Genomic DNA, 57671 nt, shown 5'->3' on the forward strand with positions numbered 1-57671 from the left:
CTGGCGGCTTTAGCGCGGTGGTCCCACCTGACCCCATGCCGAACTCAGAAGTGAAACGCCGTAGCGCCGATGGTAGTGTGGGGTCTCCCCATGTGAGAGTAGGGAACTGCCAGACATCAAATAAGTGAGAAGGCCATCCGAAAGGATGGCCTTTTTGCGTTTCTACGCTACACAAACTGTAGGCCGGGTAAGGCGAAGCCGCCACCCGGCATAACAAACGATTAATGAATCACCTGCGATAAAAATGCTCGAGTGCGTTCTGACTTCGGATGCGCAAAGAACTCATCCGGTGGTGCCTGTTCAACAATCTCCCCGCGATCCATAAAGATCACCCTGTCAGCTACGGTTCTGGCAAACCCCATCTCATGCGTCACGCACAGCATCGTCATGCCGGACTGCGCCAGCCCAATCATGGTATCCAGCACCTCTTTCACCATTTCTGGATCCAGGGCAGATGTCGGTTCATCAAACAGCATAATTTTTGGTTTCATACACAGCGAACGGGCGATAGCCACACGCTGCTGTTGGCCACCCGATATCTGGCCAGGAAACTTATTGGCATGCTCTGCGATACGTACGCGCTCCAGGTAGTGCATTGCCAGCTCCTCCGCTTCCTTTTTCGGCATCTTGCGTACCCAAATTGGCGCAAGCGTACAGTTCTGCAAAACGGTCAGGTGCGGGAACAGATTAAAGTGCTGGAACACCATCCCCACTTCCTGGCGCACGCGTTCGATATTGCGAATATCTTCATTCAACTCAATACCATCAACCACAATACGCCCCTGTTGATGCTCTTCAAGATGGTTAATACAGCGAATAGTCGTTGATTTCCCTGAACCGGAAGGACCACAAAGTACGATACGTTCTCCCTGCTTTACCTTGAGATTGATATCCTTCAGGACATGAAACTCTCCGTACCATTTGTTTACGTTTTCCAGCGTAATCATCGCGTCGGCAGGTGTCATAGTAATCTGGCTCATAATTTCCTCAGTGCGGTGTACGCCCGGTGTTAAAGCGCTTTTCCAGATGCTGGCTATAGCGCGACATGCTAAAACAGAAGATCCAGTAGATCAGGGCAGCGAAGACATATCCCTCGGTGGACATACCCAGCCAGACAGGGTCAACGGTAGCCTGCTGCACGCTGCTAAAGAGATCGAATAATCCGATGATGATCACCAGACTAGTATCTTTGAAGAGGGCAATGATCGTGTTGACCAAACCCGGAATGACCAGCTTGAGTGCCTGCGGGAGAATGACCAGGCCCTGCGTTTTCCAGTAACCGAGTGCCAAAGATTCAGCGGCTTCATACTGGCCTTTAGGCAATGCCTGCAGGCCACCGCGCACAACCTCAGCAACATAGGCAGACTGGAAAAGAATCACCCCGACCAGGGCACGGATCAGTTTGTCTATCGTTGTGCCTTCTGCCATAAACAGCGGCAGCATGACCGACGACATAAACAGAACGGTGATAAGCGGAACGCCACGCCAGAACTCTATGAAAATAACAGAGAGCACACGTACGACCGGCATTTTTGAACGCCGTCCCAGAGCCAGTAAAATCCCCCACGGCAGAGCGCCAGCGATCCCCACAGAAGCAATAATGAGCGTAAGCGTCAGTCCGCCCCACTGGCGGGTTTCGACACGCTCGAGCCCCAGAAAACCGCCATACAACAACACCCAAACAATAATCGGATAAGCAACAGCCCAGCCCGAAATGTATCGGCCACGGTGCGGAAGCTTTTTCCAGAACATTACGGCAATGGAGAGCAAGCCGATAACCAGCGCCAGATTAATCCGCCAGCGCTGTTCGTGTGGGTACAATCCATACATGAACTGACCAAAACGCTCGTGGATAAACACCCAGCATGCGCCCGCTTTCGTACAATCAGCGCGCGTGGAGCCCACCCAGTTCGCCTGCAGGAAAGCCCAGTTAAGCAGAGGCGGGATCAGTTCCCAGATTAACCACAGGCACACAATTGTCAGCAGGCTGTTACTCCAGCTGGAGAACAGGTTCTTACGTGCCCAGATAATGAAGCGCCCACCTGTTGTGCTGGCAGGACGCGAGGAGTGCGACAATATCGCTTTTGTCATCATGGATCCTTAGCGCTCAACCAGTGCGATACGGCGGTTATAAAGGTTCATCAACAATGAAATCATCAGACTGATGACCAGATAAACAGACATGGTAATAGCAATAGTTTCAATCGCTTGTCCGGTCTGGTTAAGCACGGTTCCAGCGAACAGTGACACCATATCGGGGTAGCCGATGGCAGCGGCCAGCGATGAGTTTTTGACAATATTCAGATACTGGCTGGTCAGTGGCGGGATGATGACCCGTAAAGCCTGCGGAATAATGACCTGGCGAAGCGTCACGGTATTTGGCAAGCCCAGCGAGCGTGCCGCCTCGTGCTGTCCGTAAGGTACCGCCTGGATCCCGGAGCGGATAATTTCCGCAATAAATGCGGAGGTATAAATCGAGAGCGCCAGCGTCAGTGCGGCCAGCTCCGGAATTAACACCATCCCACCCTGGAAGTTAAACCCACGCAGATGTGGAATATCCCAGTGCAAGGCCGCACCAAATAGCCAGTGGGCGACTAACGGTAGGCCAACAATCAGTGCAGCGCCAACCGGCCATGTTTTACGCAACTGCCCGGTTTTGATCTGATGCTTACGGTTATAGCGGAACAAGCCGACAGAAATCGCGAGTGCAATAATTATGGCGATGATGAAGGCATAGAGCCCTTCAGCGACCTGCGGAGAGGGAATGTATAACCCGCGGTTGCTCAGAAAAAGGAGATCGAAGGCATCCACTGCCTGGCGCGGACCGGGAAGGTTACGCAGGACAGCGAAATACCAAAAGAAAATCTGCAGCAGCGGCGGGATATTACGAAAGATTTCGATATAAATAGTCGACAGTTTCCGCAGTAGCCAGTTTTCAGAAAGTCGGGCCAGACCAAGGAAAAAACCGAGTACGGAAGCGAACACAATACAGAGCGCTGACACCAGCAGCGTATTCAGCAGACCCACGACGAATACGCGTCCATACGTATCGCCTTCCTGATAATCAATAAGATGCTGAACAATACCAAAACCCGCGCTGCGATCCAGAAAGGCAAAACCGGAGGTGATGCCTCGGTTATTCAGGTTGGTAACGGTGTTGTGGATTAAATAGATGGCGATAACCACAACCACGACAACAGCAATAATCTGGAAAAGCCAGGCGCGGACCGCGGGATGAGAAAAGGACAGCGATCCTTTTACGGCTAAGCGGCGATGGGACATAAAAAACCTCGGTAACCATGACTCTGGACTGGGCACTGCGCTTGCAGTGCCCGTTACAGCAAAGACTTAACGTACTGGCGGTGCGTACTGAATACCGCCGTTGTTCCAGAGATTGTTCTGGCCGCGTTTGATCTTCAGCGGACTTTCCGAGCCCACGTTGCGCTCAAAGATCTCGGCATAGTTACCGACCTGCTTAATGATGTTATAAGCCCACTTGTTATCCAGTTTCAGATCCTTGCCGAAATCACCCTCTTTGCCCAGAAGGTGTGCCATATCCGGCGTGGATGGATTAGCGGCTTTCTCATCGACGTTTTTCGAGCTGATGCCCATCTCTTCGGCGTTCAGCATGGCAAACAATGTCCAGCGAACAATGGAGAACCAGTCCTCATCACCGCGGCGAACGACGGGACCAAGAGGCTCTTTGGAGATCACTTCCGGCAGGACTATCCATTCGGCAGGGTTGCTCAACTTAATGCGTAATGCGTAGAGCTGTGACTGGTCAGACGCCAGGGTATCGCAACGGCCAGACTCCAGCGCCTTAGCCGACTCATCGGAGCGATCAAACGTGACGGGGGTGTACTTCATGTTATTGGCTTTGAAGTAGTCCGCGACGTTAAGCTCTGTATCAGTACCGGCCTGAATGCAAACGGTCGCACCATCCAGCTCTTTAGCGCTTTTCAGACCGGCTTTATTGTGAGTAAGGAAGCCGATACCGTCGTAATAGGTGACGCCGGTAAATGACATTCCCATTCCCGCGTCGCGCGAGGAGGTCCAGGTCGTATTGCGTGAGAGCATGTCAACTTCGCCAGACTGTAGCGCGGTGAAACGTTCCTTTGCCGTCAGTGGGGTATATTTTACTTTGCTGTCATCACCGAAAACCGCTGCGGCAACGCCACGGCAGACATCAACGTCAATACCGGTAAACTTGCCGTTCGCGTCGGCATAGGAAAAGCCTGGCAAACCGTCACTGATACCACATTGTACAAAACCTTTCTTTTTAACGGCATCGAGCGTCGTGCCCGCCTGCGCCTGTCCGGCTACAGCAAACAACACGCTCGCGGCGGCCAGGCTGGCTATCATCGTCTTTTTCATAATGGATCCTGTGTGGCGAAATTTATCGTTATAGAGGCGTTTTAAAACGCTTTTACCTGTCTGTGGCTTTGGCCAACGTTTATAAAGCAAACGTAATGCCAGGTTTTGCGCTCGATTAATTAAAGACAAGTGAACGCATAATGCTGAGTGTAGACAGGCTTAAATAAATCGAATGCCCCGAAACGGTGCGAAATTCCAACCTGCGCCACAAATTAGAGCAAAAGTTGGTTGAAGGATAAGGTTAAAACCAGAGGTAGTTTCGGGTGTGAATATTGGCAGGTTATTTAATGGATTTAATATGTGAATATCATCACGATGGAATTGGCAGCTCTTCTGGATAAACAATAAAGATGTGACGTAAATCTTATCTAAATTAATAGAGGAGAATAAAAGAGGGCTCTTTTTTTACTTATATGAAATTACTGCACTATTTAAAAGCAAAAGCGCGGACAGAGCCGCGCTTTCTGGAATGAGTCATGCCCAGTGGTTATTTGGTCAGAGCCACGATACCCAGCGTCAGACCTGCTATTGCAGCAGCACCGCCAGCGATAGCACCGGCTGTTTCCCAGTTATCCTGGGTGGTGCCTTTCATACAGGTGTTAGTATGAACCAGTCGGCCTTGATCGTCGTATACCGGTACACATGGAGAATCGTGCGCGCAACCAGCAAGCAGCGCAGCGAGAAGTGCAACGGAAATGAATCTTTTCATGATGTTACCTCAGTGTTTTCTCACATTCGCCATAAAGCCAAAACGGCAATTAACGAATTAGTGGCTATTTTACCACCGGCAGAAGTTCGCGGTGCAGGGGGAATAATCTCAAATTATGTGAATTGTAAAAATCATGGAGAAAACTCAGCGAAAAAAAGAATTAATGGAGAAAATATGGAGCTGAAGAAATTTAAAGCTGTTGTTTATCTTAAATAAAAAGGCACCAGAGGTGCCTTTTAGTGATGGGTTATTCTTTATGGTTTGTGAATCGCCGACGGACAACCACGAAGAATACGGGCACGAAGAAGATAGCTAAAAGCGTTGCAGATAGCATTCCTCCCATGACACCCGTCCCGACAGCGTTTTGCGCACCGCTCCCGGCACCGCTGCTCATTACCAACGGCATGACGCCGAGAATAAAGGCCAGCGAAGTCATCAGGATAGGTCGAAGGCGCATTCGGGAAGCTTCCAGCGTCGCTTCAATTATCCCTTTGCCCTCCTTCTCCATCAGGTCTTTGGCAAATTCTACAATCAGGATGGCATTTTTGGCCGATAGTCCAATTGTTGTCAGGAGGCCGACCTGGAAATAGACGTCATTGTTCAGTCCTCGCAATGATGCTGCGAGAAGCGCGCCAATCACCCCCAATGGCACAACCAGCATGACAGAAAATGGAATAGACCAACTCTCATACAGCGCAGCCAGGCATAAGAACACCACTATCAGTGAGATAGCATACAACGCTGGCGCCTGGTTACCTGAAAGTCGCTCCTGATATGACATACCTGTCCAGTCGTAGCCGATGCCAGAAGGCAGTTTTGAGGCGAGACTTTCCATCATGACCATCGCTTCACCGGTACTTTTACCCGGTGCGGATTCACCGAGGATCTCCATTGATGGCATACCGTTGTAGCGTTCAAGGCGGGGAGAACCATACACCCAGTGGGCGCTGCTAAAGGCGGAGAAAGGTACCATTTCGCCATTTGCGCTGCGCACGTAAAGGCTGTTGATGTCTCCCGGCAACATGCGGAAGCGGGCATCGGCCTGAACATACACTTTTTTCACGCGGCCATGATCGATAAAGTCATTGACGTAAGTTCCCCCTAGCGCCGTCGAGATCGTCTGGTTGACATCAGAGAGGCTGATGCCCAGGGCCTGCGCTTTCTCCTGATCGACATCCAGCTTGAACTGAGGGGTATCTTCAAGACCGTTAGGACGCACTCGAACCAGCAGGTCGGGGTGCTCTTTTACCATGCCGAGCAGTTTGTTACGTGCCTGAGTTAACTGAGTATGTCCCAGGTTGGCCTGATCGATCAGCTCGAAATCGAATCCCGTTGCAGTACCTAACTCGATAATTGCGGGCAGGTTAAAGGGAAATACGAGGCCATCTTTGATCTGGCTGAACGCTTTCGTCGCGCGACCCACAATGGCTTCAACGCTGTTCTTCTCACCCGGGCGTTCTTCCCAGGGCTTCAGGCTGACGAAGGCGATACCAGAGTTTTGCCCCTGGCCGCTAAAGCTAAAGCCATTAACGGTAAAGACGGACTCAACATTCGCTTTCTCTTTGGTCAGGTAGTAGTTCTGAACCTGATCAAGAACTTGCTGCGTACGTGTCTGGGTTGCACCGGCAGGAAGCTGAACCATCGTCATAAACACCCCCTGATCCTCTTCAGGCAGGAAGGAGGTCGGCAAGCGCAGGAACAGCACCGCCATGCCGCCGACGATGAGCACGTACACCACCAGATAGCGCCCGGTCTTGCGAAGAATACCGCTCACGCTGTTGCTGTAGTGTTCCACGCTCTTGTCAAAGAGAGTATTGAACCAGCCAAAGAAGCCACCTTTCTTCTCGTGATGTTCACTGGCCACGGGTTTGAGCAATGTGGCGCAAAGGGCAGGAGTGAGGATCAGTGCAACCAGTACGGAAAGCGCCATCGCGGAGACAATGGTGAGCGAGAACTGGCGATAGATAGCCCCCGTCGAGCCGCCAAAAAAGGCCATCGGGATGAATACTGCCGATAGCACCATGGCGATACCGACCAGCGCGCCCTGGATCTGCTCCATCGACTTCTGCGTTGCCTCTTTTGGCGGCAGCTTGTCCTCAACCATGACTCGTTCGACGTTCTCAACAACCACAATTGCATCATCGACCAACAGGCCTATCGCCAGCACCATCCCGAACATCGTCAGGGTATTGATGGAGAAGCCGAATGCTGCCAGAACTGCGAAGGTCCCCAGCAGAACGACCGGAACCGCAATCGTAGGAATGAGCGTTGCCCGCAGGTTTTGCAGGAACAAATACATGACGAGGAAGACAAGAACAATCGCCTCGAACAGGGTTTTCACCACTTCGTGAATGGAGATTTTCACGAACGGCGTGGTGTCATAGGGATCGACAACCTTCAGTCCCTGCGGGAAGAATTGCTGCAGCTGCGCCAGCTTGCTCTTGATCGCTGCCGCCGTATCCAGCGCGTTTGCTCCGGTTGCCAGCTTGATCCCGAGACCCGTAGCCGCCTGCCCGTTGATCTTGGTGACCATGTTGTAGTTTTCGCCGCCCAGCTCAATGCGAGCCACATCCTTCAGGTGCACCATGGAGCCGTCCTGGTTCACCTTCAGCGTCACGCGGCCAAACTCTTCCGGCGATTTTAAACGGGTTTGCGCGATGATAGAGGCGTTCAATTGCTGACCAGGAATAGATGGCGTTCCACCTAGCTGACCGGCCGCAATCTGGTCATTCTGTGTTTTCAGTTGATTGATAATATCCAGGGGCGTCAGCTGATATTTATTCATCGCATTGCTGTCGAGCCAGATACGCATTGCATACTGCGCACCGAACAGTTGCACATCACCAACACCCGTTGTGCGACTAATCGCATCTTTCACATTCGACGCGACGTAGTCAGAGATATCATCCTGAGTCAGGTTTTTATTGTCCGACACGAAGCCCGCAACCAGCAGGAAGCTGCTGCTGGATTTCTCAACCCCAATCCCTTGCTGCTGTACTTCTTGTGGCAGCAGCGGCATGGCGAGCTGAAGTTTGTTTTGAACCTGAACCTGGGCGATGTCCGGGTCTGTACCCGACTCGAAGGTCAGAGTAATGGTGACGTTACCCGCAGAATCGCTGGTGGACGACATATACATCAGATTATCGATGCCGTTCATGTTCTGCTCGATAACCTGCGTCACGGTATCCTGCACCGTCTGAGCGTCAGCGCCAGGGTAGGTTGCTGTGATGGCTACAGCGGGAGGCGCGATGGTCGGATACTGCGCAACGGGCAGTTTGAGAATAGCCAGCCCGCCCGCAATCATCAAAATAATCGCGAGTACCCAGGCGAAAACGGGCCTTTGAATAAAGAAGTTAGCCATGTCGTTGTCCTTAACTGGCTGGCGCTGCAGCGGTGTCAGGTGTCGCTACGACGGTGACGCCAGGACGGACTTTCTGCAGGCCGCTGACGATCACGCGGTCACCATTTTTCAGCCCTTCCGTCACCAGCCAACGGTCGCCAATCGCCTGAGGTGCAACGACGGTACGCGTTTCTACCTGGTTTTTATCATTAACCACCATCACCGTTGCGTCACCGCGCGGTGTGCGGGTCACGCCCTGCTGCGGAACCAGAATGGCATTCGGCTGTGTGCCTTCATCAATGCGCGCGCGGACAAACATACCGGGTAAGAGTTGATGCTGAGGATTTGGGAAAATCGCGCGCAGGGTAATTGAGCCGGTGCTTTCATCGACCGTCACATCCGAGAACTGCAGCGTACCTTTCTGCGGGTATGGCTGACCGTTTTCCATCAACAGCTCAACGGTGCTGGTGGCATCCCCTTTTTCCAGGCTGGTCTGTTTCAGGCGCATAAAATCATTGCTGGACTGAGTCACATCGACATAGATGGGATCAAGCTGCTGTACCGTTGCCAGGGCGGTTGCCTGCCCGTTAGTGACGAGAGCCCCTTCGGTGACGCTGGATTTGCCAATACGTCCGTTGATGGGTGATGTCACTTTGGTATAGGCAAGATTGATACGCGCGCTTTCAACACCGGCCTTTGCGGCAACGACGCTGGCATCGGCCTGTTGCGCCGTCGCAACTGCCTGATCGTATTCCTGCTTGCTGACGTACTGGGTGCCGACCAGTGGGACATAGCGTTTCACCGTCAGATGCGCAATATTCGCTGCCGCCTGCGCTTTCGCCAGTTCGCCTTTCGCACTGTCATAGGCCGCCTGATACGTAGCAGGATCGATTTGATAAAGGGAGTCGCCTGCCTTCACATCACTGCCTTCTGTGAAGTTACGGCGCAGAATGATGCCGCTAACCTGAGGACGAACCTCCGCAACGCGATACGCATCTGTCCTGCCTGGAAGTTCCGTTGTGACTGCCAGTGGGGCACTTTTCACAATATGTACACTTACCTGAGGGGCTTGTGGATGTTGTTGCTGGTTTTCCTGCCCATCGCATCCGGTAAGCAGTGCGGCGCAGACAATAAAACCGGCTAAGGGTAAGAGTCTGAAATGATTCGTCATTACTGTTCCTTTAAATACCCATTAAACCGATATTTGCCGTAAATCGGTGACAGGGGCAGGGTACAAATACAAAAATGTAGCTGCATATAATAATGAGGGTATTTAATGTTTTTTAATTTATAAGTGCGAATGAAGAGGGGGGAAGACAAAAATCAGAATCAAACCGGGTGTATTTGACGATATACTTACTTATGAATAATCAAGTAAATGGTATTTAATGGCCTCATTTATATCTCGCATGAATTTAATTGCTTTCAATTATTCATCTTAATTATAAATTAAGAGAATTGACTTTTTTTGTGCAAAAATAAAACGGGTTTTAGGGAATACTTTGTTACCTGACTCCAACATTAAGTCTTCAACGTGTGAGTAACGAGTAGCTGTCTATGGCGCGTAAAAAGAAAGAAGATGCCCAGAAAACCCGGCAACTGCTGATTGAGGCGGCTATCGGTGAGTTTGCTACACGTGGCGTAGCCAACACCACGCTTACGGACATCGCTGATGCGGCAAAGGTTACACGCGGCGCAGTCTACTGGCATTTTTCCAGCAAAGCCGAAATATTTAATGCCATTTGGGAGCAGCAGATCCCCCTGCGTGACATTATTCGTGACAGGTTATCGCTCACCGAAAATGATGATCCGTTGTTAATGCTCCGTGAGCAATTTATCACAGCGTTGCAATATATTGCGCGTGAACCACGGCAGTGTGCGCTTTTGCAAATTCTGTATCATAAATGTGAATTTAAGAACGATATGATTTCAGAGTGTGAAATTCGTCAACGTATTGGTTTTAACAATGATTATCTGCGCGCGACGCTGGAAAATTGCATTTCACGGAAAGTGATTTCACCGCAGGTCAATGTTGATTTGACGCTGATCGTCCTCCGAGGTTTTTTTAGCGGGATAATTAAAAACTGGTTAATGAACAGCGACAGTTTTAATCTTTATCAGCAGGCACCTGCTCTGGTTGACAATATCCTGGGGACACTTCCTGTGATACGCGTGTCGCCGCAGGATGACGTTTATACCTCCGCGCCAGGCAACATTTCCCCATGTTCACAAAGTGCCTCAATGGTCTGAGCACTGACTGGCTTACCTAGCAGATATCCCTGGAGCGTGTGACAACCCAGCTCTGTCAAAAACGTTTGCTGTGCTTCGGTTTCCACACCCTCCGCCACCACTTTTAGATTTAGCGTTTTTGCCAGCGCCACGATGGCTGAGACAATGGTGGCATCTTCACTTTCCCCACTCAATTCCTGCACAAAAGCACGATCAATTTTCAGTTCACTGGCGGGTAGGCGCTTAAGGTATAGCAGGCTTGAATACCCGGTTCCGAAGTCATCGATGGAGGCTTTCACTCCGGCATTGGTCAGTTCTGTCAGTACCCGCACGCTTTCGTCAGGGTTGCTCATCGCTGTGGTTTCGGTCACTTCAAGGATCAGCATTTCCGGGGGAACGTTGTGACGGGTCAGGCAGTCGAGCACCGTTTTTACCAGTGAAGGTTGTTCAAACTGCAGCGTCGACAGGTTCACCGCCATCGACCAGTTACGGTGCCCCTGAAGGTGCCACTCACGCAACTGACGACAGGCTTCATTGATAACCCAGTTACCGATGGGAATAATCAGCCCCGTTTTTTCTGCCAGCGGCAGGAAGAGTTCGGGCGTCAATAATCCCTGCTTCGGATGTTGCCAGCGTAGCAATGCCTCAAATCCGAGGAGGGGGCCTGCCGGAGCATGGAATTTAGGCTGATAGAGCAAACGAAGTTCATCGCGATCGATGGCCAGCCATAGATCGTTCATCAGCTGCAGATGGGTCTGAGCCAGCGTATTCATGGAGGGCTGGAAAAAATGGTATCCGTTCCGGCCCATATGTTTTGTGTGGTACATCGCCGCATCGGCATTGAACATCAGCTCGCGGTCGGTTTTGCCGTCATGCGGATAAAGCGCGATCCCAATGCTGAGGGTCACCACCAGTTCATAAGGCTCCAGGTTGAACGGGCTATCTATAGCGCGAACCAGCGAACTGGCCAGCGAGGCCGCATCATCCGGGCCTTCACCCTCCGCCAGCAGAACAAATTCATCGCCACCGATGCGGGCGAGAGTGAACTGGCCCTTCAGCGGCAGCAACAAACGCTCCGTCACGGCGACCAGGAGTTTATCGCCGACATCATGCCCGTAGGCGTCATTGATGGTTTTAAACCCGTCGAGATCCATGAACATAAGCGCAAAGTGCGTACCTTCGCGGTCTGCTTTACTGATAGCCTGATCGAGCCTGTCTTCCAGCAGGATACGGTTGGGCAGGCGCGTCAGGGTATCGTGCAGCGCCAGCTGCGCGAGTTCCCGGTTCGCTTCTGCAAGCGACGAGGCCAGAAGGGCAGTACGTGCCTGAAGGCGGGCGTCCAGCATCGACACCAGCAGGGTGATCCCAAGAATAGAGAGCGCGACGACGCTGACCAGCACCGCCAGCCAGCTCCCGTTAATCCCCTCATGATGAACCATTGTGGACATGGGAAACTGCGCCGCCTTCATGCCTGCATAGTGCATTCCGGCGATGGCGATCCCCATCGTGATGGCGGCGCCCATGCGCATCAGCACGACCTGCGCGGCTTCGTGACGCAGGCGGAAGGTCAGCCATAATGCCGCGAGTGAAGCGGCAAGCGCAATCACGACCGAAATGGCCACCCAGACCTTGTCCCAGATAATCCCGGGCATCACTTCCAGCGCCGCCATGCCGGTGTAATGCATGGCAACAATACCGCTTCCCATCACCAGCGCGCCGGGCAGGAGTCGGCGCAAGCGTAATTGCTCGCAGCTCACGAGCCATAGTGCAAACAGAGACGAACCCACGGCGATGACCATGGATAGCACCGTCAGGGTAGCGTTGTAGCTCATGCTCATGGAGAGGTCCATCGCCAGCATGCCGATAAAATGCATGGCCCACACGCCGATGCCCATTGCAATACCGCCGCCAGCCAGCCAGACGCGGGCAGCGACGCCCTGGCTCCCCGCAACACGTGCAGCCATGTTCAGCGCGGTATACGCAGCAAGGATGGCAACAACAAAGGAGAGGACTACCAGGATATGATTGTATTGGCTGACAAGCATGGACGGTTCTACTCGAGTGTGAGTTTACGCAAGAGCGGTTGGGAAGGGCGAGACATTATCACCGTAAGGTAATGACTCAAAGGGATTTAAATCCCCGTTTTTACTGTGTGATTATCGTGTTTTTGGCGATGATTGTAGGTTAGTCGAGCTCAGAACAATTGACCAGTTTTAGAGGATTCACGGAATTCATATTACGGCACTGATCGGTTTCGGTGCTCATCAGTTCAATCCACTGCATCAGCAGCGCATCAAAAATGAAAACAGAGACAGCAAAAACAACCAGCCACCAGTATTTACGAATCATTGTGCTATTCCGCAGGAAAGAACCAGTAAGGTGCTGGAAATATACACGAAAAGTTGCGCTTTAAAAGCGGGAGAAGTGCAGGTTTACAAAGCGTTGACGGTTGCCGTTATGGGCAATAAAAAAGGCGCTTCCCCATGCCGAAGAGCGCCTTTTTAAACAAGCATTTAACTGATTAGTATCAGTTCATGCCGTATTTTTTCAATTTCTTACGCAGAGTACCACGGTTGATACCCATCATCAGCGCAGCGCGGGTCTGGTTACCGCGGGTGTATTGCATCACCATGTCCAACAGTGGCTGTTCAACTTCAGCCAGTACCAGCTCATACAGGTCATTAACATCCTGACCGTTCAGTTGAGCAAAATAGTTCTTCAGTGCCTGTTTAACCGAGTCACGCAGGGGCTTTTGAGTTACCTGGTCCTGGGAGTTAACGGTAGATACGGTCAGTACGTCAGAATTTACGCGTTGTTCGAACATAGTTCTGTCAGCTCTTTATTTCATTACGCAAGATTTTCGAAGTATGCCTCCAACGCCTCCAGCTGTACGCTGGCATCCTCTATGGCGTTGAATGTGCGCCGAAACTGGTCATTTGGAGCGTGCTCCTGGAGATACCAGGAGACGTGTTTACGCGCAATTCGGTACCCTTTTGCCTGACCGTAGTGGTCATGCAATTCCCGAACATGCGAACAAAGCAAGCGCTTGACCTCTGCCAGTGGCAGCGGAGCAAGCAGCTCCCCAGTGTCCAGATAATGCTGGATTTCCCGAAAGATCCAGGGTCTTCCCTGAGCGGCACGTCCTATCATCAGAGCATCAGCTCCCGTATAGTCGAGCACAGCTCTGGCTTTAAGCGGGTCAGTAATGTCACCATTCGCGATAATCGGAATGGAAACTTTCTGCTTAACTGCCCGAATGCTGTCGTATTCAGCTTCACCGTTGAACAAACAGGCGCGAGTGCGTCCATGAATGGTCAGGGCCTGAATGCCACAGTCTTCGGCCAGTTGGGCAATCTCTACACAGTTACGGTGTTCCGGCGACCAACCCGTGCGAATCTTTAACGTAACAGGAACGTCCACTGCGCTGACAACCGCCGTCAGGATTGACTTCACCTGGTCGGGGTATTGCAGAAGGGCTGAACCTGCAAGCTTGCGATTCACTTTCTTGGCCGGGCAACCCATATTGATATCAATAATTTGGGCGCCACTTTCCACGTTGATACGCGCGGCGTCTGCCATCTCTTCAGGCACGCTTCCGGCAATTTGCACGGTGCGAATACCAGGCTCATCCACATGCACCATCCGAAGACGGGACTTATCGCTTTCCCACACTTGTGGGTTAGACGACATCATCTCGGAAACGGTTAATCCTGCTCCCATCTCGTAGCACAACGTCCTGAACGGCCGGTCGGTAATACCTGCCATTGGCGCTGCGATCAGGCGATTTCTGAGCTGGTGGTGTCCGATGCGCATGAGTTAAGAAATGACCATACTGTGACTGCAAGGCGGCGTATATTACGCATTTTTTGCACGAGATGAAAGGCCAAACTTTGAACAATCCACTGCTGTAGATCAAGGAATCGCCGCTAAGACTATTCGGTGAAAATTATTCACCATTTAAATCATTGTGTTATGCATTAATGGTTATTTTATCGACGCTTACAATTTCCCGTAACTTCTCATCATTTCTGAATAAATGAATCACTTCAGCGGGATAATCTGCTGTTTTTAGCAGCAGATTATCCCGCATCTTTGCGATCTACATCGCATTTTAGAACATCATCTCAGCGCGAAAAATGCACATTATTCAAAGACGACACGACCATGAAGGGGTTGTACCGGACGGTTATTATCATGGTGCATGGTATGAGTGAATTTACCCAACTGTTCTGCTGAGACGGTCAGCGGATGTTTAAGCACAATCCAGGTGACGCCCTCAGAGCACGGTGGGGTAGTGAGTGACCCGCTAAAGCGCCAGTACGTCTTATCTTTTGGCAGCAGTTGGTTCATGTCGAGGTTTGGCTTGATGCTGACGTTCTGGTCAACCTGGCCCGGCATCACGCCCCAGAGTTTATCCAGCTCAGCGTTAGCAGCGCCTTTATCAAACATCACGGCAACCACCACCAGTTCACCCTTCTCGTTTTTATGCACCAGGTGCATCTCCATTGCGAACGACTTACCGTGCACCGTGTTTTCACTCGGGGCATGGAAGTGGAACTGCTGTAAGGTCCAGGTTTGATTATCGAGAGTGATGCTGTCGCGGGTGTCCGCCTTTTCAACGGCCTGAATAGTGTGTCCGTTGTTTGTCAGCGTAACGGGACCGTCAATATAGTGCGTTTCCAGCGGGGAGAGATGTGCTTTCGCGGTGGAATCAATGTTAATGGGAGACTGGTTCATCCCGCTTTTACAGGTCTTGTACGCCTCGTCCAGCTCGCCCCAGTGCTCCGGTGCGCCTTCTCCTTGATAGCTCCAGTGTGATGCGATAGCGGAAGCCGAGACCATGCTCAGCGCCAGCAGCGCTGCCTTGCCATAAACGTGTTTCATTATATTCTTCCTATGAATTTTATTATTCAAACCAGCATTTATACGCATGATTTGTGTGGTTATTTTAGCGGAGACAGGCAGAAGGCGGGAGAAATATCACAGGAGAAAAGGCGTGGTCAGAGGACCACGCCGAAGGCTTATTTTTTACGGCCGGTAATGCGGCACCACTCTTCTTTCTCAACCACCGGGTCGAGCGCGAAGAGATCGGCATAGGCTTCACAGACGCTGTCAGCCTGGCTTGCCAGAATACCAGAAAGTCCCAGCAGACCCCCCTCAACGGGCAGCACGCTGATTAACGGTGCAAGTTCACGTAATGGGCCAGCCAGGATGTTTGCCACTACCACGTCGGCTTTCATGGCCTCAGGTTGAGCATCAGGCAGATACAGCTCCAGACGATCGGAAACGCCGTTACGCTCGGCATTATCGCGGCTGGCCTGAATCGCCTGTGGATCGATATCGATCCCGATGGCTTTTGCCGCACCCAGTTTCAGGGCAGCAATCGCGAGGATCCCGGAACCGCAGCCGAAGTCGATCACCGTCTTGCCTTCCAGATCCAGCCCGTCCAGCCACTGCAAACAGAGTGAGGTGGTGGGATGGGTGCCGGTCCCAAACGCCAGGCCCGGATCGAGCATCACGTTGACCGCATTCGCGTCCGGCACGTCGCGCCAGCTTGGGCAAATCCACAGACGCTTACCGAACTGCATCGGGTGGAAGTTATCCATCCACTCGCGTTCCCAGTCTTTGTCTTCCAGCTGTTCGATTTTATGCACAAAGCCTGCGCCCAGCAGCGGATGGTTTTCCAGAAGGGCAACCACCTCTTTCATATCGGTTTCCGCATCGAACAGGCCGATAACGTCGGTATCACCCCACAGGCGGGTTTCGCCCGGCAGCGGCTCAAAGACCGGCGTGTCATGCGTGTCCTGGAAGGTGATTGAGACCGAACCGGCCTCCATCAGCGCATCGCTCAGTTCCTCGGCGTTAGCGCCGGTTGTGTTCAGTTTTAGTTGGATCCACGGCATGGCAAAACTCTTTATTTATCAGTAGAAATCATAGCGGGTTGTGGAACGGGCTGACCGAAACGGTTCCCCACCACAAACGCCAGTAAACTTAGCAGTAACGAAGGCACAATCGGATGGAAGCCCAGGTACTGAATTTTAAACGTTGCGAGTACGGCGTAAAGCACGCCGCCGACAATCATGGCGCTCAGTGCGCCCGCCGCGTTTGCACGCTCCCAGTAGAGCCCTAACACCAGCGGCCAAAGGAAGACGGCTTCCAGGCCGCCAAACGCGAGCAGGTTCAGCCAGATGATCATCTCCGGCGGACGCCATGCGGCTAACAGCATCAGTGCACCTAACACCAGCGTAATAACGGCTGACATGCGCTTCAGGCGTCGCTCATTCTCTGCCTGCTCAGGACGCAGGTTCAGATAGAGATCTTTAATGATCGTAGCGGAACTTTGCAGCAGTTGAGCGTTGATTGTCGACATAATGGCGGCCATCGGTGCGGCAAGGAAAATCCCGGCAGCGAACGGCGGAAGCACTTTGACCATCAGCGTTGGGATCACCAGATCCGGCACGGTGAGATCGGGGAGCACCGCGCGTCCTAATGCGCCCGCCAGGTGCATACCAAACATCAGGATCGCGACAACGATAGTGCCGATAATGATACCCCGGTGCACGGCTTTGCTGTCTTTATAAGAGATACAGCGCACAGCCGTATGCGGCAGACCGATAACCCCGAAGCACACTAATACCCAGAATGAGGTCATAAATGTTGGGGAAAGGATGTCATCCGCGCCCTGCGGTGAAACCAGTTTCGGGTCAATCGCTTCCAGAGTTTCCACGGCATGACTTAGCCCGCCAGCCGCATGAACTATCCCCGCCAGCAGAACGATCGTACCAATGAGCATGACCATTCCCTGCAGCGTATCGTTCAGCACGCTGGCGCGGAATCCGCCAAACGCGGTATACAGCGCAATGCTTACCCCGAAGACGATCAGACCTGTCTCGTAGGGGATCCCCGCAGCCGTTTCCAGCAGCCGTGCTCCGCCGATAAACTGTACCGTCATCGCGCCAATAAAGGCCACCAGCAGGCTTAAGCTGGCCAGCCACACCAGTAAACGGCTCTGGTAACGTGCAAAAAGCATATCGTTGAGCGTCACGGCATTGTAACGGCGCGCCAGAATGGCAAATTTTTTGCCCAGTATGCCCAGCGAGAGCCAGATGGCAGGAAGCTGGATCATTGCCAGTAGTACCCAGCCTAACCCGTATTTATAGGCGGCACCGGGTCCACCGATAAATGAACTGGCGCTGATGTAGGTTGCGGTCAGCGTCATGGCCAGCACGACGCCGCCCATCGAGCGGCTACCGAGGAAATACTCGTTCAGGAAGCTGCCCGTCGTGCGTTTCCGCATGGCGTAAACGGACAAACCAAACACCACTAACAAGTACGCGATAAGCGGCAGAATGACTTCAAGCTGCATCATCGTCCTCCAGCGGAATATCACGATAAATGAATTTCACCATCGCCCAGCACAGCAGGATAAAGACCAGCGGTACCAGCAGACAGGCCATTTCAAACCAGTGCGGCAGGCCGGTGATGCCAATAGCGGAGTCAGGTAAGTAAGCAGTTACTAACCAGGCAGCAAGATAGAGAAGGGTCAGCCACAGCGCCCAGCGCGCTTCTTTATGGGCCTGAACAAAACGCTTGTCCATTTAATGTCCCTTGTGGATGAAGAAAGCGGGGATTGTACATGATGGGGCCTGGCTATCCCCAGAAATAAAAAAGGCCGGATAATCCGGCCTTTTCGCGTTGCTGCAGTCTTACTTCTCGTGCAGACCGAGTTTCTTCTCAAGATAGTGGATGTTAGTCCCACCATTCTGGAAGTGCTCGTCGCTCATGATGCGCATCTGCAGATCGACGTTGGTTTTGATACCGTCGATGATCAGCTCCTGCAGGGCGTTCTTCATGCGGGCAATCGCCACGTCACGGTTTTCGCCGTAGCAGATAAGCTTGCCGATCATTGAGTCATAGTACGGCGGTACGGTGTAACCGGCGTAGATATGAGACTCCCAACGCACACCAAAGCCACCCGGCGCGTGGAAACGCGTGATTTTACCCGGGCTTGGCAGGAAGGTATTCGGGTCTTCGGCGTTGATACGGCATTCCACCGCATGGCCTTTCACCACAACTTCTTCCTGTTTGATGGACAGAGGCTGACCAGCTGCGATACGCAGCTGTTCTTTAATCAGGTCAACGCCGGTGATCATTTCTGTCACAGGGTGTTCAACCTGAATACGGGTGTTCATTTCGATGAAATAGAACTCGCCGTTTTCGAACAGGAACTCAAAGGTACCCGCACCGCGATAGCCGATATCGACACACGCTTTGGAGCAACGCTCGCCGATGTAGCGACGCAGTTCCGGGGTAATGCCCGGTGCTGGCGCTTCTTCGACCACTTTCTGGTGACGACGCTGCATGGAGCAGTCACGTTCTGCCAGATAGATGGCGTTACCCTGACCGTCAGCCAGCACCTGAATTTCGATGTGGCGTGGGTTTTCCAGGTACTTTTCCATGTACACCATGTCATTGCTGAAAGCGGCTTTCGCTTCTGCTTTGGTCATGGAGATGGACTGCGCCAGTTCAGCATCGCTGCGCACAACGCGCATACCGCGACCGCCGCCGCCGCCGGACGCCTTGATGATAACCGGGTAGCCAATGCGTTTAGCATGAGCACGGTTAGCATCCATGTCGTCGGTCAGAGGGCCGTCAGAGCCTGGTACGGTTGGAACACCGGCTTTTTTCATGGCGGTGATTGCAGACACTTTGTCGCCCATCAGGCGGATGGTGTCGGCTTTCGGGCCGATGAAGATAAAGCCAGAGCGTTCAACCTGCTCAGCAAAGTTGGCGTTCTCAGAGAGGAAGCCGTAACCCGGATGAATTGCCACCGCGCCGGTGATTTCAGCGGCGCTGATGATAGCCGGGATGTTCAGATAGCTTTTTACGGACGGAGCCGGGCCAATACAGACCGTCTCATCCGCCAGCAATACGTGTTTTAAATCGCGATCCGCGCTTGAGTGCACGGCCACGGTCTTGATGCCCAGTTCTTTACAGGCACGAAGAATACGCAGTGCAATCTCGCCACGGTTGGCGATAACAATTTTATCCAGCATGTTCGCCTCGTTACTCGATGACGACCAGCGGCTCGTCAAATTCTACCGGCTGACCACTTTCGACCAGAATCGCTTTCACAGTACCTGACTTGTCAGCTTCGATCTGGTTCATCATTTTCATCGCTTCAACGATGCACAGGGTATCGCCTACGTTGACTTTCTGACCCACTTCGATGAACGCCTTCGCGTCCGGGCTCGGGGTGCGGTAGAAAGTACCAACCATTGGGGAACGTACGATGTGACCACTGATTTCTGCAGCTGCTGCAGGTGCGGCTTCTGCGGCTGGCGCAACGGCTGCGGAAAGCGCAGGCTGCTGCACTGGCGCAGCATAAGCTTGCTGCATTACCGGGAAGCTAGCGGCTGGGGCTGCACGGCTGATGCGTACAGACTCTTCGCCTTCAGAAATTTCCAGTTCGGAGATGCCTGATTCTTCAACCAGCTCGATCAGTTTTTTAATCTTACGAATATCCATGAGTGGGTTCCGTACTCTTGTTTAGTTTGATTGTGACAAGCGTTTTACCGCTGTCTGTAAAGCGTATGAATAACCGTCTGCACCCAGACCACAGATCACGCCAGCAGCGATATCTGACAGATAGGAATGGTGGCGGAACGGCTCTCGGGCGTGCACGTTACTCAGGTGGATCTCGATAAACGGGATACTCACCGCGAGCAGTGCGTCGCGAATAGCTACACTGGTGTGCGTAAACGCGGCCGGATTGATCAGGATATAGTCCACATTGTCTTTAGCCTGATGAATACGGTCGATGATTGCGTACTCCGCATTTGACTGAAAATGGTCCAAATCGACATTCAACGAAGCTGCTTCCGTCATCAGACGGTTAACAATTTCACTCAATGTTAGCGTGCCGTACTTCTCTGGCTCACGGGTGCCGAGCATGTTAAGGTTCGGTCCGTTCAAAACTAAGATCTGGAATTTATCCGCCATTGTGCCGCTATCTCCTGCGAATTTCCGGTAAAAAACAAAATATACCTTCAATGCGCGATTGTCACCTAATCAGAGTCTGAAAACTCCATCAGGAAAACCAAAGTCGCACATTATAACGATTTCGTAGCATTTGGCAGCTAAATACTGGTCTTATCAGGGAAGATTATCAACCGCTATCGGAAAAAGATTCACGGTCGATAAGTAATCTGCGGGAAAACGCACAGTTTCGCGAACTATCGCAACCACTGGCGGAACTTCTTGTAACGCCACGCTAAAAGCGCCAGTGCCAGCAGGGCATAGATGACTGGCTGCGGTGATAAAATCTTCACTGACCACAGGTAGTGGACGGGGGCGAGGATCGCGACAAGATAGACGAAGTTATGCAGAAGTTGCCAGCGCCTGCCCAGTTTTCGCTGGGCATATTGCGTGGAGGTCAGCGCTAATGCCAGCAATACCAGCCAGCTGACGATACCCAGCGTCAAATACGGGCGCGTAACCAGTTCGCGGCCTAACAGTGCCAGATTATTAATGCCCAACTCCAGAAGCGCGTAGCTGGTGAGGTGCAGCGTCGCCCAGGCAAAACACCATAACCCCAGCAGCCGACGGGTGCGTATCAAAAGTGGCTGTTTAGCGTAGCGTGCCAGCGGCGATATCAGCAAGGTTGCCATTAAAAATTTCAGAGCCATCCTACCAGTAAAATGTTGAATATCTTTCGCTGGATCGGCGCTGAATGCGCCGTGACTGACCGCCCAGAATAGCCAGATAAAAGGAAGCAACCCGGCCAGGTGCAATAGCACTTTGAGCCAGGTTATGTGCTTAATGGTTAAACGCACTCAGAAGTTCTCCCTTAAGTTCAGCCCGCGATAGAGCGAGGCCACTTCATCCGCGTAGCCGTTGAACAGCAGCGTAGGCTGACGCTTCACATCCAATGCGCCGCCAGAGCCGATAAACCGCTCGGTGGCCTGCGACCAGCGCGGATGATCAACATGGGGGTTCACGTTGGCAAAAAAGCCGTATTCACCGGGTGCCGCCAGGTTCCAGGTGGTCGGCGGACGTTCGCGGGTAAGCTTAATGCTGACGATCGATTTAATCCCCTTAAAACCGTATTTCCACGGTACGGTCAGGCGGATGGGCGCACCGTTTTGCGGCGGAAGTGCTTTGCCGTAAACCCCAACGGTCAGCAAGGTGAGCGGATGCATGGCTTCGTCGAGGCGTAAACCCTCAACATAAGGATACTCAAGCCCGCCGCCGATAAACCGATCCTTCTGGCCTGGCATCTCGTCCGGGGCGTAGCGCGTCTGGAAGGCGACGTACTTCGCATTGCTGGTGGGTTCAACCATGGCCAGCAGCTTGTGCAGCGGGAAGCCCACCCAGGGCACCACCATCGACCAGGCTTCCACGCAGCGCATCCGATAGATACGCTCTTCGAGCGGGAAACGCGTGGTGAGGTCGTGATGATCCAGCGTCAGGGGCTTTGCTACCTCGCCGTCGATTGTCAGGGTCCACGGATCGGTTTTCATGCTGCCTGCATTGGCGGCAGGATCGGCCTTATCCAGACCAAATTCGTAGAAGTTGTTATAGCCGGTAACTTTATCTTCCGGCGTGAGCGTCAGTTTGTTTTGCCATTCGGCCGGTTTCGTAAAGGTGAGCGGGGCACCGGAAGGGGCTTTAGGACGATCGTTGCCTTTAAACCAGTCGAGTAGATCGGCATGAGCCGCAGGCGTAAGGGTTAGCGCGGTGGCGCTGATGCCAAGCATTTTCAGGATCTGGCGGCGCTGTAACATAAAGACAGATTCTGACGTTACGTCGGCTTCCGTCAGTTTTCGGTTTTTCATGGCATCCTCCGTCATGCGTTTTTCTAAGCATGACGGAGGAGAAGCGTTAGCGCGAATATGTCACGAAAAATTGAAGATTAGGCAATTTTCACCAGCGCACGACCGTGGAACTGGTTGTCCATGATTTTACTGGCATATTCAGGTGCCTGGCTGAGTGTAATCTCGGTGGCGCTCTGGGTATAGAATGATTCTGGCAGGTCGCGCACCAGACGTTCCCAGGCTTCTGCGCGACGGGCTGACGGAGTCATCACGGAATCCACACCCTGCAGGCGGACGTTACGCAGAATGAATGGCATCACGGTGGTTGGCAGGGCAAAACCGCCCGCCAGGCCACAGGCCGCCACGCAGCCGCCGTAGTTCATCTGCGCCAGCACTTTCGCCAGGACTTTGTCACCGACGGTATCCACTGCACCTGCCCAAACCTGTTTTTCCAGCGGGCGGGTTTCGGCAAACTCTTCGCGGCCAAGAATGCGGTTGGCACCGAGCTGACGCAGATAGTCATGGGTGCTTTCGCGGCCGGACACAGCAGCAACCTGATACCCCAGCTTGTGCAGCAGCGTCACCGCCGTGCTGCCCACGCCACCGCTGGCACCGGTCACGACAATCTCACCGGACTCCGGACGAATACCGGCATCTTCCAGCGCCATCACGCACAGCATGGCGGTAAACCCTGCGGTACCGATGATCATCGCTTTGCGACCATCCAAACCTTTTGGCAGCGGTACCAGCCAGTCACCTTTCACGCGAGCCTGTGAGGCCAGCCCGCCCCAGTGATTTTCACCCACACCCCAGCCCGTGAGCAGTACTTGCTGACCCGCATGGAAGCGAGGATCTTCGCTGGTATGCACACGGCCCGCAAAATCGATCCCTGGCACCATCGGGAAATTTCGGATGATTTTACCCTTACCGGTAATTGCCAGTGCATCTTTGTAATTTAAACTGGACCAGTCGATATCGACGGTTACTTCGCCTTCGGGCAGTCGGCTCTCTTCAATGGCTTGCACCGAGGCAAGCGTTTTACCGTCCTGCTGTTCTAAGATCAAAGCCTGCATACAGGGTCCCCATTACGATTAAGATGATTGGAAAATAACGTCTGAAGACTATACTCGCTCAGTGCAACGCTATGCCGATTTAACGCAATAAATTGCCAGATACACCCGATTTGGTAGTATGCCGCATCTCAAATGCAAGTTAGCGCTTACTCGCTACCCCATCAACCCACGGAGTAATCTCAAGGATGCGATTAACGACGAAGTTCTCGGCTTTTATCACCCTGCTAACGGGGTTAACGATATTTGTCACCCTGATTGGCTGCTCCTTGAGTTTTTATAATGCCATCCAGGACAAGCTGATTAATCGGGTTGAGTCGGTTGCATCGGTTATTGATACGCGTTTGATTACGACTTCACTCCCGGCACTGTCGCCAGAGCTGGATGAACTGATGGTGCCGGTTGATATTGTTCGGGTAGACATCGATCAGGGAAAGCAGACAGTTTTCAGTCACACCCGGCGGGGGAGCTACCGTCCAGCCGGTACGGTCAGTCAGTATCGGGTCGTCACGGTTGATTCGCTTAAACATCCGGGTATGACCATTCGCATGGTCTATCAGGATCCGATGGCCAACTATTTTCACTCGTTGATGACCACCGCGCCTCTCACCATTGCTGTTGCTTTTATCGTGCTGCTTATTTTTCTGGCGGTTCGTTGGTTGCGCCGTCAGCTTGCCGGACAAGAATTGCTTGAAACACGCTCCGTAAGGATCCTGAACGGCGAGCGTGGCCCGCAGGTGCGGGGCTCGGTCTATGAATGGCCGACGCGCACCAGTAGCGCACTCGATGTGTTGCTCTCAGAAATCCAGTTCGCCAGCGACCAGCGTAGCCGCATGGACACGCTAATTCGCTCTTACGCGGCACAGGACAATAAAACCGGTCTGAATAACCGTCTCTTTTTTGATAATCAGCTGGCGACATTGTTGGATGACTCCGAAAAGGTGGGTACCCACGGCGTAGTCATGATGGTCCGCTTGCCTGATTTCGATCTGCTGCGCGACACCTGGGGACAGCGTGTGGCGGAAGAGAACCTCTTTACGCTGATCAATCTCCTGTCTACTTTTATCATGCGCTACCCGGGGGCGCTACTGGCACGTTATCACCGGAGCGACTTTGCCGTGTTACTGCCGCACCGCACGTTGAAAGAGGCGGAAAGTATCGCCAGCCAGCTTCTGAAAGCCGTCGACTCGCTGCCGCAAAGCAAAATGCTCGACAGAGACGATATGGTACATATGGGGATCTGTGCCTGGCGTGGTGGGCAATCGACTGAGCAGGTGATGGAGCATGCGGAAGCCGCTACCCGCAACGCCGTGTTACAGGGTGCGAACGGATGGGCGGTCTACGACGACTCGCTGCCGGAGAAAGGACGCGGAAACGTGCGCTGGCGTACTTTGATTGAGCAAATGCTCAGTCGTGGCGGGCCACGGATCTATCAAAAACCGGCGGTCCTGAAAAATGGCAATGTGCACCACCGCGAGTTGATGTGCCGTATTTTTGACGGCTCGGAAGAGGTTATTTCTGCTGAATACCTGCCGATGGTGCTGCAATTTGGATTATCCGAAGAGTATGACCGTCAGCAGATAACCCGGTTGATTCCGTTTTTATCGTTTTGGCCGGAAGAAAACCTGGCATTACAGGTTACCGTAGAGTCGTTAATACGCCCGCGTTTTCAACGCTGGTTGCGCGATACATTAATGCAATGCGAAAAATCGCAACGCAAACGCATTATTTTTGAACTTGCTGAGGCGGATGTAGGTCAACACATCAGCCGGTTGCGCCCGGTGGTACGATTGATCAACGCGTTGGGTGCGCGAGTAGCGGTCACGCAGGCCGGTTTAACGCTGGTCAGTACCCGTTGGATCAAGGAACTGGATGTTGAGTTATTAAAATTACATCCAGGTCTGGTAAGGAATATCGAAAAGCGCACGGAAAACCAGCTGCTGGTACAGAGTCTGGTGGAAGCATGCAAAGGAACGCAAACACAGGTATTTGCCGCAGGCGTGCGTTCACGGAGTGAATGGCAGATGTTGACAGAGCGCGGTGTAACAGGTGGTCAGGGGGATTTTTTTGCTGCCTCTCAGCCGCTTGACACCAATGTGAAAAAATATTTGCAAAGATACTCTGTTTGACCTGCCGTTTAATTTGTTTTCACGTAGAATATCGCGCCTGTAGCTTTGAGTATGACGAGCAAAACGCCAGTGAACGACCTGTAACGGGTTACAAATGAACATGAGGGACGCTGCTGTTTACTCAGCCCTGAGGGAATCCGGGGATGCATTTGTAACAAAGGAAACGTACTGCACAAATTTTCACCGCTGCAGATGATTTTTGCGCCTTGTCGCTGCTGCGTGTGGTTGGTAAAGTAAGCGGATTTTGTTTTCCGCCCCAGCTTTCAGGATTATCCCTTAGTATGTTGAAAAAATTTCGTGGCATGTTTTCCAATGACCTGTCCATTGACCTGGGTACCGCGAATACCCTTATTTATGTAAAAGGACAAGGCATCGTATTGAATGAGCCTTCTGTTGTGGCCATTCGTCAGGATCGTGCTGGCTCGCCAAAAAGCGTGGCCGCAGTGGGTCATGACGCGAAGCAGATGCTGGGTCGTACCCCTGGCAACATTGCCGCAATCCGCCCAATGAAGGACGGCGTTATCGCTGACTTCTTCGTGACTGAAAAAATGCTTCAGCACTTCATCAAGCAGGTTCACAGCAATAGCTTCATGCGTCCAAGCCCGCGTGTGCTGGTGTGTGTGCCGGTTGGCGCAACCCAGGTTGAGCGTCGCGCAATCCGTGAATCCGCACAGGGTGCCGGTGCACGTGAAGTGTTCCTGATTGAAGAGCCAATGGCTGCGGCAATCGGTGCGGGTCTGCCTGTTTCCGAAGCGACCGGTTCTATGGTGGTGGATATCGGTGGTGGTACTACTGAAGTGGCCGTTATCTCCCTGAACGGCGTGGTGTACTCCTCTTCCGTGCGTATCGGTGGTGACCGTTTTGACGAAGCCATCATTAATTACGTGCGCCGTAACTACGGCTCTCTGATCGGTGAAGCCACCGCAGAGCGTATCAAACACGAAATCGGCTCTGCGTACCCGGGTGATGAAGTGCGTGAGATCGAAGTTCGCGGACGTAACCTGGCTGAAGGCGTTCCACGCGGCTTTACCCTGAACTCCAACGAAATCCTGGAAGCGCTGCAAGAGCCGCTGACCGGTATTGTGAGCGCGGTAATGGTTGCGCTGGAACAGTGCCCGCCAGAGCTGGCGTCCGATATCTCCGAGCGCGGTATGGTTCTGACCGGTGGTGGTGCGCTGCTGCGTAACCTCGACCGCCTGTTAATGGAAGAGACAGGAATTCCTGTCGTAGTTGCAGAAGATCCACTGACTTGCGTCGCCCGTGGTGGTGGCAAGGCGCTGGAAATGATCGACATGCACGGCGGCGACTTGTTCAGCGAAGAGTAGTCATTGTGAAAGGGTAGCGCATTGCTACCCTTTCTCTCTGACGCGAGAATACGCATAGCCTATGAAGCCAATTTTTAGCCGTGGCCCATCGCTACAGTTTCGCCTTATCCTGGCGGTTCTGGTTGCGCTTGGGGTCATTATTGCCGATAGCCGCCTCGGTACGTTCAGCCAGATAAGAACGTACATGGATACCGCCGTCAGTCCTTTCTACTTTGTTTCAAATGGTCCCCGTGAACTGCTCGACTCCGTTTCTCAAACGCTGTCTTCGCGCGACCAACTCGAACTCGAAAACCGGGCATTACGTCAGGAACTGCTGCTGAAAAACAGCGAACTGCTGATGCTGGGACAGTACAAGCAGGAAAACGCGCGTCTGCGTGAACTGCTCGGCTCGCCGCTGCGTCAGGATGAGCAGAAAATGGTCACCCAGGTGATCTCTACCGTCAACGATCCTTACAGCGATCAGGTCGTAATCGACAAAGGTAGCGTCAACGGGGTGTATGAAGGCCAGCCTGTTATCAGTGATAAAGGCGTTGTGGGTCAGGTTGTGGCGGTTGCCAAACTGACCAGCCGCGTGCTGCTGATTTGCGATGCCACGCATGCGCTGCCGATCCAGGTTCTGCGTAACGACATTCGCGTGATTGCGGCCGGTAACGGCTGTACGGACGATCTGCAACTTGAGCATCTGCCTGCCAACACGGACATCCGTGTGGGTGACGTGCTGGTGACGTCAGGTCTTGGCGGACGCTTCCCTGAAGGTTATCCGGTTGCGGTGGTCTCTTCGGTGAAGCTGGATACGCAACGTGCGTATACCGTCATCCAGGCGCGTCCGACCGCCGGTTTACAGCGCCTGCGTTACCTGCTGCTGCTGTGGGGAGCGGATCGTAACGGCGCCAATCCGATGACGCCTGAAGATGTGCATCGTGTGGCGAATGAGCGTCTGATGCAGATGATGCCTCAGGTTCTCCCTGCGCCTGACGCGATGGGGCCGCCTGCGCCTGTACCGGCTCCTGCTACGGGATTAACGCAGCCGCCACCGCCACCTCAAGTCTCGGGTGGAGGGCAGTAGTGGCAAGTTATCGTAGCCAGGGACGCTGGGTTATCTGGCTCTCATTTCTTATCGCATTGTTGCTGCAAATCATGCCCTGGCCGGACGACATCCTCGTCTTCCGGCCAAACTGGGTATTGCTCATTTTGCTTTACTGGATCCTCGCCCTGCCGCACCGCGTAAATGTGGGCACAGGTTTTGTGATGGGTGCCATACTGGATCTCATTAGTGGCTCTACGCTTGGCGTACGCGCGTTATCCATGAGCATTATTGCGTACCTCGTCGCACTCAAATTCCAGCTCTTTCGTAACCTCGCGCTCTGGCAACAGGCGCTGGTGGTGATGTTGCTGTCACTTGCTGCGGATATCGTTGTTTTCTGGGCAGAGTTTTTAGTGATCAACGTCTCTTTCCGACCGGAAGTGTTCTGGAGTAGTGTAGTAAACGGTGTGCTCTGGCCATGGCTGTTCCTGCTGATGCGTAAAATTCGCCAGCAGTTTGCCGTGCAGTAAAAGGTTTCTATGACGTCTATCTATCTTGCCTCTGGTTCTCCGCGTCGTCAGGAGTTGCTCACTCAGTTGGGCATCTCCTTTGAACGTATCGTTACGGGTATTGAAGAGAAACGTGCTGAGGGTGAAAGCGCTCAGCAGTATGTTTCCCGTCTGGCACGTGAAAAAGCGCAGGCCGGCGTGGCGCAAACGCCGCGTGACCTTCCGGTGCTGGGGGCGGATACCATCGTTATCCTTAACGGTGAAGTGCTGGAGAAACCGCATGACGCTGACCATGCAGCGCGAATGCTACGTAAAATGTCCGGGCAAACGCATCAGGTGATGACGGCCGTTGCGCTGGCGGACAGCCAAAACGTGCTGGATTTCCTGGTCGTGACGGACGTGACGTTCAGAGTGCTTACCGACGACGAGATCGCCGCTTACATTGCCAGCGGTGAACCGATGGATAAAGCAGGTGCATACGGTATTCAAGGGTTGGGTGGCTGTTTTGTCAGGAAGATTAATGGCAGCTATCACGCCGTAGTCGGCTTACCGCTGGTGGAAACGTATGAGTTGCTGAGCAATTTTAACTCACTGCGTGAGGGAAGGGATAATTATGACGGCTGAATTGTTGGTAAACGTAACGCCCTCGGAAACCCGTGTGGCCTACATTGATGGTGGCATTCTTCAGGAAATTCATATTGAGCGTGAAGCGCGACGCGGAATCGTAGGCAATATCTACAAAGGTCGTGTCAGTCGTGTACTACCGGGTATGCAGGCGGCTTTTGTAGATATTGGGCTCGATAAGGCGGCATTTCTTCATGCTTCCGACATCATGCCGCACACCGAGTGTGTAGCAGGTGAAGAGCAAAAACAGTTTGCCGTCCGCGACATCTCCGAGCTGGTGCGTCAGGGACAGGATCTGATGGTGCAGGTGGTGAAAGATCCCCTGGGTACCAAAGGCGCCCGTCTGACCACCGACATCACGTTACCTTCCCGTTACCTGGTCTTTATGCCGGGGGCGTCGCACGTGGGGGTTTCCCAGCGTATTGAGAGCGAAACCGAACGCGAGCGTCTGAAGAAAGTGGTCAGCGCCTACTGCGATGAACAGGGCGGGTTCATCATCCGTACCGCCGCGGAAGGGATCAGCGAAGAAGACCTGGCCTCCGATGCGGCCTACCTCAAGCGCGTCTGGACCAAAGTGATGGAGCGTAAAAAACGCAACCAGACCCGCTATCAGCTGTACGGCGAGCTCGCGCTCGCGCAGCGCGTTCTGCGTGATTTCGCCGACGCGCAGCTTGACCGCATCCGCGTGGACTCGCGCCTGACGTATGAAGCGCTGCTGGAATTTACCGCCGAGTACATCCCGGAGATGCCTGGCCTGCTGGAGCACTACTCAGGCCGCCAGCCGATCTTCGATCTCTATGATGTCGAAAACGAAATCCAGCGCGCGCTGGAGCGTAAGGTCGAGCTGAAATCCGGCGGCTATCTGATCATCGATCAGACCGAAGCGATGACGACCGTGGATATCAACACCGGGGCGTTTGTCGGCCATCGCAATCTGGATGACACCATCTTCAATACCAATATCGAAGCCACGCAGGCCATTGCTCGCCAGCTTCGTCTGCGCAATCTGGGCGGCATTATCATCATCGACTTTATTGATATGAGTAATGAAGACCATCGCCGTCGCGTGCTGCACTCGCTTGAGCAGGCGCTGAGTAAAGATCGCGTGAAAACCAGCATCAACGGCTTCTCTCAACTGGGTCTGGTGGAAATGACCCGGAAACGGACCCGCGAAAGCGTGGAACATGTGCTGTGTAACGAATGTCCAACCTGCCACGGACGCGGTACGGTAAAGACGGTTGAGACCGTCTGCTATGAGATCATGCGAGAGATAGTCCGTGTCCATCATGCCTACGACTCAGATCGTTTTCTGGTCTATGCTTCCCCTGCGGTGGCGGAAGCGCTGAAGGGCGAAGAGTCGCACGCGCTGGCGGAGGTGGAAATTTTTGTCGGCAAGCAGGTAAAAGTACAAATCGAACCGCTCTATAACCAGGAGCAGTTTGACGTCGTAATGATGTAAACCGCAGTTCGCTGCGAGACCAAAGCTGACAAGGAGAGATGCGTGAGGCGATTGCCGGGGATTTTACTGCTTACAGGGGCAACGCTGGTCGTGATTGTCGCGTTGCTCGTGAGCGGGCTACGCCTCGTTCTGCCGCATCTGGATAGCTGGCGCCCGCAGGTGCTGGCGAAAATTGAATCCGCCACCGGCGTGCCGGTGGACGTAAGCCAGATCAGTGCGAGCTGGCAGAATTTCGGTCCAACGCTCGATGCGCGGGATATCAATGCCAGCCTGCAAGACGGCGGCCATCTGAAAATTAAACGCGTGACCCTGGCGCTGGATGTCTGGCAAAGCCTGTTGCATCTGCGCTGGCAGTTTCGCGATCTCACCTTCTGGCAACTCCAGTTTCGGACCAATACCCCGCTGCGAAGCGGCGACGGCGATCGGGGACTGGAAACCAGCCGCATCAGCGATCTCTTCCTGCGCCAGTTCGATCACTTTGATCTTCGCGACAGTGAAGTGAGCTTTATTACCCTTTCGGGGCAGCGTGCCGAGCTGGCGATCCCACAGCTGACCTGGCTGAATGGTAAAGACCGTCATCGTGCTGAAGGACAGGTAAATCTCTCCAGCCTGAATGGGCAGCATGGCGTGATGCAGGTGCGTATGGATCTGCGTGACGACAATGGGCTACTGAACAACGGGAAGGTATGGCTGCAGGCCGACGATGTGGATGTGAAACCCTGGCTGGGTGACTGGCTGCAGCAAAACATGCAGCTGGAAACGGCCCGTTTCAGCCTTGAAGGCTGGATGACGCTGACAAATGGGGAATTCGCCAGCGGCGACATCTGGCTGAAGCAGGGGGGCGCGAGCTGGAAAGCGGAGAACCAGCAGCATCAGCTTTCCGTGGATAACCTCACTGCGCACGTGACTCAGGAGAAAGAAGGCTGGCAGTTTGCTATTCCCGATACGCGCATCACCATGGACAACAAGCCGTGGCCACGCGGTGCGCTGACGCTGGCCTGGATGCCGGAGCAGGATGTCGGCGGGGCAAGCAGCAAACGCAGTGACGAACTACGTATTCGAGCCAGCAATCTGGATCTGACCGCCATCGAAGGGCTGCGCTCCATGGCGGCAAAACTCTCGCCTGACCTTGGTGAGATCTGGCTGGCCACGCAGCCGAGCGGGAAGATCGACGCCCTGGGGTTGGATATCCCGCTTCAGGCGACGGAAAAAACCCGCTTCCAGGCCACGTGGAAAGACCTGGCGTGGAAGCAGTGGAAACTACTGCCAGGCGCAGAACACTTCAGCGGCAAACTGGAAGGCAGCGTGGAAAACGGCAGGCTGACGGTCGATATGCACGACGCCAAAATGCCGTATGAAACCGTCTTCCGCGCTCCGCTGGAAATCGAACAGGGCAACGCCACGCTGAGCTGGCTTAAAAATGACAAAGGTTTTCAGCTTGATGGGCGCGATATTGATGTCAAAGCCAAAGCAGTACATGCGCGCGGGGATTTCCGCTATCTGAAGCCCGAAGGCGATGAGCCGTGGCTGGGTATCCTTGCGGGGATCAGCACTAACGACGGCTCGCAGGCCTGGCGCTACTTCCCGGAGAACCTGATGGGCAAAGCGCTCGTGGATTACCTGAGCGGCGCGATCCAGGGTGGTCAGGCGGACAACGCCACGCTGGCCTATGGCGGTAACCCGCATTTGTTCCCTTACAAGCATAATGAAGGCCAGTTCCAGGTGCTGGTGCCGCTGCACAACGCCACCTTCGCCTTCCAGCCGGGTTGGCCTGCGCTGAAAAATCTGGATATTGAACTCAACTTCCTCAATGACGGATTGTGGATGAAGTCAGACAGCGTTGCGCTGGGGGGCGTGACGGCCAGCAATCTGACGGCAAATATCCCGGACTACTCGAAAGAGAAACTGCTCATTGATGCGGATATCAACGGGCCGGGGAAAGCGGTTGGCCCTTATTTCGAAGAGACGCCATTGAAAGAATCGCTGGCAGCAACCCTTGAGCAGCTCCAGCTCGATGGCGATGTGAATGCTCGCTTACATCTGGATATTCCGCTGGATGGCAAGATGACCACCGCCAGGGGCGACGTGCATCTCAACAACAACAGCCTCTATATCAAACCACTCGAAAGTACGCTGAAGAATCTCAGCGGAGCGTTCAGCTTCGTGAACGGCAATCTCAAGAGCGAACCGCTTAAGGCCACGTGGTTCAATCAGCCGATCAATATCGATTTCTCGACCACCGAGGGCGACAAAGCGTATCAGGTGGCCGTCAATATGGACGCGAACTGGCAGCCCTCCGGAATGGATGTCTTGCCGAAGCCTATTGCGGAGTCGGTCAACGGTGCGGTTTCCTGGAAGGGTAACGTCGCCATCGATCTGCCTTACCACGCGGGGGCGCGGTATACCGTGGACATCACTGGCGACCTGAAAAATATCAACAGCCAGTTGCCAGCTCCTCTGGATAAAAAAGCCGGGCAGCCTCTGCCGATGAAGGTCAAGGTTGACGGTAACCTGAACAGCTTCGACCTGACCGGCAGTGCGGGCGGAACGAACCATTTCAATAGCCGTTGGCTGCTTAACCGCAAGCTTACGCTCGACAGAGCCATCTGGACGACAGACAGTCGCTCGACGCCGCCTCTGCCGGAACAGCCCGGTGTCGAGCTGAACCTACCGGCGATGGATGGTGCTGAGTGGCTCGCATTGTTCCAGAAAGGCGTGGGCCAAAACGTAGATAATACAGCGCAGTTCCCGCAGGCTATCACCGTGCGAACGCCTGTATTGACGCTGGGTGGACAGCAGTGGAACAACCTGAGCATTGTCTCTCAGCCCACCGCTAACGGCTCGAAAGTTGAGGCTCAGGGCCGGGAAATTAACGGTACCTTGACCATGCGTGATAACGCGCCATGGCAGGCCGCGATCCGTTATCTCTATTACAATCCAGCAACTGCAGCGTCTAAAGAGACGCCGACAGGCGCTTCACCGTTCAGCGGCACTTCGCGTGTGGATTTCAGCGGCTGGCCCGATCTCCAGCTACGCTGTGCTGAATGCTGGTTGTGGGGGCAAAAATATGGCCGTATCGATGGCGATTTTGCTATCCAGAACAACACGCTGAGCCTGTCCGGCGGCCTGATTGATACCGGATTTAGCCGTCTGACGATGGACGGCGTTTGGGTGAATAAACCGGGCGAAGAGCGCACTTCGTTAAAAGGTGTCCTCAAGGGCGAAAAACTGGATGCGGCAGCCAACTTCCTTGGTCTGGGTACACCGCTTCGCGGCTCGTCGTTCAATCTTAACTACGATCTGCACTGGCGCGCGGCACCGTGGACGCCCGATGTCGCCTCGCTTAGCGGTATCCTGAAAACCTATTTTGGCAAAGGAGAAATCGCGGACGTCAGCACCGGCCATGCCGGACAGATCCTGCGCCTGCTGAGCTTCGACGCGCTGCTGCGCAAGCTGCGCTTCGATTTTAGCGATACCTTCAACGAAGGCTTCTATTACGACTCTATCCGCAGTACGGCGTGGATCAAAGACGGTGTAATGCACACCGACGATACGCTGGTGGATGGACTGGAAGCCGACATCGCCATGAAAGGCTCGGTGAACCTCGTGCGGCGGGAGCTGGATATGGAAGCCGTCGTGGCACCGGAAATCTCCGCAACCGTCGGCGTTGCGGCAGCCTTTGTGGTGAATCCGATTGTCGGTGCGGCTGTCTTTGCCGCCAGTAAAGTGCTGGGGCCACTGTGGAGCAAGGTCTCCATTCTGCGTTACCGCATTACCGGTCCGATCGATAAACCGCAGATTAATGAGGTACTGCGCCAGCCGCGCAAAGATGCACAGCAATGATTTGACGTGGGCAGGTAATTGCCTCACTCTCAATAAATACGATCTTTATACCGCCACGGGCGGCAACGAACGAGTAGCAATACGATGAGTCTGAACCTGGTAAGTGAACATTTGCTCGCAGCGAACGGCCTGAGCCATCAGGACCTGTTCTCCATTCTTGGTCAACTGACCGAACGCCGTCTCGACTACGGCGATCTCTATTTCCAGTCGAGCTATCACGAATCCTGGGTTTTAGAAGACAGCATCATTAAAGATGGTTCTTATAACATCGACCAAGGCGTCGGCGTGCGTGCCGTTAGCGGCGAAAAAACCGGTTTTGCCTATGCCGATCAGATTAGCCTGGCTGCCCTGGAGCAGAGCGCGCAGGCCGCGCGTACTATCGTGCGCGACACGGGTGATGGCCGCGTAAAAACGCTGGGCGAAGTGCAGCACGCTGCGCTGTACACCAGCATTGACCCGCTGCAGAGCATGAGCCGCGAAGAGAAGCTGGATATCCTGCGTCGCGTGGATAAAGTGGCGCGCGCTGCGGACAAACGCGTGCAGGAAGTGTCTGCCAGCCTGAGCGGTGTCTATGAACTGATTCTGGTGGCAGCGACCGACGGAACCCTGGCCGCTGATGTGCGTCCGCTGGTGCGTCTCTCGATTAGTGTGCAGGTTGAAGACGACGGCAAGCGTGAGCGTGGCTCAAGCGGCGGCGGCGGTCGTTTTGGTTATGACTGGTTCCTTGGCGACGTCGACGGTGAAGCGCGTGCTGACGCGTGGGCAAAAGAAGCCGTGCGTATGGCGATGGTGAATCTCTCCGCCGTGGCGGCTCCCGCAGGGTCATTCCCGGTCGTTCTGGGCGCTGGCTGGCCGGGCGTGCTGTTGCACGAGGCGGTGGGCCACGGTCTGGAAGGCGACTTTAACCGTCGCGGGACATCCGTATTCAGCGGTCAGATTGGGCAGCTCGTCTCCTCTGAACTGTGCACCGTCGTGGATGATGGCACCATGCTCGATCGTCGCGGTTCGATTTCTATCGACGACGAAGGGACGCCAGGCCAGTACAACGTGCTGATTGAAAACGGCGTGCTGAAAGGCTACATGCAGGACAAACTCAACGCGCGCCTGATGGGCGTTGCGCCGACGGGTAACGGCCGTCGTGAATCCTATGCACACCTGCCGATGCCGCGCATGACCAACACCTATATGCTGCCGGGCCAGTCCACGCCGCAGGAGATTATCGAATCCGTTGATTACGGGATCTTCGCGCCAAACTTTGGCGGCGGCCAGGTGGACATCACCTCCGGCAAGTTTGTTTTCTCCACGTCAGAAGCGTATCTGATCGAGAAAGGCAAAGTGACCAAAGCGGTGAAAGGCGCGACGCTGATTGGCTCCGGTATTGAAGCCATGCAGCAGATCTCCATGGTCGGTAACGATCTGAAACTGGATAACGGCGTGGGCGTCTGCGGTAAAGAGGGTCAGAGCCTGCCGGTTGGCGTGGGCCAGCCAACGCTGAAAGTGGACAATCTGACGGTGGGCGGCACAGCCTGACCTGACCCTGCATAAAAAAGGCGCTACTGATGTAGCGCCTTTTTTTTAACGTAAGTTACCCAGCGGTATCTCCGGATCCGGCTCGTGAGTGATGCGATTACGCAAATCACGACGAATGATTTCGATCGACCAGAACCAGACCAGATGGCCGACGATCTCTGACACGTGTTCATACCACGGCAGCTCAAACAGCGGTGGCGTCAGCCCCATCAGCGGGAAGGAGATCATATGAACAAAAAGCTGAGCTAACGCACCCGCCAGCAAACCCTGCCAGAGTTTAATTTTTGGGAAGACTTCAGCAACTACGCAATAACCTACGGCGAACACGATTGAGAAAATAATATGTGTTACGCCGACCCAGTTAAATATATGCCCGGCAAAGGTATAAACCGCCGCGTTAGGATCGACGACGCCCAGCCAGTCGCGTAAAAAAACATAAGGTGGGTTTAAAAAATTGCGGGAACAGTCAATCTGACCTGCTGCCCGTAATAATTGCTCTGGCCCGCATGCGCCGGTAAATAAATCAGTCGGGCTGCGTGGCGGAAGCGGCACCTCGGCTCCCCATTTGACAAACGCGGAGACAATCCCGGCAATCAAACCAATGAACGCGGCGAGTCCATAGCGCCTGCGTGAAGGCGGTGTTTGTTCGAATATATTCATTTCTTTTCCTTGTTTAACGTCATCCTGCGAAATACATTTTATTATTCATGTTGGTAACAAACATATAACAGTCTGATGGGCAGACTGCTTATAAGGTAAATGGCGGGCGGCGGGAGTGTCAATTAGCCATTCCTGAGAGGAGGGCGGGAATATTCCTGAATGAATGTGTGTACTATCAGGGAAATATTCATGCCAAATATTATTATGGCGTTTATTTTATTACTCCTTTCTCCTTCCGCGCATCCCCTGAAACAGCTCCGCCACTTCGACAAAATACTCGGTCAGGTAGTTAATACACACCTGTACTTTGAGAGGGAGTTTGTCCTTCTCGGTATACAGAGCGTAGACCGGACGTGGATCGGACTGGTAGCGCGGGAAGAGGATCTCCAGTACGCCGCTGTTGATCTCATTGATCACCCACATTAGCGGCACGTAAGCGATCCCGGCACCGGCCACCAGCCAGCGGGAGATGGTCATCGGATCGTTGGTGACGAACCGGCCTTCCGGCAGCAGTTTGGTGGAGATCCCTTCCGGGGCAATCAGTTCGAATTCGTTATCCGGGCGTACGCTGTATTCCAGCCAGGAGTGGTTGCTAAGATCGGCAGGCTTCTCCGGAACGCCGTACTGAGCCAGATAGCTTTTTGAGGCGCAGACCACCATCGGCATGCTCCCCAGCCGACGCGAAAAGAGGCTCGAATCCTGTAACGCCCCGACGCGGATCACCACATCTAATCCGTCGGCGATCAGGTCCGGCGCGGGGATACCCGTCACCAGATTTACCGTTAAACCCGGATACTCTTTCAGCATTTCCGCCGTCATGGCAGCGAGAACATTTTGTGCCATAGTTGAAGAACACCCAATGCGCAGCGTACCGATGGGGGTGTTATTGAAGGCGTAGAGCTGTTCGTGCACATCCTGCACTTCATGCATCATTCGACGGCAGCCCTGGTAATAAATTTTACCCGCTTCCGTCAGGCCAATGCTGCGGGTACTGCGGTTAAGCAGCTTTACCTGCAGTTCATCTTCCAGTTTTGACACCGTCTGGCTGATGGAAGAGACACTCATCTGCAATTGACGCGCAGCGGCGGTAAATGAGCCGAGCTCCACCACTTTGGCGAAGACGGACATGCGTTTTAAACGTTCCATTGTTCACTCTGGCTTAAAAGTGATTTAGATCACATATTATAGATAACAGCATAACAGTTACGTTAATATATTATTAATTACATAACGGCTGCGCCATTCTCGCCCGGCGTTTCTTGCTCTCCTGCGATGGCGTGCGCTAAAAAAAATCTGAAGCCTGCACTCTCTCTTATCAAGGTCAACATGAGTCTGTTTCCTGTAATCGTGGTGTTCGGTCTGTCGTTCCCACCGATATTTTTCGAGCTTCTTTTATCACTGGCGATCTTCTGGCTGGTGCGCAAGGTGCTGGTCCCTACCGGGATCTACGATTTCGTCTGGCACCCTGCATTGTTCAATACCGCGCTGTATTGCTGCCTGTTCTATCTGATATCGCGCATGTTTGTCTGAGGTTGATGTGAAAACGCTAATAAGAAAAGTCTCCCGCACTGCCATCACCATGGCGCTGGTCGTTCTGGCGTTTATCGCCATTTTCCGCGCCTGGGTTTATTACACTGAATCACCGTGGACGCGCGATGCGCGCTTCAGCGCCGATGTGGTGGCGATTGCCCCCGATGTGGCCGGGCTTATCACGGCGGTTAACGTCCACGATAACCAACTGGTGAAAAAAGATCAGGTTCTGTTCACCATTGACCAACCTCGCTATCAAAAAGCGTTAGAAGAAGCGGAAGCCGACGTGGCGTATTACAAGGCTCTGGCTGCAGAAAAACGCCGTGAAGCCGGACGTCGTAACCAGCTGGGCGTGCAGGCGATGTCTCGCGAAGAAATTGACCAGTCTAACAACGTGCTGCAAACCGTTCTGCACCAGCTGGCGAAAGCTGAGGCGACGCGCGATCTGGCCAGGCTCGATCTTGATCGTACGGTGATTCGCGCGCCGTCCGATGGCTGGGTGACCAACCTGAACGTCTATGCCGGGGAATTTATTACCCGTGGCTCTACCGCCGTGGCGCTGGTTAAACAGCACTCCTTCTACGTGCTCGCCTATATGGAAGAGACCAAGCTGGAAGGCGTTCGCCCGGGGTATCGCGCGGAGATCACGCCGCTCGGCAGCAATCGTGTGTTTAAAGGGACTGTTGATAGCGTCGCGGCAGGGGTCACTAACTCCAGCAGCTCGAACGATACCAAAGGGATGGCGACGGTAGATTCCAACCTGGAATGGGTCCGTCTGGCGCAGCGCGTGCCGGTACGTATCCATCTGGATGAGCAGCAGGGGAACCTGTGGCCTGCGGGCACCACGGCAACGGTGGTCATCACCGGGGAAAAAGACCGCGATGCCAGCCAGGACTCCATTTTCCGTAAAATCGCCCACCGCCTGCGCGAGTTTGGTTAATCGCTATGGGTATCTTTTCCATCGCCAGCCAGCACATTCGCTTCGCCGTGAAGCTGGCATGTGCCATCGTGCTGGCGCTGTTTGTCGGCTTTCACTTCCAGCTTGAAACGCCCCGCTGGGCGGTGCTGACGGCAGCTATCGTTGCGGCTGGCCCCGCCTTTGCCGCGGGCGGTGAACCTTACTCTGGCGCCATCCGCTACCGCGGTATGCTGCGTATCGTCGGGACGTTTATCGGCTGTTTCGCCGCGCTCACCATCATTATTTTGATGATCCGCACCCCGCTGCTGATGATCATGGTGTGCTGTATCTGGGCAGGGTTCTGCACCTGGATCTCTTCGCTGGTCAAAGTTGAAAACTCCTACGCATGGGGGCTGGCGGGCTATACCGCGCTGATCATTGTCATCACCATTCAGTCCGAACCGCTGCTTGCCCCACAGTTTGCGGTTGAACGCTGCAGCGAGATTGTCATTGGTATCGTCTGCGCGATCGTGGCGGATCTGCTTTTCTCCCCGCGCTCCATCAAGCAGGAAGTCGACCGTGAGCTCGACGCGCTGATTGTTGCCCAGTACCAGCTGATGCAGTTGTGCATCAAGCACGGTGACAGCGAAGAGGTGGATAAAGCGTGGAGCAGCCTGGTGCGCCGCACGCAGGCGCTGGAGGGAATGCGCAGCAACCTCAACATGGAATCTTCGCGCTGGGAACGCGCCAACCGTCGCCTGAAAGCGATCAATACCGTTTCCTTAACGCTGATCACCCAGGCGTGCGAAACCTATCTGATTCAGAATACGCGGCCGGAGGTGGTAACGGACACCTTCCGTGAGCTCTTTGACGAACCGGTCGAAACGGTGCAGGACGTGCACCGGCAGCTCAAACGCATGCGTCGCGTTATCGGCTGGACGGGGGAACGCGATACGCCGGTGACGATTTACACCTGGGTCGGGGCCGCGACGCGCTACCTGCTGCTTAAGCGCGGTGTGACGGGTAATACCAAAATCAGCGCGGCGGAAGAAGAGGTGCTGCAGGGCGAGGTGGTGATCAAGCCGGAATCGGCAGAACGCCATCACGCCATGGTCAACTTCTGGCGCACCACGCTGGCCTGTATGCTCGGCACGCTGTTCTGGCTGTGGACCGGCTGGACGTCCGGTAGCGGCGCAATGGTCATGATTGCCGTCGTTACCGCGCTGGCGATGCGCCTGCCCAACCCGCGCATGGTCGCCATCGATTTCCTCTACGGCACCATTGCCGCACTGCCCATTGGTGCGCTCTACTTCCTGGTGATCATCCCGTCGACACAGCAAAGCATGCTGCTGCTCTGCATTAGCCTGGCGGTAATGGCATTCTTTATTGGGATAGAAGTGCAGAAGCGCCGTCTGGGATCGCTGGGTGCGCTGGCCAGTACCATTAACATTATTGTGCTGGATAACCCGATGACCTTCCATTTCAGCCAGTTCCTCGACAGCGCGTTAGGTCAGCTGGTGGGCTGTTTCCTGGCGATGATGGTGATACTGCTGGTGCGGGATAACTCTCAGGCGCGGACCGGTCGTGTGCTGTTGAATCAGTTTGTGTCGGCTGCCGTATCATCCATGACAACCAACGCCGCGCGTCGCAAAGAGAACCACCTTCCTGCGCTTTATCAGCAGCTGTTCCTGCTGCTCAATAAATTTCCGGGGGACGTTGCCAGGTTCCGTCTGGCGTTAACCATGATCATCGCGCACCAGCGCCTGCGGAATGCACCTGTGCCGGTTAACGACGATCTGTCTGCCTTTCACCGTCAGTTGCGCCACACGGCCGACCATGTGATCGCGGCGTCCAGCGATGACAAACGGCGTCGCTATTTTAAACAGCTGCTTGAAGAGCTAGACATCTACCAGGAGAAGCTCAAGGCCTGGGATGCGCCACCTCAGGTCACCGAGCCGGTCGGGCGATTGGTCTTCATGCTGCATCGCTACCAGAATGTCCTGACTGACAATTAAGTGAGATTAAAAACCGACGCCAAAAGCGTCGGTTTTTTTGTGGCTATACTTAGTTCTGCAGGCTCTTACATTCAGGAAGGGAGGACACATGACTACCCAGGCTCTCCAGGACAACATTCTTTTTCAAAACGGATATCTTGTTAACGGCATCTGGAAAACTCTCGATACCACGTTTGACGTGCTGAACCCGGCGACAGGTGACGTGATCGCCAAAGTGGCGAAAGCCGGTAAAGCGGAAACCGAAGAAGCGATTGCCGCCGCGACAAAAGCCTTCCCCGCGTGGCGCGCCAAAACCGCGAAGGAGCGTTCGACGATCCTCTATCGCTGGTATGAACTGATTATCGAAAACAAAAGCTGGCTCGGACGGTTAATGACCACCGAACAGGGCAAGCCCCTGAAAGAAGCCGAGGGCGAAGTGGAGTATGCCGCCAGCTTTATCCAGTGGTTTGCTGAGCAGGCCAAGCGCGCGAACGGTGAAATTATCCCTCCGGTGAAACCCGGCTCCCGCATTCTGGCGACCCGCGAACCCATCGGCGTGGTTGCCGCCATTACGCCGTGGAACTTCCCGATGGCGATGCTCACCCGCAAGCTCGGTCCGGCGTTGGCCGCAGGGTGTACCGGCGTGATTAAACCCGCCAACAATACTCCGCTGAGCGCTTTTGCCCTGCTCACACTGGCGAAGCAGGCTGGCGTGCCGGACGGCGTACTCAATGCGGTGGCGGGCAATACGCATGAAATCAGCGACGCGATCATGGCCAGCCATGATGTGCGCAAAATCTCCTTCACCGGGTCAACCTCTGTGGGGAAAACCCTGGTGCGCAACGCTGCCGAGACGATGAAGAAAGTGTCGATGGAACTGGGGGGCAATGCGCCCTATATCGTTTTTGAGGACGCGGATATTGATGCAGCCGTTAAGGGCGCGATTGCGAACAAGTTCCGCAACGCCGGGCAGGTCTGCGTCAGCGTAAACCGTTTTTATATTCAGGAAACGGTCTATGACAAGTTTGTGAACCAACTCGCCGATGCGGTAAACGCTTTGAAAGTCGGCAACGGCCTGGAAGAGGGCGTCGTTGTTGGTCCGCTGATTGACGGTTCCGCCGTCGATAAAGTACGCGAACATGTAGAAGATGCCGTTGCAAAAGGCGCCACGGTGCTGGCAGGCGGCAAAGCGCATTCCCTCGGCGGCAACTTCTGGGTGCCCACGGTACTCGGTGATTGTCATGAAGGAATGAAGCTGGCGGAAGAGGAGACGTTTGGCCCGGTGGCCGCCTGCTTCCGGTTTACGTCGGAAGACGAAGTGATTATGCGCGCCAACAACACCCCTTACGGGCTGGCGGCCTATTTCTACACTCAGAACCTGTCGCGCGTGTTCCGCGTCTCACAGGCGATTGAAAGCGGGATGATTGGGATCAACGAGTGTGCCGTATCCACCGAACTGGGACCCTTTGGTGGCGTAAAAGAGTCCGGGCTGGGGCGCGAAGGTTCCGTGCTGGGGCTGGAAGAGTTTCTGGAAGTCAAAACCCTGCATATCGGGGGATTATAATAGACAGGGCGGCCTATTCCGCCCGCCTGTACCAGGTGGCTGGCAATGAAAACGTATACCTTTGATTTTGACGAAATCGACAGTCAGGACGACTTTTATCGAGAATTTACCCGGGTATTCAACCTGGAGCGGGAAAGCGTCACCAATCTGGATACGCTGTGGGATGTGGTTACCGGCAGTCAGCTGCCCTTACCGCTGGAGATCGAGTTCATTCATTTGCCCGACAAGCTGCGCAGACGCTTTGGCGCGCTGATCCTGCTGTTTGATGAAGCCGAAGAAGAGCTTGAAGGACAGTTGCGTTTTAATGCGCGACATTAAAAAAAAAGCCCCTGACCGTGAGGCCAGGGGCAAGTCGTATGAGCAGATACGACGAGGGTTTATTTATACAGTTCAGCAGTTGCGTGCCAGGTGTCACCGCTACGTGCTTCAATGATGCGATAAGAGGATGCACCTTTTTCTTCCGCTTTCTTGTTCAGCATCTCATGCATATCCATCGGAGACGTCCCGACCGCGCCAATAGACACCGTGCCGATTGCCTCACGGGATTGCGCCTGATCTGCGTTGATGGAATCAGCCGCAAAAGCGCCGAATGACAGGACAGACAGGATACTCAGAGCCGCTACAGTAGTTTTGATTTTCATGATTCTTTACCTCGTCGAATTTTTTAGTGGGGTCTTGCTTTGTGACCCTCATCACAAAATCAAGTATACACTAATAACGCATAAAATTAATACCAGACTAATTGTTTCATGGGTGATTACGTGTTAACGGATAAGATTTTTATAACCAAAATGTATAAAAATGGTTATTTATTCACCGTTTATTAGAGGTGAATCCAATAAAATCATAGAGATATAGCACTTTGATTTTTTGTGCGGTTTTGCGCCTTAGCATTCACCAGATGAATGTTAATGGCTGGTAAAAAGCACTATTTGTCAAAGTAAGAGGCAGTATAAAAGAGGGGATAACGTAGCGGGGGCAGAACAATCCCCGCAGCAGGCCGCGGGGAGGAGGATTACAGTTCCTGTTCGAACAGGACCAGAATCGCTTCGTAGAGATCTTTCACCGAAAAACCGTTTGCCGGGGTGGTAAAGATGGTGTCATCACCGGCGATGGTGCCAAGGATGCCTTCCGCTTTACCTAATGAGTCCAGCAGGCGAGCAATCAGCTGCGCCGCACCCGGGCTGGTGTGGATAACCACCACGGCATCGTTATAGTCGATGTCGAGGACCAGGTTCTTCAGCGGGCTGGAGGTAGTCGGCACGCCAAGTTCAGCAGGCAGGCAATAGACCATTTCCATTTTGGCATTGCGGGTACGCACCGCGCCAAACTTGGTTAACATGCGGGAGACTTTCGACTGATTGATGTTTTCGAAGCCTTGTTCCTGCAACGCCTGAACAATTTCTCCCTGAGAACTGAATTTCTCTTCTTTGAGCAGCGCTTTAAACGCCTTCACTAATTCTTCTTGCTTAGACGAGCTTCGCATAAGTCACCCGGAATATGACGATAGAAACAACATTATTATGCATGTGGATGAATTTTTATGCAAACTATCTACCTGGCGGTAGGCTGAAATAATGTTATGAAAGGGAGTGATTTTATCAGATTCCGTTATCGGAAAACATGCCTGGGTCACGCCGCGCAAATAAGCTTAAAAGTAAATTAAATGTTATCAAAATGATGTTGTTTTGGTGGCGTGGCAAGGTGTATTGTAACCACCTCTTATTTCGTTGCTGCCCGCTGCCCGATAGCATTCAGGCGAAGGTGAAAGACGCGCGACCTCAAATTCTTTAGCTACGAAAATTGTAATTATTTACTCGCTGAATTATGGTCGCCGCAACGGAGTTACAGATACTTAAAGTTAACCATAATAAGGAGTTTAGGATGAAAGTTGCAGTCCTCGGCGCTGCTGGTGGTATCGGCCAGGCGCTTGCCCTACTACTGAAAACCCAACTGCCTTCAGGCTCAGAACTCTCCCTGTACGATATTGCTCCGGTAACCCCAGGTGTGGCGGTTGACCTGAGCCACATCCCGACCGCTGTGAAAATCAAAGGCTTCTCCGGTGAAGATGCGCGTCCTGCGCTGCAGGGTGCTGACGTCGTACTGATCTCTGCGGGTGTGGCACGTAAACCTGGTATGGATCGTTCTGACCTGTTCAACGTCAACGCGGGCATCGTGAAAAACCTGGTACAGCAGATCGCTGAAATCTGCCCGAAAGCCTGTATCGGTATCATCACTAACCCGGTGAACACCACCGTTGCTATCGCAGCAGAAGTGCTGAAGAAAGCGGGTGTTTACGACAAGAACAAACTGTTCGGCGTGACCACGCTGGATATCATCCGTTCCAACACCTTCGTTGCTGAGCTGAAAGGCAAGCAGCCAACGGAAGTGGAAGTGCCGGTTATCGGCGGTCACTCTGGCGTGACGATCCTGCCTCTGCTGTCGCAGATCCCAGGCGTGAGCTTCACCGAGCAGGAAGTGGCTGACCTGACTAAACGCATCCAGAACGCGGGCACCGAAGTGGTGGAAGCGAAGGCGGGTGGCGGATCTGCAACCCTGTCTATGGGTCAGGCGGCGGCGCGTTTCGGCCTGTCTCTGGTTCGTGCTCTGCAGGGCGAGAAAAACGTTGTTGAATGCGCTTACGTTGAAGGCGACGGCGAACATGCTCGCTTCTTCTCTCAGCCGCTGCTGCTGGGCAAAAACGGTATTGAAGAGCGTAAATCCATTGGCACGCTGAGCGCGTTTGAACAAAACGCGATGGAAGGCATGCTGGATACGCTGAAGAAAGATATCACTCTGGGCGAAGAGTTCGTTAATAAATAAAACGCACTTTCCCTCGCAGGCCGGGTAAGCGTAAGCGCCACCCGGCAAAAAAAAAACCGAAGCACAGGCTTCGGTTTTTTTATGGCTGTCAGTTTGTTGCCGGGTATTCCTGAATCGTCACCTGAATCGTCAGCTTCTTATCATTGCGCATGACTTCAACCGGGATGATTGAGCCAGGACGGATCTCCGCCACCTGGTCCATTGTTTCGAGAGCCGAAACTGCTGGCGTGCCATTAACCGACACAATGACATCATTAACCTGAATGCCCGCATTAGCGGCCGGGCCACCAGGCGACACTTCATTCACCACAATCCCCTGAATCTGATCGATCCCGCCGCCCTGGGTATGCATCGGCGCAATTTCACGTCCACCGATACCAATGTAGCCACGGATCACGCGCCCGTCGCGAATGAGCTTGTCCATGATCTTGGTTGCCAGCTGGAACGGAATCGCAAAACCAATCCCTTCCGGCGTCTCGCCATCGTTACTCTTATCGAACGAGAGGGTGTTGATGCCCATAAGCTCACCCAGTGAGTTCACCAGCGCGCCGCCGGAGTTGCCGTGGTTGATTGAGGCATCGGTCTGAAGGAAATTCTGCCGTCCTGACGGGTTCAGGCCGATTCGACCGGTGGCGCTGATAATCCCCTGGGTAATGGTCTGGCCCAGGTTGTACGGGTTACCAATCGCCAGCACGACGTCGCCAATATGTGGCGTGCGCTTACGGTTGATAGGAATGGTGGGCAGGCCGCCCGTGGCGTTGATCTTCAGAACCGCCAGGTCGGTCAGGCTGTCCGAGCCCACGAGTAACGCTTCAAACACGCGACCATCCTGCAAGGCGACAATAATCTGGTCGGCATCGTTGATCACGTGCTTGTTGGTAATGATGTAGCCACGTTCATCCATAATCACCCCGGAGCCGAGCGTGCGGATCTCCAGCTGGTTATGGGCCGAGGTATTCAGTCCTCGGTTATAAACGTTGACCACGGCGGGTGCGGCACGGCGAACAGCCTGATTGTAAGTGGCAGGCGTTTCATCCGTACTGTCAAACTGGGGTGCCGTCAGTTTGTTGAACTGACGCAAAGACGGCATAGCCACCAACAGCAGGCCAGCAACGATCAAACCGATAGCAATGGAACGAAAGAGCTTTAAAAGCATGATGCGCGTGTCGTTAAAAAAGGAACGGTTTGCAGCATAACATGAGTTATCCGGACATCACATGCAGCGGCGATGTCCGGGGTCGCAAATGCTTAGCGCAATAAAATATAGATAGTCTCTTTGCCACGGATAACCTGCAGGGCAATGACCGTCGGCTTACTTTCCAGCATCTTGCGCATTTCGGCAATAGATTGCACGCGAGTGCGGTTCACGCCGATGATGACATCATCCTGATGCAAGCCCGCCTGTGCGGCAGGGCTGCTCTTCTCGACGGTATCAATGGTAATGCCTTTCGTGCCGTCTTTGAGCTGGCCGTCGCTCAACGTCGCGCCTTGCAGGGCCGGGGCGATCAGCTCCGCGCTGGCGGAAGAAGAGGTGCTCTTATCCAGCGTGACTTCAACATCCAGCGGTTTGCCGTCGCGTATCAAACCGAGTTTCACTTTGGCACCAGGCTCGGTGGTGGCAATGCGAGAACGCAGTTCTGCGAAGCTGTTCAGCGGCTTATCGTTCAGGCTGACGATGACATCGCCGGATTTCACGCCTGCTTTCGCCGACCCGGAGTTTGGCAGCACTTCGCTGACAAACGCGCCGCGCTGGACGTTGACGTTAAAGGCTTTGGCGATATCCGCGCTCATCTCCATCCCTTTGATGCCCAGCAGTCCACGTTTGACTTCACCAAACTGAATGAGCTGTTGAGACAGGGTTTTGGCCATATTGCTCGGTATGGCAAAGCCAATCCCGATACTGCCGCCGCCGGGTGCGAGGATCGCCGTGTTGATACCAATAAGCTCACCGTTCAGGTTGAGCAGCGCACCACCCGAGTTACCGCGGTTAATAGACGCGTCGGTCTGAATAAAGTTTTCCAGCCCTTCCAGGTTCAGGCCGCTGCGCCCAAGTGCGGAGACGATCCCGGAAGTGGCAGTCTGGCCCAGGCCGAAGGGGTTACCGACGGCGACGGCAAAATCGCCCACGCGCAGCGTGTCGGAGTCTGCAATCGTAATCTGCGTCAGGTTGCTGGGTTTGAGGATTTGCAGCAGCGCGATATCGCTCTGGTCATCGCCGCCGATCAGCTTGGCGTCAAATTCCCGGCCATCATTGAGCTGGACGCTGATTTTATCCGCCTGGCTGATCACGTGGTTGTTGGTCAGGATATAGCCCTTGGCCGCATCGATAATCACCCCAGAGCCCAGACCTTCAAATGGCTGCGCCTGCTGGTCGGGAGATTCATCACCGAAATATTTCTTCAGTTCTTCCGGCACGCGCTGGCTTTGCCGCGCGGTGCCTTCGACCTGGACGCTGACCACGGCGGGCAGCACTTTTTCCAGCATCGGCGCGAGGCTAGGAATGGCTGCCTGTCCCGGCACCTGCGAAGGCAGTGCCGCGCTGGCAGGGAAGGACGCCGAGAGAGATAACCCGACACTTAACGCTAAAGCGCTCAACAGCTGGTTTTTTTTCTTCATTGATGCTGACTCTCGTATCCTGGAATGAAAGAAGAACGGCCCAAAAACATCTTGATGTTATTGAATTTTCAACCGCTGAACAATGAGGTGTTTGACTAAATAATAGCTGGGGACGGGAAGAAAGGACGGGCGCAAGAGATGCGCCCGTAAAATTTATTTATGTTGTGCGATTAATCGCGTTTTGCGCCACCGCGCAGCAGGCCGGATGCGCCGTCCGAATAGTCGCGTGGCATCTGAACCGGAGCCTGATCGTTACCCGCTTCAGAGTCTGCCAGACGGTTGCGGAACGGATTCGTTTCTGCGGTCATTTCCGGCAGCAGGCTGCTGGAGCTTTTCGCCATGTGTTGATACAGCTGGCGATAGTCGGTGGCCATGTTGTCCAGCAGCTCGGCGCTACGGGCAAAGTGGCTGACCAGCTCTTCACGATACTCTTCCAGTTCGGCTTTGTTCTTTTCCAGTTCGTACTGCAGTGACTGCTGCTGACGCAATTTGCGATTACCGAAACGCATGGCCACAGCACCGATGACGATGCCGACGACTAAACCGATTAGCGCATATTCCCAGGTCATGAACTTCTCCCGTTGTCTTGTTGTTCCGTAGGGTGTTGGCTCGGCTCCTGCCTGTGCCTGATATTGCCACTATAACCGCTATTTCTTCAGAAGTGGAATCCTGACGTATCATCGCGTAGTGTAGAACGGCCTTTTTTTCATCAGTCGCGCCTGCTGATGAGCCATAACCGAAGGAATAACAATAAGATTATGCGAAGCCTGTCCCCCTCATCGCGTTACCAACTGGCCCTGAATGAGGGCTCACATCAGCCGGATGACGTCCAGCGTGAAGCGGTTAATCGCCTGGAAACCATTTATCAGGAGCTCACGGCGAAACCCGCTGAGGCGGTGCAAAGTAGTGGGCTGAAGGCGGCATTCGGCCGGTTATTGGGAAAAAAAGAACCTCAGGTTAACGCGTCGGTACGTGGCTTATATATGTGGGGTGGCGTCGGGCGCGGTAAAACCTGGCTGATGGACATGTTCTACCAGAGCCTGCCGGGCACGCGAAAGCAGCGTCTGCATTTTCACCGCTTCATGCTGCGGGTTCACGAAGAGCTGACGGCCTTACAGGGCAAAAGCGATCCGCTGGAGATTGTGGCCGACCGCTTTAAGGCGGAAACGGACGTCCTCTGCTTTGACGAATTTTTTGTTTCCGATATTACGGATGCGATGCTGCTGGGTGGGTTGATGAAAGCGCTGTTTGCGCGTGGGATTACGCTCGTGGCGACCTCGAACATTCCGCCTGACGAGCTGTACCGCAACGGTTTACAGCGCGCGCGCTTCCTGCCCGCTATCGATGCGATAAAACAGCATTGCGACATCATGAACGTTGACGCGGGCGTGGATTACCGCCTGCGCACGCTGACTCAGGCCCATCTGTGGCTTTCGCCGTTGAACGCAGAAACCACAAACCAGATGGATAAACTGTGGCTGGCGCTGGCGGGGGCGAAACGTGAGCGCGCCCCAGAACTCGAGATTAACCATCGTCCCTTGCAAACTCAGGGTGTAGAAAATCAAACCCTGGCCGTCTCCTTTGCGACACTCTGCGTCGATGCCCGCAGCCAGCATGATTACATCGCGCTATCGCGCCTGTTCCACACCGTGATGGTGCTGGATGTGCCGGTGATGACGCGCCTGATGGAAAGCGAAGCGCGACGCTTCATTGCGCTGGTGGACGAGTTTTACGAGCGCCACGTTAAGCTGGTGGTCAGCGCCGAGGTACCTTTATATGAGATTTACCAGGGCGAGCGGCTGAAGTTTGAGTTCCAGCGCTGCCTGTCGCGCCTGCAGGAAATGCAGAGCGAGGAATACCTGAAGCTGGAGCATATGCCGTAACAAATGCCACCCTCTCCCTGTGGGAGAGGGGCTGGGGGTGAGGGCACCAGACCGCACAATACTCCCCCTCGAAAAACCCATTTCAAATCGCATTTAAGGGTCGATCTTTGACCTCAACTTCTCTATAATCTTGCGACCCCACGTTACGAGAAGGTTTTTTTCCCGAAACTTTCTATGTGTCGGCATGTGCTATTCGAAGGGGTAGGTTTGCCGGACTTTGTCGTGTGAGCCTCAACTGACTAAACGTTTGGGTGTTCACCAACGTGTAACTTATTATTTGGGTAAGCTTTTAATGAAAACTTTTACAGCTAAACCAGAAACCGTACAGCGCGACTGGTATGTTGTTGACGCGACCGGTAAAACTCTGGGCCGTCTGGCTACTGAACTGGCTCGTCGCCTGCGCGGTAAGCATAAAGCGGAATACACTCCGCACGTTGATACCGGTGATTACATCATCGTTCTGAACGCTGATAAAGTTGCTGTAACCGGCAACAAGCGTACTGACAAAGTGTACTATCACCACACTGGCCACATCGGTGGTATCAAAGAAGCGACCTTTGAAGAGATGATTGCTCGCCGTCCTGAGCGTGTGATTGAAATCGCGGTTAAAGGCATGCTGCCAAAAGGCCCGCTGGGTCGTGCTATGTTCCGTAAACTGAAAGTTTACGCAGGCAACGAGCACAACCACGCGGCACAGCAACCGCAAGTTCTTGACATCTAATCGGGATTATAGGCAATGGCTGAAAATCAATACTACGGCACTGGTCGCCGCAAAAGTTCCGCAGCTCGCGTTTTCATCAAACCGGGCAGTGGTAAAATCGTAATCAACCAGCGTTCTCTGGAACAATACTTCGGTCGCGAAACTGCCCGCATGGTAGTTCGCCAGCCGCTGGAACTGGTTGACATGGTAGAAAAACTGGATCTGTACATCACCGTTAAAGGTGGTGGTATCTCCGGTCAGGCAGGTGCGATCCGTCACGGTATCACCCGCGCTCTGATGGAGTACGACGAATCCCTGCGTTCTGAACTGCGTAAAGCTGGCTTCGTTACTCGTGACGCGCGTCAGGTTGAACGTAAGAAAGTGGGTCTGCGTAAAGCACGTCGTCGTCCACAGTTCTCCAAACGTTAATCCATTCTGCTTACGCAGAACGATTGGCGAAAAACCCGCTTCGGCGGGTTTTTTTATGGATAATGCGTAGGTTATCCACAACATGAATTGATATATCTCCTCTTTTTCCACATTTCCAGAATCCCCTCACCACAAAGCCATCAAAATCTGGTAAACTATCATCCAATTTTCTGCCCAAATATCGGTGAATACTCGATTTTTGTTCGATTCTTGAACAATGTGTTTTCTCTGGGATGGGCAATACATCATCTGGCTGGCCCTGGTGGGCCGGTAGCAGTAAAATTCTGAATATACCTGGAGGTTTTCATGGCTGTCGCTGCCAACAAACGTTCGGTAATGACGCTGTTTTCTGGTCCTACTGACATTTATAGCCATCAGGTTCGTATCGTGCTGGCCGAGAAGGGTGTCAGTTTTGAGATCGAGCATGTGGAAAAGGATAACCCTCCTCAGGATCTGATCGATCTCAACCCGAGCCAGAGCGTACCAACGCTGGTGGATCGCGAGCTGACCCTGTGGGAATCCCGTATCATTATGGAATACCTGGATGAGCGTTTCCCGCATCCGCCACTGATGCCTGTTTACCCTGTTGCGCGTGGTGAAAGCCGCCTGTACATGCAGCGTATCGAAAAAGACTGGTATACGCTGATGAACGTTATCGTTAACGGTACGTCGTCTGAAGCGGATGCCGCACGTAAACAACTGCGTGAAGAGCTGCTGGCAATCGCGCCAGTCTTTGGTCAGAAGCCTTTCTTCCTGAGCGATGAGTTCAGCCTGGTCGATTGCTACCTTGCACCGCTGCTGTGGCGTCTGCCTACGCTGGGTGTTGAGTTCAGCGGTCCGGGTGCGAAAGAGCTGAAAGGCTACATGACGCGCGTATTTGAACGCGACTCTTTCCTGGCTTCTCTGACTGAGCCGGAACGTGAAATGCGTCTCGGCCGAGGCTAATGACTGTGGAAATGTCACAACTTTCCCCACGCCGTCCGTATCTGCTGCGCGCCTTCTATGAATGGCTGCTGGATAACCAGCTCACGCCGCACCTGGTTGTGGATGTGACGTTGCCGGACGTGCAGGTTCCTATGGAATACGCACGTGACGGACAGATCGTCTTGAACATTGCGCCGCGTGCGGTGGGTAATCTGGAGCTGGCAAACGACGAAGTGCGCTTTAACGCGCGTTTTGGCGGCGTGCCGCGTCAGGTTTCCGTACCGCTGGCTGCGGTTCTGGCGATCTACGCACGTGAGAACGGCGCGGGTACCATGTTCGAGCCGGAAGCGGCGTATGACGAAGATGTTGCCAGCCTGAATGATGACAACGCTTCCGATGAGCGCGAAAGCGACACGGTGATGTCACTTATTGATGGCGACAAACCCGATCATCTCGACGACAATGACCCTGATGACGATCCGCCTCCGCGCGGTGGTCGTCCGGCACTTCGCGTCGTGAAATAAAAACAGGCCCAATCGGGCCTGTTTTTTTTACACTTCCAGGTAGTTCAGTATACCGTCAGCGGCTTTACGCCCTTCGGCAATCGCCGTCACCACCAGGTCAGAACCGCGAACAATATCACCACCGGCGAAGATTTTCGGGTTGCTGGTCTGGAATGCGTTATCGCTGCCTTCTGGCGCAATCACGCGGCCCTGCGAATCCAGCTCAACGCTGTGTTTCGCCAGCCATTCCATGCTGTGAGGACGGAAACCAAACGCCATCACCACGGCATCGGCCGGGATCACGTGTTCAGAGCCTGCCACGATTTCCGCACGACGACGACCTTTCGCATCCGGTGCGCCCATCTCAGTGCGCGCCATCTTCACGCCGCTCACTTTACCGTTGGCATTCACTTCAATACCCAGCGGCTGGATGTTGAACTGGAACTCCACGCCCTCTTCACGCGCGTTTTTCACTTCGCGCTTAGAGCCCGGCATGTTCTCTTCGTCACGACGGTAGGCGCAGATCACGTGTGCCGCGTTCTGACGAATGGAGGTACGCACACAGTCCATCGCGGTATCACCGCCGCCCAGTACCACCACGCGTTTGCCTTCCATGCTGACGAACGGCTCATCAGCGGTTTCGCCGTAGCCCATGATCTGCTTGGTATTGGCAATCAGGAACGGCAGGGCATCATAAACGCCTGGTGCCTCTTCGTTCTCCAGACCACCGCGCATGGACTGATAGGTGCCCACACCGAGGAACACGGCGTCGTAATCCTTCAGCAGGTCGTCGAGTTGCACGTCGCGGCCCACTTCCACGTTCAGCTTGAACTCAATGCCCATGCCGGTGAAGATTTCACGGCGACGGGTCATGACCTCTTTTTCCAGCTTGAAGGCCGGGATACCGAAGGTCAGCAGACCGCCGATTTCCGGATGGCGGTCAAAGACCACCGCCTTCACGCCGTTGCGGGTCAGCACGTCTGCACAGGCCAGGCCCGCCGGGCCTGCGCCGATGATGGCCACGCGCTTGTCGGTTTGACGCACGCCGGTCATATCCGGACGCCAGCCCATTTCGAACGCTTTATCGTTGATATAGCGCTCGATGTTGCCGATGGTCACCGCGCCAAACTCATCGTTCAGCGTACAGGAGCCTTCACACAGACGGTCCTGAGGACAGACGCGGCCGCACACTTCCGGCAGGGTGTTGGTCTGGTGAGACAGCTCGGCGGCTTCAAAAATACGTCCTTCATTGGCCAGCTTCAGCCAGTTCGGGATGTAGTTGTGTACCGGACATTTCCATTCGCAGTAAGGGTTACCGCAGGACAGGCAGCGGTCTGCCTGTGCTTTGGCCTGGCCTTCTGAAAACGGCTCGTAGATTTCAACAAATTCAATTTTGCGGATCTTCAGCGGTTTCTTTGGCGGATCAACACGCTGCAGGTCGATAAACTGGTATACGTTCTGGCTCATCTAAATTCCTTACTGCGCCTGCACGCGCAGCTCTGCTGCGCTACGACTACGGTGACCCAACAGGGCTTTAACATCGCTGGACTTCGGCTTAACCAGCGCGAATTTCGCAGAGAACGCCGGCCAGTTCGCCAGGATCTCTTCGCCGCGCGAAGAACCGGTATGCTGCACGTGCTCGGTAATCAAGCCGCGCAGATGTTCTTCATGGATAGCCAGCGTATCAACGTCCAGCACTTCCACCAGCTCCGGGTTCACGCGTTTGCGGAACTCACCGTCTTCGTCCAGGACGTACGCAAAACCGCCCGTCATGCCCGCGCCGAAGTTCACGCCGGTTTTACCCATTACGCAAACAATCCCGCCCGTCATGTATTCACAACCGTTATCGCCAATGCCTTCCACCACGGTGATAGCACCGGAGTTACGCACCGCAAAACGCTCGCCCGCACGGCCTGCTGCGAACAGACGACCGCCGGTCGCGCCGTACAGGCAGGTGTTACCGATGATGCTGGCTTCGTGGCTGCGGAAGGCGGAGCCGACCGGAGGACGCACCGCCAGCAGACCGCCCGCCATGCCTTTACCGACGTAGTCGTTGGCATCGCCGGTCAGGTATAGCTCAACGCCGCCTGCGTTCCACACACCGAAGCTCTGACCCGCGGTACCGCTGAAGTGCGCGGTAATCGGATCCGCTGCCAGCCCCTGGTCACCGTGCGTTTGCGCGATGTAGCCGGAGAGGGAGGCGCCCACGGAGCGGTCGGTGTTGCGGATATCAAACCAGAAGGTTTTGCTCTGCTTGTCGTCCACGTACGGCTTCGCCTGCTGCAACAGCTGCGCGTTCAGCACGCCGTTATCGAACGGCGGGTTGTTCTCGGTGCAGTAGACCGCTTTGCCCGGGTGCGGCTGCGCGGTTTCCAGCAGCTTAGACAGCTCCAGCTTTTGCTGCTTCGCCGTGAAGCCTTCCAGCTCTTTCAGCAGGTCAGTGCGGCCAATCAGGTCCACCAGACGTTTCACGCCCAACTGCGCCATCAGCTCGCGGGTTTCGCGGGCGATGAAGTCAAAGTAGTTGGTTACTTTGAACGGCAGGCCGTGATAGTGGTTCTTACGCAGCTTCTCGTCCTGAGTCGCCACGCCGGTTGCGCAGTTGTTCAGGTGACAAATACGCAGGTATTTACAGCCCAGCGCTACCATCGGGCCGGTACCGAAGCCGAAGCTTTCCGCGCCGAGGATCGCTGCTTTGATGATGTCGAGGCCGGTTTTCAGGCCACCGTCCACCTGCAGGCGGATCTTGTGACGCAGACCGTTAGCCACCAGCGCCTGCTGGGTTTCCACCAGGCCAAGCTCCCACGGACAGCCCGCGTATTTCACGGAGGAGAGCGGGCTGGCGCCGGTACCGCCGTCGTAGCCGGCGATGGTAATCAGATCCGCATAGGCTTTTGCCACGCCGGTGGCGATGGTGCCGACGCCCGGTTCGGAAACCAGCTTCACGGAGATCATCGCCTTCGGGTTGACCTGTTTCAGGTCGAAAATCAGCTGCGCTAAGTCCTCGATAGAGTAGATATCGTGGTGCGGCGGCGGGGAGATCAGCGTCACGCCCGGCACGGAATAGCGCAGTTTGGCGATGTACGGGGTAACTTTATCACCCGGCAGCTGACCGCCTTCGCCCGGTTTAGCACCCTGAGCGACTTTAATCTGGATCACGTCGGCGTTGACCAGGTACGCAGGCGTCACGCCAAAGCGACCGGATGCCACCTGCTTGATACGGGACACTTTATTGGTGCCGTAACGCGCAGGGTCTTCACCGCCTTCACCGGAGTTGGAGTTGCCGCCGATGCTGTTCATGGCTTCCGCCAGCGCTTCGTGGGCTTCCGGGCTCAGCGCGCCGATGGACATCGCCGCGGTATCGAAGCGTTTGAACAGTTCTGATGCAGGCTCAACCTCGTCAATGCTGACCGCTTCATCACCCGGATTGAGGGCAATGAGGTCGCGCAGCGTTGCCGCCGGACGGTTATTTACCAGCTCAGCGTACTGCTGATAATCACTGTATTCTCCGCTCTGAACCGCCTGCTGCAGCGTGCGCACCACGTCCGGGTTATAAGCGTGGTATTCGCCACCGTGAACGTATTTCAGCAGACCGCCCTGATCCAGCGGCTTACGTGCCAGCCAGGCGCGTTTGGACAGGTTCACCAGATCCTGCTGGAAGTCAGCAAAACCGGCGCCGCCGATACGGCTGATCACGCCCTGGAAGCAGAGATTGGCGACCTCGTCATGCAGGCCGACCGCTTCAAACAGCTTCGAACAGCGGTAGGAGGCAATGGTCGAGATGCCCATTTTGGACATGATCTTGTACAGACCTTTGTTGATGCCGTTGCGGTAGTTCAGCATCACCGCGCGGTAATCTTTATCGATGGCGCGGGTATCCACCAGACGGGCCAGCGTTTCGTAGGCCAGGTACGGGTAGATCGCCGTCGCGCCGAAGCCTAACAGCACGGCAAAGTGGTGCGGGTCGCGGGCGCTGGCGGTTTCAACAATGATGTTGGCGTCGCAGCGCAGGCTCTTATCGACCAGACGCGTCTGGATAGCACCCACCGCCATTGGCGCAGGCACCGGCAGACGGTTTTTCGCGATGTTGCGGTCGGACAGCACCAGCAGAACGGTACCGTTACGTACCATCTGTTCGGCTTTGTCACACAGCGCATTGACGGTCTCTTCGAGGGTCGCTTCGGTCACGTCGAACGTAATATCGAGCGTGTCGGCGCGATAGTGATCCTCTTTCAGCGTAGTGAGCTGTTTGAAATCGGAGTACAGCAGGATCGGCGATTTAAAGGTCAGACGGTGCGCCTGGCCTTCGGCTTCGCAGAAGACGTTCATCTCGCGGCCGATGCTGGTCGCCAGCGACATCACGTGCGCTTCGCGCAGCGGGTCGATAGGCGGGTTAGTGACCTGCGCGAACTGCTGGCGGAAGTAGTCGTAAATAATGCGCGGCTGGCTGGAGAGCACGGCAAACGGGGTATCATCACCCATGGAGCCGACCGCTTCCTGGCCGTTTTCGCCCAGTACGCGGATGACGGAGTCCAGCTCTTCCGCGCTGTAGTTAAACTGCTTCTGGAAGCTTGCGAGGGTATCGTCGTCCAGCTCGCGGCTGCCCACCTCTTCGTCCGGCAGATCTTCGAACGGCACCAGACGACGCACGTTCTTCTCCATCCACTCTTTGTACGGATGGCGGCTTTTCAGATCGTGATCGGTTTCAGCAGAGTGCAGAATGCGCCCGCCGCGGGTGTCGATAACCATTAGCTCGCCCGGGCCGACGCGGCCTTTCTCGACCACTTCGTCAGGCTGGTAATCCCAGATGCCGACCTCAGAAGCACAGGTGATGAGCTTGTCTTTGGTGATGACGTAGCGTGCCGGACGCAGACCGTTACGGTCCAGGTTACAGGCAGCGAAGCGACCGTCGGACATGACGATGCCTGCCGGGCCGTCCCACGGCTCCATGTGCATGGAGTTAAAGTCGAAGAACGCGCGCAGCTCAGGGTCCATATCCGGGTTGTTCTGCCATGCCGGTGGCACAAGCAGACGCATGGCGCGAACGATGTCCATCCCGCCTGCCAGCAGCAATTCCAGCATGTTATCCATTGAGCTGGAGTCAGAGCCGGTTTCGTTCACGAACGGCGCGGCATCGTGCAGGTCAGGGATCAGTGGCGTCTGGAA

Annotated in this window: 51 protein-coding genes and 1 rRNA gene (1 of these 52 running past the window's edge); 22 read left to right on the forward strand and 30 right to left on the reverse strand. The window is 54.3% G+C overall.

Annotated features, from left to right (window positions below; genetic code table 11):
• A 5S ribosomal RNA gene (rrf, locus tag K5E19_RS09930) occupies positions 1–115 on the forward strand.
• A 106-nt stretch (positions 116–221) separates the two neighbouring features.
• On the opposite strand, the gene K5E19_RS09935 is transcribed toward rrf, so the two are convergent.
• From K5E19_RS09935 to K5E19_RS09955, 5 genes are all read right to left on the reverse strand, one after another.
• The gene (locus tag K5E19_RS09935) at positions 222–980 is read right to left on the reverse strand and encodes an amino acid ABC transporter ATP-binding protein (protein WP_221551063.1); all 759 of its coding nucleotides are present in this window, start codon (positions 978–980) and stop codon (positions 222–224) included.
• 7 nt (positions 981–987) lie between these two features.
• Positions 988–2091, reverse strand: a complete 1104-nt coding sequence (locus tag K5E19_RS09940; RefSeq protein ID WP_221551231.1) for an amino acid ABC transporter permease — start codon at positions 2089–2091, stop codon at positions 988–990.
• A gap of 9 nt (positions 2092–2100) precedes the next feature.
• Entirely contained in the window at positions 2101–3282 is a 1182-nt protein-coding gene (locus tag K5E19_RS09945; protein WP_221551065.1) for an amino acid ABC transporter permease, read from the reverse strand.
• A 66-nt stretch (positions 3283–3348) separates the two neighbouring features.
• On the reverse strand, positions 3349–4374 hold the full coding sequence (locus tag K5E19_RS09950; protein WP_221551067.1) for an amino acid ABC transporter substrate-binding protein: 1026 nt from the start codon (positions 4372–4374) through the stop codon (positions 3349–3351).
• A gap of 487 nt (positions 4375–4861) precedes the next feature.
• Positions 4862–5083: a lipoprotein gene (locus K5E19_RS09955; RefSeq protein ID WP_006178893.1), complete on the reverse strand. Its 222-nt coding sequence runs from the start codon at positions 5081–5083 to the stop codon at positions 4862–4864.
• Here K5E19_RS09955 and K5E19_RS09960 point away from each other — a divergent pair.
• Positions 5027–5299 (forward strand): hypothetical protein, encoded by a 273-nt coding sequence (locus K5E19_RS09960; protein WP_221551240.1) that lies wholly within the window; start codon positions 5027–5029, stop codon positions 5297–5299. The genes K5E19_RS09955 and K5E19_RS09960 overlap by 57 nt on opposite strands.
• A 31-nt stretch (positions 5300–5330) precedes the next feature.
• Here the strand turns inward: K5E19_RS09960 and K5E19_RS09965 are convergent, their stop codons facing one another.
• Both K5E19_RS09965 and K5E19_RS09970 read right to left on the reverse strand, forming a co-directional pair.
• Positions 5331–8444 carry an efflux RND transporter permease subunit gene (locus K5E19_RS09965; RefSeq protein WP_221551069.1) on the reverse strand — a complete coding sequence of 1038 codons (3114 nt, stop codon included), beginning with the start codon at positions 8442–8444 and terminating at the stop codon, positions 5331–5333.
• A gap of 10 nt (positions 8445–8454) precedes the next feature.
• Complete coding sequence (locus K5E19_RS09970; protein ID WP_221551070.1) at positions 8455–9594, reverse strand: efflux RND transporter periplasmic adaptor subunit; 1140 nt, start codon at positions 9592–9594, stop codon at positions 8455–8457.
• A gap of 386 nt (positions 9595–9980) precedes the next feature.
• On the opposite strand from K5E19_RS09970, the gene envR reads away from it, so the two are divergent.
• Positions 9981–10673, forward strand: coding sequence for an acrEF/envCD operon transcriptional regulator (gene envR / locus K5E19_RS09975; RefSeq protein ID WP_221551071.1), 693 nt, complete (start codon positions 9981–9983; stop codon positions 10671–10673).
• Here envR and K5E19_RS09980 read toward each other — a convergent pair.
• The 14 genes from K5E19_RS09980 to K5E19_RS10045 all read right to left on the reverse strand — a co-directional run bounded on the left by K5E19_RS09980 (position 10616) and on the right by K5E19_RS10045 (position 23541).
• Positions 10616–12697, reverse strand: a complete 2082-nt coding sequence (locus tag K5E19_RS09980; RefSeq protein ID WP_221551072.1) for a bifunctional diguanylate cyclase/phosphodiesterase — start codon at positions 12695–12697, stop codon at positions 10616–10618. The two genes, envR and K5E19_RS09980, sit on opposite strands and share 58 nt — an antisense overlap.
• A 139-nt stretch (positions 12698–12836) precedes the next feature.
• Complete coding sequence (locus tag K5E19_RS09985; protein ID WP_221551074.1) at positions 12837–13001, reverse strand: DUF2556 family protein; 165 nt, start codon at positions 12999–13001, stop codon at positions 12837–12839.
• 178 nt (positions 13002–13179) lie between these two features.
• Positions 13180–13476: a DNA-binding transcriptional regulator Fis gene (gene fis, locus K5E19_RS09990; RefSeq protein ID WP_000462905.1), complete on the reverse strand. Its 297-nt coding sequence runs from the start codon at positions 13474–13476 to the stop codon at positions 13180–13182.
• Between the two features lie 23 nt (positions 13477–13499).
• Complete coding sequence (dusB, locus tag K5E19_RS09995) at positions 13500–14465, reverse strand: tRNA dihydrouridine synthase DusB (RefSeq protein ID WP_010436190.1); 966 nt, start codon at positions 14463–14465, stop codon at positions 13500–13502.
• A gap of 330 nt (positions 14466–14795) precedes the next feature.
• Complete coding sequence (locus tag K5E19_RS10000) at positions 14796–15536, reverse strand: carbonic anhydrase (protein WP_221551076.1); 741 nt, start codon at positions 15534–15536, stop codon at positions 14796–14798.
• 137 nt (positions 15537–15673) lie between these two features.
• The gene (gene prmA / locus K5E19_RS10005; RefSeq protein WP_089598437.1) at positions 15674–16555 is read right to left on the reverse strand and encodes a 50S ribosomal protein L11 methyltransferase; all 882 of its coding nucleotides are present in this window, start codon (positions 16553–16555) and stop codon (positions 15674–15676) included.
• Between the two features lie 11 nt (positions 16556–16566).
• Positions 16567–18018, reverse strand: a complete 1452-nt coding sequence (gene panF, locus K5E19_RS10010; RefSeq protein WP_221551233.1) for a sodium/pantothenate symporter — start codon at positions 18016–18018, stop codon at positions 16567–16569.
• Positions 18008–18250, reverse strand: coding sequence for a YhdT family protein (locus tag K5E19_RS10015; RefSeq protein WP_006178860.1), 243 nt, complete (start codon positions 18248–18250; stop codon positions 18008–18010). The genes panF and K5E19_RS10015 overlap by 11 nt, the downstream gene beginning before the upstream one ends.
• A 108-nt stretch (positions 18251–18358) precedes the next feature.
• Positions 18359–19708, reverse strand: coding sequence for an acetyl-CoA carboxylase biotin carboxylase subunit (accC, locus tag K5E19_RS10020; RefSeq protein ID WP_010436177.1), 1350 nt, complete (start codon positions 19706–19708; stop codon positions 18359–18361).
• 10 nt (positions 19709–19718) lie between these two features.
• Positions 19719–20180 carry an acetyl-CoA carboxylase biotin carboxyl carrier protein gene (accB, locus tag K5E19_RS10025; RefSeq protein ID WP_010436174.1) on the reverse strand — a complete coding sequence of 154 codons (462 nt, stop codon included), beginning with the start codon at positions 20178–20180 and terminating at the stop codon, positions 19719–19721.
• Between the two features lie 21 nt (positions 20181–20201).
• Positions 20202–20654 carry a type II 3-dehydroquinate dehydratase gene (gene aroQ / locus K5E19_RS10030; protein ID WP_108416103.1) on the reverse strand — a complete coding sequence of 151 codons (453 nt, stop codon included), beginning with the start codon at positions 20652–20654 and terminating at the stop codon, positions 20202–20204.
• A gap of 233 nt (positions 20655–20887) precedes the next feature.
• On the reverse strand, positions 20888–21487 hold the full coding sequence (msrQ, locus tag K5E19_RS10035; RefSeq protein ID WP_221551078.1) for a protein-methionine-sulfoxide reductase heme-binding subunit MsrQ: 600 nt from the start codon (positions 21485–21487) through the stop codon (positions 20888–20890).
• Entirely contained in the window at positions 21488–22489 is a 1002-nt protein-coding gene (gene msrP, locus K5E19_RS10040; protein WP_221551079.1) for a protein-methionine-sulfoxide reductase catalytic subunit MsrP, read from the reverse strand.
• A 77-nt stretch (positions 22490–22566) separates the two neighbouring features.
• The gene (locus tag K5E19_RS10045) at positions 22567–23541 is read right to left on the reverse strand and encodes an MDR family oxidoreductase (protein ID WP_221551081.1); all 975 of its coding nucleotides are present in this window, start codon (positions 23539–23541) and stop codon (positions 22567–22569) included.
• Between the two features lie 185 nt (positions 23542–23726).
• Between K5E19_RS10045 and csrD the strand changes: the two genes are divergently transcribed.
• From csrD to tldD, 8 genes are all read left to right on the forward strand, one after another.
• Positions 23727–25667, forward strand: coding sequence for an RNase E specificity factor CsrD (gene csrD, locus K5E19_RS10050; protein WP_221551083.1), 1941 nt, complete (start codon positions 23727–23729; stop codon positions 25665–25667).
• Positions 25668–25948: 281 nt separating this feature from the next.
• A complete protein-coding gene (gene mreB / locus K5E19_RS10055; RefSeq protein ID WP_000913396.1) occupies positions 25949–26992 on the forward strand; it encodes a rod shape-determining protein MreB in 1044 nt (347 codons plus the stop codon).
• 61 nt (positions 26993–27053) lie between these two features.
• Positions 27054–28058, forward strand: a complete 1005-nt coding sequence (gene mreC, locus K5E19_RS10060) for a rod shape-determining protein MreC (protein WP_010436162.1) — start codon at positions 27054–27056, stop codon at positions 28056–28058.
• Positions 28058–28546 (forward strand): rod shape-determining protein MreD, encoded by a 489-nt coding sequence (gene mreD / locus K5E19_RS10065; RefSeq protein ID WP_010436160.1) that lies wholly within the window; start codon positions 28058–28060, stop codon positions 28544–28546. The genes mreC and mreD overlap by 1 nt, the downstream gene beginning before the upstream one ends.
• Positions 28547–28555: 9 nt before the next feature.
• Positions 28556–29149: a nucleoside triphosphate pyrophosphatase gene (locus K5E19_RS10070; protein ID WP_221551085.1), complete on the forward strand. Its 594-nt coding sequence runs from the start codon at positions 28556–28558 to the stop codon at positions 29147–29149.
• On the forward strand, positions 29139–30608 hold the full coding sequence (gene rng / locus K5E19_RS10075) for a ribonuclease G (protein WP_010436156.1): 1470 nt from the start codon (positions 29139–29141) through the stop codon (positions 30606–30608). Before K5E19_RS10070 ends, rng begins: the two co-directional genes overlap by 11 nt.
• Before the next feature lie 42 nt (positions 30609–30650).
• Positions 30651–34451 (forward strand): AsmA2 domain-containing protein YhdP, encoded by a 3801-nt coding sequence (yhdP, locus tag K5E19_RS10080; protein WP_221551087.1) that lies wholly within the window; start codon positions 30651–30653, stop codon positions 34449–34451.
• A gap of 84 nt (positions 34452–34535) precedes the next feature.
• Positions 34536–35981 carry a metalloprotease TldD gene (tldD, locus tag K5E19_RS10085; protein ID WP_108416109.1) on the forward strand — a complete coding sequence of 482 codons (1446 nt, stop codon included), beginning with the start codon at positions 34536–34538 and terminating at the stop codon, positions 35979–35981.
• 45 nt (positions 35982–36026) lie between these two features.
• Here the strand turns inward: tldD and K5E19_RS10090 are convergent, their stop codons facing one another.
• Both K5E19_RS10090 and aaeR read right to left on the reverse strand, forming a co-directional pair.
• On the reverse strand, positions 36027–36641 hold the full coding sequence (locus K5E19_RS10090) for a YagU family protein (protein ID WP_221551089.1): 615 nt from the start codon (positions 36639–36641) through the stop codon (positions 36027–36029).
• 219 nt (positions 36642–36860) lie between these two features.
• Positions 36861–37787: an HTH-type transcriptional activator AaeR gene (gene aaeR, locus K5E19_RS10095; protein ID WP_042715199.1), complete on the reverse strand. Its 927-nt coding sequence runs from the start codon at positions 37785–37787 to the stop codon at positions 36861–36863.
• A 180-nt stretch (positions 37788–37967) separates the two neighbouring features.
• On the opposite strand from aaeR, the gene aaeX reads away from it, so the two are divergent.
• The 5 genes from aaeX (at position 37968) to K5E19_RS10120 (ending at position 42945) form a co-directional block, all read left to right on the forward strand.
• Complete coding sequence (aaeX, locus tag K5E19_RS10100; RefSeq protein WP_003860416.1) at positions 37968–38171, forward strand: p-hydroxybenzoic acid efflux pump operon protein AaeX; 204 nt, start codon at positions 37968–37970, stop codon at positions 38169–38171.
• 7 nt (positions 38172–38178) lie between these two features.
• Positions 38179–39111 carry a p-hydroxybenzoic acid efflux pump subunit AaeA gene (aaeA, locus tag K5E19_RS10105; protein ID WP_221551091.1) on the forward strand — a complete coding sequence of 311 codons (933 nt, stop codon included), beginning with the start codon at positions 38179–38181 and terminating at the stop codon, positions 39109–39111.
• Positions 39112–39116: 5 nt separating this feature from the next.
• The gene (gene aaeB / locus K5E19_RS10110) at positions 39117–41084 is read left to right on the forward strand and encodes a p-hydroxybenzoic acid efflux pump subunit AaeB (protein WP_221551093.1); all 1968 of its coding nucleotides are present in this window, start codon (positions 39117–39119) and stop codon (positions 41082–41084) included.
• An 88-nt stretch (positions 41085–41172) separates the two neighbouring features.
• On the forward strand, positions 41173–42627 hold the full coding sequence (locus K5E19_RS10115; protein WP_221551094.1) for an NAD-dependent succinate-semialdehyde dehydrogenase: 1455 nt from the start codon (positions 41173–41175) through the stop codon (positions 42625–42627).
• Between the two features lie 45 nt (positions 42628–42672).
• A complete protein-coding gene (locus tag K5E19_RS10120) occupies positions 42673–42945 on the forward strand; it encodes a barstar family protein (protein WP_010436138.1) in 273 nt (90 codons plus the stop codon).
• 59 nt (positions 42946–43004) lie between these two features.
• Here K5E19_RS10120 and yhcN read toward each other — a convergent pair whose 3' ends face one another.
• Positions 43005–43268, reverse strand: a complete 264-nt coding sequence (yhcN, locus tag K5E19_RS10125) for a peroxide/acid stress response protein YhcN (protein WP_010436136.1) — start codon at positions 43266–43268, stop codon at positions 43005–43007.
• A 374-nt stretch (positions 43269–43642) separates the two neighbouring features.
• Complete coding sequence (gene argR, locus K5E19_RS10130) at positions 43643–44113, reverse strand: transcriptional regulator ArgR (protein WP_010436133.1); 471 nt, start codon at positions 44111–44113, stop codon at positions 43643–43645.
• Between the two features lie 398 nt (positions 44114–44511).
• Between argR and mdh the strand changes: the two genes are divergently transcribed.
• Positions 44512–45450, forward strand: a complete 939-nt coding sequence (gene mdh, locus K5E19_RS10135; RefSeq protein WP_010436131.1) for a malate dehydrogenase — start codon at positions 44512–44514, stop codon at positions 45448–45450.
• An 88-nt stretch (positions 45451–45538) separates the two neighbouring features.
• Here the strand turns inward: mdh and degS are convergent, their stop codons facing one another.
• The 3 genes from degS to zapG all read right to left on the reverse strand — a co-directional run bounded on the left by degS (position 45539) and on the right by zapG (position 48635).
• Positions 45539–46606, reverse strand: coding sequence for an outer membrane-stress sensor serine endopeptidase DegS (degS, locus tag K5E19_RS10140; RefSeq protein WP_089598450.1), 1068 nt, complete (start codon positions 46604–46606; stop codon positions 45539–45541).
• A 92-nt stretch (positions 46607–46698) separates the two neighbouring features.
• Positions 46699–48066, reverse strand: a complete 1368-nt coding sequence (gene degQ, locus K5E19_RS10145) for a serine endoprotease DegQ (protein ID WP_221551096.1) — start codon at positions 48064–48066, stop codon at positions 46699–46701.
• A 170-nt stretch (positions 48067–48236) separates the two neighbouring features.
• Positions 48237–48635, reverse strand: a complete 399-nt coding sequence (zapG, locus tag K5E19_RS10150) for a Z-ring associated protein ZapG (RefSeq protein WP_010436126.1) — start codon at positions 48633–48635, stop codon at positions 48237–48239.
• 189 nt (positions 48636–48824) lie between these two features.
• Here zapG and zapE point away from each other — a divergent pair, with 189 nt between their 5' ends.
• The 5 genes from zapE to sspB all read left to right on the forward strand — a co-directional run bounded on the left by zapE (position 48825) and on the right by sspB (position 52526).
• Positions 48825–49949, forward strand: coding sequence for a cell division protein ZapE (gene zapE, locus K5E19_RS10155; protein WP_221551098.1), 1125 nt, complete (start codon positions 48825–48827; stop codon positions 49947–49949).
• Positions 49950–50241: 292 nt separating this feature from the next.
• Positions 50242–50670 (forward strand): 50S ribosomal protein L13, encoded by a 429-nt coding sequence (gene rplM / locus K5E19_RS10160; protein WP_006178824.1) that lies wholly within the window; start codon positions 50242–50244, stop codon positions 50668–50670.
• A 15-nt stretch (positions 50671–50685) separates the two neighbouring features.
• Complete coding sequence (rpsI, locus tag K5E19_RS10165; protein WP_003860436.1) at positions 50686–51078, forward strand: 30S ribosomal protein S9; 393 nt, start codon at positions 50686–50688, stop codon at positions 51076–51078.
• Between the two features lie 306 nt (positions 51079–51384).
• Positions 51385–52023: a stringent starvation protein SspA gene (gene sspA, locus K5E19_RS10170; protein WP_010436114.1), complete on the forward strand. Its 639-nt coding sequence runs from the start codon at positions 51385–51387 to the stop codon at positions 52021–52023.
• Positions 52024–52028: 5 nt separating this feature from the next.
• Complete coding sequence (gene sspB / locus K5E19_RS10175; protein ID WP_221551100.1) at positions 52029–52526, forward strand: ClpXP protease specificity-enhancing factor; 498 nt, start codon at positions 52029–52031, stop codon at positions 52524–52526.
• Between the two features lie 27 nt (positions 52527–52553).
• On the opposite strand, the gene K5E19_RS10180 is transcribed toward sspB, so the two are convergent.
• Both K5E19_RS10180 and gltB read right to left on the reverse strand, forming a co-directional pair.
• Positions 52554–53972, reverse strand: a complete 1419-nt coding sequence (locus K5E19_RS10180; protein ID WP_148401070.1) for a glutamate synthase small subunit — start codon at positions 53970–53972, stop codon at positions 52554–52556.
• A 9-nt stretch (positions 53973–53981) separates the two neighbouring features.
• On the reverse strand, positions 53982–57671 hold the 3' portion of the coding sequence (gltB, locus tag K5E19_RS10185) for a glutamate synthase large subunit (protein WP_221551102.1). It continues 771 nt past the right edge of the window; the window shows 3690 of its 4461 coding nt (coding positions 772–4461); the start codon falls outside the window, past its right edge; it ends in the stop codon at positions 53982–53984.

Source organism: Enterobacter sp. RIT637 (assembly GCF_019718755.1).
Classification (GTDB): Bacteria; Pseudomonadota; Gammaproteobacteria; order Enterobacterales; family Enterobacteriaceae; genus Enterobacter.

Bases quoted from the DNA above. Each gene is read 5' to 3' on its own strand.
- K5E19_RS10120 (WP_010436138.1), top strand. From the start codon at position 42,673: ATGAAAACGTATACCTTTGATTTTGACGAAATCGACAGTCAGGACGAC.
- dusB (WP_010436190.1), bottom strand. From the start codon at position 14,465: ATGCGCATCGGACACCACCAGCTCAGAAATCGCCTGATCGCAGCGCCA.
- accC (WP_010436177.1), bottom strand. From the start codon at position 19,708: ATGCTGGATAAAATTGTTATCGCCAACCGTGGCGAGATTGCACTGCGT.
- K5E19_RS10045 (WP_221551081.1), bottom strand. From the start codon at position 23,541: ATGCAGGCTTTGATCTTAGAACAGCAGGACGGTAAAACGCTTGCCTCG.
- csrD (WP_221551083.1), top strand. From the start codon at position 23,727: ATGCGATTAACGACGAAGTTCTCGGCTTTTATCACCCTGCTAACGGGG.
- argR (WP_010436133.1), bottom strand. From the start codon at position 44,113: ATGCGAAGCTCGTCTAAGCAAGAAGAATTAGTGAAGGCGTTTAAAGCG.
- K5E19_RS09965 (WP_221551069.1), bottom strand. From the start codon at position 8,444: ATGGCTAACTTCTTTATTCAAAGGCCCGTTTTCGCCTGGGTACTCGCG.
- panF (WP_221551233.1), bottom strand. From the start codon at position 18,018: ATGCAGCTTGAAGTCATTCTGCCGCTTATCGCGTACTTGTTAGTGGTG.
- rng (WP_010436156.1), top strand. From the start codon at position 29,139: ATGACGGCTGAATTGTTGGTAAACGTAACGCCCTCGGAAACCCGTGTG.
- K5E19_RS10115 (WP_221551094.1), top strand. From the start codon at position 41,173: ATGACTACCCAGGCTCTCCAGGACAACATTCTTTTTCAAAACGGATAT.
- mdh (WP_010436131.1), top strand. From the start codon at position 44,512: ATGAAAGTTGCAGTCCTCGGCGCTGCTGGTGGTATCGGCCAGGCGCTT.
- K5E19_RS09945 (WP_221551065.1), bottom strand. From the start codon at position 3,282: ATGTCCCATCGCCGCTTAGCCGTAAAAGGATCGCTGTCCTTTTCTCAT.
- aaeB (WP_221551093.1), top strand. From the start codon at position 39,117: ATGGGTATCTTTTCCATCGCCAGCCAGCACATTCGCTTCGCCGTGAAG.
- degQ (WP_221551096.1), bottom strand. From the start codon at position 48,066: ATGAAGAAAAAAAACCAGCTGTTGAGCGCTTTAGCGTTAAGTGTCGGG.
- aroQ (WP_108416103.1), bottom strand. From the start codon at position 20,654: ATGGCGGATAAATTCCAGATCTTAGTTTTGAACGGACCGAACCTTAAC.
- K5E19_RS10070 (WP_221551085.1), top strand. From the start codon at position 28,556: ATGACGTCTATCTATCTTGCCTCTGGTTCTCCGCGTCGTCAGGAGTTG.
- K5E19_RS10180 (WP_148401070.1), bottom strand. From the start codon at position 53,972: ATGAGCCAGAACGTATACCAGTTTATCGACCTGCAGCGTGTTGATCCG.
- aaeR (WP_042715199.1), bottom strand. From the start codon at position 37,787: ATGGAACGTTTAAAACGCATGTCCGTCTTCGCCAAAGTGGTGGAGCTC.
- K5E19_RS09935 (WP_221551063.1), bottom strand. From the start codon at position 980: ATGAGCCAGATTACTATGACACCTGCCGACGCGATGATTACGCTGGAA.
- prmA (WP_089598437.1), bottom strand. From the start codon at position 16,555: ATGCCGTGGATCCAACTAAAACTGAACACAACCGGCGCTAACGCCGAG.
- zapG (WP_010436126.1), bottom strand. From the start codon at position 48,635: ATGACCTGGGAATATGCGCTAATCGGTTTAGTCGTCGGCATCGTCATC.
- msrP (WP_221551079.1), bottom strand. From the start codon at position 22,489: ATGAAAAACCGAAAACTGACGGAAGCCGACGTAACGTCAGAATCTGTC.
- mreC (WP_010436162.1), top strand. From the start codon at position 27,054: ATGAAGCCAATTTTTAGCCGTGGCCCATCGCTACAGTTTCGCCTTATC.
- sspA (WP_010436114.1), top strand. From the start codon at position 51,385: ATGGCTGTCGCTGCCAACAAACGTTCGGTAATGACGCTGTTTTCTGGT.
- K5E19_RS10000 (WP_221551076.1), bottom strand. From the start codon at position 15,536: ATGAAACACGTTTATGGCAAGGCAGCGCTGCTGGCGCTGAGCATGGTC.
- degS (WP_089598450.1), bottom strand. From the start codon at position 46,606: ATGCTTTTAAAGCTCTTTCGTTCCATTGCTATCGGTTTGATCGTTGCT.
- zapE (WP_221551098.1), top strand. From the start codon at position 48,825: ATGCGAAGCCTGTCCCCCTCATCGCGTTACCAACTGGCCCTGAATGAG.
- fis (WP_000462905.1), bottom strand. From the start codon at position 13,476: ATGTTCGAACAACGCGTAAATTCTGACGTACTGACCGTATCTACCGTT.
- K5E19_RS09955 (WP_006178893.1), bottom strand. From the start codon at position 5,083: ATGAAAAGATTCATTTCCGTTGCACTTCTCGCTGCGCTGCTTGCTGGT.
- rplM (WP_006178824.1), top strand. From the start codon at position 50,242: ATGAAAACTTTTACAGCTAAACCAGAAACCGTACAGCGCGACTGGTAT.
- mreB (WP_000913396.1), top strand. From the start codon at position 25,949: ATGTTGAAAAAATTTCGTGGCATGTTTTCCAATGACCTGTCCATTGAC.
- envR (WP_221551071.1), top strand. From the start codon at position 9,981: ATGGCGCGTAAAAAGAAAGAAGATGCCCAGAAAACCCGGCAACTGCTG.
- tldD (WP_108416109.1), top strand. From the start codon at position 34,536: ATGAGTCTGAACCTGGTAAGTGAACATTTGCTCGCAGCGAACGGCCTG.
- K5E19_RS09970 (WP_221551070.1), bottom strand. From the start codon at position 9,594: ATGACGAATCATTTCAGACTCTTACCCTTAGCCGGTTTTATTGTCTGC.
- yhcN (WP_010436136.1), bottom strand. From the start codon at position 43,268: ATGAAAATCAAAACTACTGTAGCGGCTCTGAGTATCCTGTCTGTCCTG.
- K5E19_RS09950 (WP_221551067.1), bottom strand. From the start codon at position 4,374: ATGAAAAAGACGATGATAGCCAGCCTGGCCGCCGCGAGCGTGTTGTTT.
- accB (WP_010436174.1), bottom strand. From the start codon at position 20,180: ATGGATATTCGTAAGATTAAAAAACTGATCGAGCTGGTTGAAGAATCA.
- aaeX (WP_003860416.1), top strand. From the start codon at position 37,968: ATGAGTCTGTTTCCTGTAATCGTGGTGTTCGGTCTGTCGTTCCCACCG.
- K5E19_RS09940 (WP_221551231.1), bottom strand. From the start codon at position 2,091: ATGACAAAAGCGATATTGTCGCACTCCTCGCGTCCTGCCAGCACAACA.
- K5E19_RS09980 (WP_221551072.1), bottom strand. From the start codon at position 12,697: ATGCTTGTCAGCCAATACAATCATATCCTGGTAGTCCTCTCCTTTGTT.
- K5E19_RS10015 (WP_006178860.1), bottom strand. From the start codon at position 18,250: ATGGACAAGCGTTTTGTTCAGGCCCATAAAGAAGCGCGCTGGGCGCTG.
- K5E19_RS10090 (WP_221551089.1), bottom strand. From the start codon at position 36,641: ATGAATATATTCGAACAAACACCGCCTTCACGCAGGCGCTATGGACTC.
- rpsI (WP_003860436.1), top strand. From the start codon at position 50,686: ATGGCTGAAAATCAATACTACGGCACTGGTCGCCGCAAAAGTTCCGCA.
- K5E19_RS09985 (WP_221551074.1), bottom strand. From the start codon at position 13,001: ATGATTCGTAAATACTGGTGGCTGGTTGTTTTTGCTGTCTCTGTTTTC.